Origin of the sequence: Varibaculum cambriense (assembly GCF_022133705.1) — a bacterium.
Lineage (GTDB): Bacteria > Actinomycetota > Actinomycetes > Actinomycetales > Actinomycetaceae > Varibaculum > Varibaculum cambriense_A.
In genome coordinates, this window is sequence record NZ_JAKNHJ010000004.1 from 1 (window position 1) to 57,335 (window position 57,335).

A 57,335-nucleotide genomic window follows, 5' to 3' on the forward strand; every position below is an offset into this window, starting at 1 on the left:
ATACCTCTTAGACATATCCCTAATCCTCTCAAAAACGAGTAGGAACAAAACCCAGGACAGTTCAGTGGTGGGGTTTTCTTGATTTGGGTTCTAGGCCTTTTAGTCCGTGTTGTCGGTATTGGGTTAAAAGGCGGCGGATGTGGCGTGGTGAGGTGTTGAAGTGTGTGGCGGCTTGGCTGGTGGTCATTGCTCCTTCCGTCACTGCAAGGACAATGGCACGATTCTTTGAATATGACATGCTTGAGATTACAGGTTTTCGGACAAATGACCTGGGACATCAAAAGAGTTTTTCCCTATTACAAGCGGACACAAGTCCTGAAAGATCTTAAAACCCCAACCCCAAGAAAAAACGGACACATCTCCTGAAACCACACACTGTCGCCCCGACCATGTGATGTCCCGTGACATGTGTCCGCATAGGTCGCGGGATTTCCTCTATCCACACCCCGTTCACCTCCCCCCCTCCAAAACAATAATCTGTATTAACCGTTTGACACAGCACCCCAACAGAGTTACTGTATTACTACATTGATACAGTAACAGAAAGGAGGGGACATGGAACTGAACTCAGCAATTCCTATTTGGAGTCAACTGCGCGACGAGTTTTCTCGTCGCATAACTTCTGGAAGCTGGCCGCCGGGGAGCAAGATTCCCAGCGTGCGCGACCTCGCCCAAACGGTAGGAGCCAACCCTAATACGGTGCAACGCGCCCTATCGGAACTAGAACGCGAAGGACTGGCGGTATCAGAGCGCACCGCCGGACGGTTCGTAACCCAAGACCAGGACAAGATCTGGCTGACTCGCCAAAAAGTATTCCTGGAGCACACCGACCAGTACGCCGCCACCATGAAAAAAGCTGGCGCTACCCTACCCCAAACACTCGACTTAGTAGAAAAACAATGGAAGAAGGGAAAATCTCATGACTGAAAATCAGTTAAACCAGTTCCCAACCCCTCCGGCTTCAACGCCAGGCACCAACCCCGAACATTTTATGGCGCCCCGCCCAGCAAACGAACACCCCGGGGCACAGACAACTGCTCCCGCCATTGAAATCAAAGGAGTTTCAAAGTTCTACGGCTCTCAGATCGGACTAGCCAACGCCAACCTAACTTTGCCCAGTGGCGGCATAGTCGGCCTCATGGGGCCGAACGGGTGTGGAAAAACTACCTTAATGAAAATCTTGGCCGGGGTAATGCAGGATTACGAGGGCGAGGTTCGGCTTTTCGGGAAAACTCCCGGAGCAGAAACCAAAGCTTTTACCTCCTATCTACCCGACAGCTCATTGTTGGCAGATAACCTCACCCCACGCTCCGCAATCCGCCAATACCAGGACTTCTTTACTGACTTCGATTCCGCGAAAGCCTACGAAATGGTAGATTTTTTCCGCCTCCCAGCAGATCGAAAACTGTCCGCCATGTCCAAGGGGATGCGCGAAAAACTCCAAGTAGCGCTGATCATGTCGCGAAATGCGCGCGTCTATCTGCTTGATGAGCCCATTAGCGGGGTGGATCCGGCAGCGCGGGACGTAATCTTGCGAGCCGTTATTTCCCGTTTCAATCCCCAGGCAGTAATGCTGCTATCGACCCACTTGATTAACGATGTGGAACCCGTGGTTTCTACCGCCGTATTCATGTCGGCGGGACAAGTATTTTTAACCGGAGATGCTGACCAGCTCCGCAGCACCTATCAAACCAGTCTGGACGGACTCTTTAGGGGGATGTACCGATGATTACTAAAATAATGAAACACGATTTCCTGGCGCTACGTAAACCACTAGGAATCACCATTGGTTTGACCTTGCTGACCGCAATCTTGAGCGCGATAGCCGTCTCAATTTTACGTAACTCCGTAGCCGTAGGGTCTACCATATTCTTATTGGCATTCTTAGGAATGCTAGCCGCTTACCTGGTTTATTCGATAATCCTTTTAGTTCACTATTACCGTTCCATGTACGGAAAAACTGGGTATTTCACCATGTCGATCCCGGCAAGACCTACCGAGCTATTTTGGGCAAAAAGCCTTTTTAACCTCTTAGCTCTCGGTCTTTTCACGCTAGTGGTTTTTTGCGGAGGGTTTTTATTGGTCACAGCCTTGTTTTTTGAAGATGCCTCTGGCAATGCTCTGACATACTTCTTTACAACCCTTCAGACCTGGCAAGTAGCTTTTCTGATTATTATGGCCATGCTACTATCCTCTATTTCCAGTGTTTTCTTCTGCCAGTTCATAGTTACCGCCGGCAACCGGCGACCTTTCCTGGATCGTTTCGGAAAAATTGGCGGCCCGATATTAGTAGCAGTGCTGGTGTATGTAGGAATGCAAATTATTGGTTTCCTGCTGATGCTTCTCCCTGGGCAGCTGGTATTTTTCGCCCCCGATGCCCCCTTTATTTCTCTGGATTGGGATGGAATTCTCTTCACTATATTTGGACCGATTGACCCCAGTGAGTCTAATCCTGTGAAACCCCCGTCGATTTCAATCTGGTGGCTGCTCGGCACCGGCGTGCTCACAGTGGTCGCAGGTTATCTCACCGCACTATTTTTAAAGAAAGGTACTTCCCTGCGCTAAGGAAAGTGAATGACAGAAGATCTCTCGGCCACCTCCAGGGATCCTTCATTCGGGAAGCAAAAAAAGAAAAACCATAAACAAAAGCCCCTAGCAGGAAACTGCTAGGGGCTTTTTCTTAACTTCGAGTTTTACTCGAAATCGTCTGCCGGGCTGTACAGCCCCAGCTTTACGGCTTTGGTCAGGTGACGAGGTGCCACATAGGAACGTCCATCATTGCCCTTGACCGAAGTAAGCTGGGGTGCCTTGGCTTTCCAAGCAGACCGCCGAGTGCGGGTATTCGCACGAGACATTTTGCGCTTTGGTACTGCCATCACGGACTCCTCTAACTAATACAAATAGAAAAATAACCTCTATAACTGTGCCATTTATAGCGCTAAGTTTCCAGTTTCAACCATGTGATTTGCACCGCGAGCACGCTTTATCTCGCGCGGAAAGAACAGAAACCCACCCTTTCATATTGCCGAGGACGCCCTCGTCCTAAACCTAAATACTCCCCCTCCCCCAGCCAACTAATAGATAGGATCAAGCTATGCGCACTATCTATGCCCCTGCCCGCAGCGAAATCGAGATTAAACGCTCCCGCTTTATCGCCTCCCTAGAGCGCACCGATTCTGAGGAGGCCGCCCGCGAGTTTATCGCCCAGATTCGCCGCGAGTTTCCCGACGCCCGCCACCACTGCACCGCTTTTATCATTCACCAAGATACTGGGCCTGATACTGCCCGCAGTAGCGACGATGGAGAACCGGCGGGAACTGCCGGAGGCCCGATGCTCAAAGTCTTGACCGAATCCGGGTTAACCAATGTTACCTGCGTAGTTACCCGGTATTTCGGGGGAACTAAACTGGGTACCGGAGGGTTGGTACGCGCCTATTCCGAGGCGGTGCAACAAGTACTGAAAAACGCCCAGACCGTGCGCTTGATTACCCAGCCTTCCTACCAGCTGCATTTACCGATCGGGGAAGCCGGAAAGATCGAAGCAAAACTTACTCAAAGCGGTTACCAGATCCTCGATCGGGACTTTAGCCAAGAAGCTAGCTTGCAATTCGCTGCCCCGCTAGAAAGTAGCCAATCGCAGATCGAAAGCTACTTATCGAGCATCAGCGGGAGGGAAATCAACATAGAGACCTCGCCCGATATTACTCGCGAAGTGCGAGAATAATCCTCGCCCTGCCGAGCGGGTTTATTAGATCTTGACGCCACCTCGGTTAGACCGGATAGTAACGCCAGTAGCGGGCAGATGCCTGCCACTGTTTGTGCCCTGGATAGGAGCGCCCTGAAGGACCGCCCGGACATCCAGCAGTTATTCCCAAATTTTACTGAGCGCATAAAAGTTGCGACTGTAAAACCGAAGATGTTACAACTTGAAGCAACCAAGTTTTCACGACAGATCGGAGAGGCAAATGCGTTTTCCCGCCACCTCTCGCTGTCGTCTATGTATCTAGGGGCATCTCGCCGACCGCTAAGGCGCGGGCTGTCCCTCGGGGCAACAAAGTTTTATTCTGCCCCGATTTCCAACTTTTATAACTGGATACCTCCAGTTTGTCACCGCGAATAATTTAAGGAAAAGCATGAATATCGCAAAAGACGTAACTGAACTTATTGGCCACACTCCCCTACTAAAAATCAATCATCTAGTGCCAGCCAATATTGACGGCGAAGTGGTAGCCAAAGTTGAATCCTTCAACCCTGCATCTTCGGTTAAAGACCGGGTAGCTCTGGCGATGATAAACGCCGCGGAAGCCTCCGGAAAACTAAAGCCTGGCGGCACTATTGTGGAATCTACCTCTGGAAATACCGGGGTGGCGCTAGCAATGGTAGGAGCTGCCCGCGGCTACAAAGTGGTAATCACTATGCCCGAATCAATGTCCAAAGAACGCCGCGCCCTCATGCGTGCTTTTGGAGCCGAGTTAGTACTAACCCCGGCGGCGAAGGGAATGCAAGGCACCGTAGATGCCGCACAAAAAGTGGTAGCTGAACGCGAAGGCGCCATTTTGGCTTCCCAATTCACTAACCCTGCAAACCCCCAGACTCACTATGAAAACACCGCCGAAGAAATCTGGGCAGATACCGACGGTCAGGTTGACGTTTTCGTTGCCGGGATCGGAACTGGCGGCACCGTCACCGGAGTAGGCAGGCGCCTGAAGGAGCTAAATCCTGATATCAAAGTCTTCGGGATTGAACCGGAAGAGTCCGCCCTGCTAACTACCGGTAAGGCTGGGGCACACGGGATTCAAGGTATCGGGGCAAACTTTGTACCTGAGATTCTAGATTCTGCGGTGATAACCAAGGTGCTCACGGTTAAGACTGAGGACGCTATCGCCATGGCGCGCGCCGCCGCCACTAAAGAAGGGCTGCTGGTAGGAATTTCTGCTGGTTCCGCTTTGGCAGGAGCATTGCGTTTAGCGCAAAGCCCTGATATGAAAGGTAAACGTATCGTAGCTTTGCTGCCCGATACTGGCGAGCGTTACCTAACTACCCCGCTGTTTAAAGATTTCATGGACTAGGAGCGAAAATGGCGAAGCCGGAACCGACTTTAATACAACTGTGCAAAGAAGACTTAGCAGCAGCTATTAATTCGGATCCGGCTGCTCGCAACGCCCTGGAAGTCGCCCTAACCTATCCCGGAGTACATGCGGTTTGGGCGTACCGCCTGGCGCATATGTTGTTCAAGAAAAAATTTAAACTTCTTGCCAGAATAGTTTCGTCAATTTCCCGCAGCTATACCGGGGTGGATATTCACCCGGGCGCCCGCCTAGGTAGGCGTCTTTTTATCGACCATGCCAACGGAGTAGTAATCGGGGAAACCACCAAGATCGGTACCGATTGCGTACTGTTCCACCAGGTAACCTTGGGTGGGGTATCAATGTCGAAAGGCAAACGGCACCCCACCCTCGGGGATCGGGTGATGGTGGGTGCCGGCGCCAAAGTGCTCGGCCCCATCCACGTGGGCTCGGATGCGCGTATCGCTGCCAATGCGGTAGTGGTACGCGATGTGCCTGCCGGATGCTCCGCTATTGGGGTTCCCGCGCGGGTATCTCCCGGCTGCAGCCAGCAGAAGACCTCTGAACTGATTATTGACCCTACCTTGTTTATCTAAGGGCTAGCGGCGGCTCAAACCGCCGAAGCTGACCGCCGCTAGCAGCAGCGTCCTCGAAAAGTACTCTTGCGAAGACACCGCAGCTAAGTGACTAACTAGCACGCGCTCAGATTTCCCCCAGAGCGTAAGGACAGACAAACCGGGCGGAACCAGTTTAACAGTGGATTAGAAAGTTCTTCTTGGTGAACGTATTGCCCCGCCTCCCTAAGTCTTCGACTACAATTTAGGAAACAAGCTACTTGCGGAGGGAACATGATTAACAAGGTTCCGGAAATAGTCGCCGGAATAACTCGTGGAGACGCCGATACCTGGGAGCGGGCACGCGTTTTACTGACTGACTACTACTGTCAAAGAGATAATCCCCGGATTACTTTGTTTTCCTTAACCTCAAAGTTTCCTCCCAGTTTTCCCTTGCAACCACAATTGGAGTCCAACTCTTGGGAGGGAGCCTGCAACCTGCGAGATTGCGATCTGCTAGCGCTTGCAAATCTAGATCTTCAGGTGGACAGTAAGGGCTTAGACCAACTTTTTGCTTCCGAGCCTTTGCCGGAACTAATGTCTCAGATCCCGGCCGACACCGAATTAGTAGATATTGCCGATCAAGTTTTAGAAACTGAGACCGGACCGTTAGCGCAGATTTGGACGGCACTAACTAAAGATCCGCTGGTGTTAAAACCCAAGGCGGCAGCGGCGCTACTTGCGCGGCTACGTCCGGTGGCGCTCCCGCTTTTCACTAAGGATGACCGCCGTCCCTGGGGAGAGATTTCGGATTATGTGCAGTTTTGCCAAGATCTTCATGGTTTGTTGCTAGCTGAACGCGGGCGGTTGGCTCACCAGCTCTACTATCTGCGAGAATCTTTGGAACTGCCCGAATGGGTTTCCCAAATACAGCTGTTACAGGCGTTAGTATTCGCGGAATATCAAGAACAGCGGGCAGCCGAAAAAGAGCGGCTCCGCCAAGAAAAAGCAGCTCGCCGCCAAGAGAAAGCGGAAGAAAAACTGCGTAAAAAACTGGCTAAGCGCACCAAGAAGCAGCGCAAGAAAATCGCGAAGCAACAGGATGCCCGCAGTAAAGCCCAAAAGCTGGCCGAGGAAAAAGCCGAGCAAGCTCAACGCGAAGAAGATGAATCCAGCGGCCAGGAACGCCAGGGAGTAAAAGCGGGCTCAGATCCCCGGCACTTGGGTTCCGAAGAACCTGCAGATCTGGGGAACTCGCGCGCGGCTCGCAATCGACGCGGACGCCACGTGCGGGGCGAGGACGACGATGACGGTTTCATTTCCACTGACCCGGTCTCCTTACCGCGTTAAGCAATCCAGTTCATTTTCCTGCCCCTTAGCTAGCAGCTGCATCTAAGGGGCAGGAACTTTTTAACCCTCCCCCTTAAAATGAAACTATGACGAGTTTTAATCTGGAAACCTACTCCCAAAGTTTAATTGACTTTATTACTGCTTCTCCTTGCGCCAGTTTCGCTGCCCGCACCTTAGCCGATATCTACCGCTCCCAGGGCTTTAAACCAGTAGATGCCACTAAACCTTGGCCGCGCGGTGCCGGACGTTACTTTCTATGCCGCAAAGGCGCCCTCATCGCCTGGATCGTACCTACTGGATCCCCCAAGGGATTCCGCATCATCGGCAGCCATACTGATTCTCCGGCCTTCAAACTAAAACCTACCCCTGATAGTTTTAGTCCCGATGGTTGGGGGCAGCTCAACGTAGAGATCTATGGGGGAATGCTCCCTAACTCTTGGTTAAACCGGGAACTGGGCATCGCCGGGATCGTCTATGACCGAACTGGAAAATCCCACCTGGTGCGTACCGGTCCGATCGCTACTATTCCCCAGCTTGCTCCCCACCTGGATCGGGAATCCGCCAACCACCTGAAATTAGACCTCCAGCAACATTTGCGTCCCCTCTGGCAGGTAGGGGGATCCTCTCGCAAAATTTTGGAGGTAATCGCTGGGCAAGCTGGCCTTGCCGGAGCCGATGAGATCTCTAGTCACGAGCTCTACACTTTCGATACTCATGCCCCGCAGCGGCTGGGAACTACCGGAGAATTCTTGGCATCGGCTCGTCAAGATAATCTGCTCTCGGTCTATAGCGCCACGAGGGCACTACTAAGCCTGGTTGACCTGGATTTTCAAGGAGACAATATTCTAATTAGCGCCGCCTTTGACCATGAGGAAGTAGGTTCTCACACCGAAACTGGGGCTGCCGGACCTTTACTGGAACAGGTGCTGCGTCGCTGCGCCCGCACCACCGGTCAAGAGGAAGCATTTGAACGGATGCTGGCCGCGTCCTCGTGCCTATCCGCCGATGTTGCGCACTCGGTAAACCCCAACTATCCCGAAAAACACGACCCTGATACCCGTCCGGTGATGGGATCTGGCCCGGTACTAAAGCTCAATGCCTCCCAGCGTTATGCCACCGACGCTGCCGGCTGGCACATTTGGGAGGACGCAGCGCAGCGCAGCGGGGTTAAGACTCAACGCTTTGTGTCAAACAATACAGTCACCTGTGGGTCAACTATCGCGCCGATGACCGCTACTCGATTAGGAATCACCACTATTGATGTGGGAGTTCCGATTTTATCGATGCATGCCGCCCGGGAAATGTGCGCGCTAAGCGATCAGGTGGAAATGACGAAAATAATGCGGGCTTATCTGCAGAAATAACTGCTAATGGTGGGCCATACTGGTTTCGAACCAGTGACCTCTTCCGTGTGAAGGAAGCGCGCTACCCCTGCGCCAATGGCCCTTGAACTCAAACCACGTTACCGGATTTTGAGGGCGCAATCCAAATTCGCCGCCCTTCTGGTACCCTACTTGTAGCACGGGAGCTTTCGAGCTGAGAGGAAGCAAAAACGCTTCGACCGTTACACCTGATCCAGATAATGCTGGCGCAGGAAGCTGGTTCACCTGTGCACGAATCTAGGAGGCACAGATGGATCGAGAACAGCAGCTGGAAGTGGTCAATAATTCCTGGCCACCTTTTTCCACCAGTCAAGCTGCCAAAGCCTTAAGAGAAATCCCGGATTTTCGTGAGCAGCAAATCGCAAGCCTCTCCCCTTCTTCCCGTCCTATGGCAGCGGCTTGCCTAGTGACTACCGCTAGCGGCAAGCAAGTATTTTTAAAACGCTACCACCAGAACTTGGTGAGCGCGTCCGAGCTGGAAGCTAAGCACTCCTTTGTCAATCAACTGGCAGATGGGGGCTTTTCCACCCCGCGTTTTTTCTGTTTCAATCAGGGAGGCAGCACCCTCACTACCGGAGAGTGGATTATCGAGGCCTCCGCAGGCGCGGCTGGGCAAGACCGCTATCGCGATCTGCGCTCCTGGTTACCTCCAAAAACCAGGGAAGAAGCTGTGGAACTGGGTAGAGTTGCCGCCCGACTCCGTATCGCTAGCCAAAAAATTCAGCCGCAGTCCCTGGATCCTGGCCCCTATCAAAACCGAATAGAGCTCCTGTTGGGAGATCCGCTACCAAAGCTAGGAAGTTATTTAAATGAGCATCCGGTGCTTGCTAACTATCTGCAAGACAATGGCAACGATCTAGCGGCCGCACTAGAGCCTTTGCGTCCTTTTGCGCGCGCTCTTATCCCCTTAGCGCAGGTTCCTCGCTACTTTACCCACGGTGACCTGCATGTTTCTAATACTTTTTGGGAAGGAAACAGCATTTCGTCTCTGATTGATTTCGGGCTCGCTTGTCCCAATCCCCCACTTTTTGACCTGGCAGTACTACTGGAACGCCACAGTATCGACTGGATCAGTATTACCGAGGGGAAAACCGATAGTTACTGGCCACAGGTCGCTGGCGACTTGCTAACCGGATACGGGCAGGTGTTCTCCCTCTCCCCGGAGGAAATCGAGATGCTCGGCGCTATGATCGCCCTTTGTAACGTGGAGTTTTCCCTTTCTGCCATCGAATACGATCTGCTGGCACCGATTGATCCACAGATCAAAGACTGGGCCTGGAATATCGGATTCCAAGGTCATAGCCAATGGTTCCTGACCGGGCCTGGCCAAAAGTATTTGTCCCTTATCAACCAACTAGCGAAAGAAAAAGCATGCGAAAAATAGCTACCGCTTTAGCCTGTGCCCTGGCTCTAACTCTGGCAGGGTGCGCCACGGGATCTAGTTCCGCAACTAGAGATCCCGAACTAAAGAACACTTCGGTTATTTTGGACTGGACTCCCAACACTAACCACACCGGGATCTATGTTGCCCAAGAAAAAGGATTTTACCGCGAAGCCGGACTAAACGTAAAAGTAATGGGCTTTTCTAAGAGCGGCGTGGAATCAGTCATGGCCGCCAAAGGCGCCGATTTTGGCTTCTCCGGCACCGACTCGATTGCCTCCGCGAAAGCCTCCAACTTGGGGATCAAGATGGTGTTCAACCTGCAACCAAAGTCTTCCTATATGGTGGGATTCTTAGATAAGGCGGATATTCAGCGTCCCCGAGATTTAGATGGCAAGACCCTCGCTGACTTCGGCGGCGGATTCCAACATATTGCCACCAAAATGCTGATCCAAAAGGACGGTGGCAAAGGTGATTTCAAAAAAGTGGTCGCCGGTGCTGGGACGCTGCAGGCAGTGGAACAAGAACGCGCTGACTTTGCGGAACTTCTGTCTACTTGGGAAGGCATTGAGGCCGAGCAGAGCGGGTATAAGTTACGCTATTTTGATTACGACAAGTACGGAGTGCCCACTACCCCGGCGTTGCTGGGAATTTCTACCCGTGCAGATCTAATAAAAGAAGATCCGCAGCTGGTGCGCTCCTTCGTGCAAGCCACCCAGAAAGGCTACCAGTGGGCAATAGACCATTCCCAGGAGGCTGCGAAAATTCTGATGGATGCTAATCCCCAGGCAAAGCTAGATGCAAAACTAGTTAACGCCTCCCAGGAGAAGCTTTCCAAAGAGTATTGGCCAGATGCGGCCGGCACTGTGGGGCATGCCGATATGGATAAGTGGCAAAGCTACTTAGACTTCATTATTGAGCAGAAGCTAGTTACTGACGGTGATGGAAAACCCTACACCCAAAAAATTTCCGCGCCCGAAGTAGTCACCAACGAGTTCCTAGCCAAAGCCGCCAGTAAATGAAAGCAAGCTCGCGACTAGTCGCCGCCGGTCTCGTCCTTTTATCCCTGCTTTTGTGGGAGGGAGTTTGCCGCCTGGGGACAGTTAACCCCAAGCTGCTACCTGCCCCCACTGTGATCATCAAAGCCGGGGTCGCGGACTGGCCGGCGGCCTGGCTAGCCACGCAAGTAACCCTCATAGAGGTAGCGGCAGGCACCTTGCTGGCAATTGTTTGCGGGGTAGCGATTTCTTTTGCGCTATGGAGAGCCAAAACTTTCGGCAAAGCCGTGATGCCCCTCATAGTGATTTCCCAGACCATTCCGGTAGTAGCTATCGCTCCCCTGCTGATAATTTGGTTCGGATTTGGCATGACCTCAAAAATCCTCCTAGTGGCGTTATTTGGAGTTTTCCCAATCATCGTCGCTTTTACTAAAGGCTTGGCGACTCCCTCACGGGACCAGATTGATGTAGCGCGCTCTTTAGGAGCCTCCCCTGCCTGGATTTTCTCCCACTTGCGAATGCCGGCAGCCCTGGGGGATTTTATTACTGGACTGCGCATCGCGGTCACCTACGGGCCGGCCACTGCCGCTACCGCCGAGTTCGTGGGGGCGGAGAATGGTTTAGGAATTTACTTGCTTACTGCCCAAGGATCTTTTCGGACGGAACTAGTGTTTTTCGGTGCCGGGATCCTAACGCTAATGACTTTGGCAGCTTACTTACTAGTGGGACTAGCAGAACGCATCTTGATTCCCTGGAAGAAGGCAAAATGAGCCTATTGGAACTATCAGCGGTAACGAAGAGTTTTACTAATCCACCTCTGACCGCTTTAGACAACGTGGAGATGGCTATAGCTAAGGGGAAGATAACCGCCCTGGTGGGACCTTCAGGTTGCGGAAAATCTACCCTGCTACGAATAATTGCGGGTCTTAGTTCTCCCTCTCAAGGCAGCCTGGCTTGGTCAGTGGATAGTCCCCTAGTCGCCCTGATGCCCCAGCGCGATGGACTGTTCTCCTGGAACACTATCGAAGACAATGTGGCACTGCCCTTACGGATCCGGGGAGTCCCCCGCAAAAAAGCCCGCGAGCGCGCCCGCGCCCTCCTCGCCCAGTTCGATCTGCAACAGTTTTCTGGAGCCTATCCGGCGCAGCTTTCAGGAGGAATGCGTTCGCGAGTAGCCTTTTTGCGCACCATGCTAGCCAAACCCACTTTAATCGCCCTAGATGAACCTTTTGGAGCGCTTGACCAAATAACTCGGAGCCACATGCAACGTTGGCTCTGGCAAGCCGCGCGCAGCCGTGATTTAACCCTTTTGCTGGTCACCCACGATATTGCGGAGGCAGTCACCCTAGCTGACCGGGTGCTGATGATGTCGGGCCGGCCTGGCCGTATTATCAGTGAAATTCCGATTACGATTCCGGAACGGGAGGAATATTTATCAGCAAATTCGCCGGCGACTGCCGGTAGTTTTAGTCACGGAACCGGACTGCGCACTACCCCAAATTTTGTGAAAGCCTATCAAAAAATCGAAAACGCCCTCTGGGGCATTGAGAATAGGGAGGAAAAATGGATTTAACCCGAATCCGCTTGGAATATGTCGTTACTTGGCCTAATCACGCAGGCTTATTCGTGGCTCGCAAGAAAGGCTGGTATCAACAGGCAGACCTAGATGTTGATATTTCTTGGGATGGTTTCGACCGCGGCACCCCCGCACAACTTGCAGCCAAGGGAGAGTTTCAATTTGCCTCCATTAGGCTGGGAGAGCTGCTGGAAACCCGCCATAGCGACCACCCCTTCGTAGCCGTCGCTACCTTTAATCAAAACCAGCTAGGTGGGGTCATTACCCTCAAAGAGAAAGGGATCAGCCGTTTTCGAGATTTAGAAGGAAAAACCGTATCGATTCCGCCGGTTAAACGGCTCATCCAGATGGTAATTGAAGCCGTCGAGAAAGATGGCGGTGATTTCTCTAAGGTCAAGGTTATGGATCCGGGAGTATTCGAACCCGATATCCGCGCAGTTGAAAAAGGCAAATATGACGCGATTTTCAATGTCTTAGGCTGGGAAGCCTACCAGGGCAGTAAACCGTTCTCCGAGGTAGTGCAACTATCCTTCGACGAAGTGGAGGTCACTCCCCACCATGCCTATTTCCTGTGCGTGGAGGAAAGCTATCTGCGCAGCCACGAGGATCAAGTGCGAGCATTCCTGGCGGCTACCAGCCGCGGCTATGATTTTGCCCGGGATAACCAGGCAGAAACCGTAGATATTTTAGCTTCCACTATGTGCGCCAGCGAGGAGGACGTATTAGAGGCCTCCCTTAAGTTCATGGCGCCCTCTTGGCATGCTCCCTCCCGGCGCTGGGGTGAGATGGATGCCGAAATAGTGCGTTCCTACACCACCTGGATGAGCGAACACGGCTTTACCACCGCGAGCCTAGCGGACGTGGAGGGTGCCTACACTAACGATTACCTACCCGAAAAATAGCATCCGCACCTATAGATTTCGGCTCGGATACCTAAGGTTTTTGGAACACTAGCAGGTATCCGAGCCGATTTCTTTGGTATTAATCCTTTTGCGGGTTAGCTTTCTGGTGCCGCTTAGAGTACCAGATCGATAGCAACGCGGTTCCTACTAGGACAACTAAGATATATCCCATTGAAAAACCGATAGAGGGCTCCGGAATACCCGCTGCCCATTTGTCTATCCCCCAGAAAGGCGCCTCGTGGGCGGCGTGGATAATCAGTTTTACCCCGATGAATCCCAAGATCAAAGCCAGCCCGTAATGCAGGAACGCCAGGCGCTCTAAAAGCCCATCTATTAGGAAGAACAACTGGCGCAATCCCATCAATGAGAACGCGGTAGCGGCAAACACAATAAAGGGGTGTTTTGTCAGACCGAAGATCGCGGGAATGGAATCAAAAGCGAACATTAGATCCGCCGATCCAATAGCTACGATAACTAAGAACATGGGGGTTACGTAGGTTTTCCCGCGGTGACGGTACAGCAGTTTCGCTTCCCGGAACCCTTCAGAGACGGGGAGCACCCGGCGCACCAGGGTGGTGAACTTGTTCTCCTGGTAACCTTCGCCAGAATCCCCCTCGTCCTCTTTGGTTATCCCTTCCCGCGCCTGACTGATCGCGGTGTAGATCAAGAACAGTCCGAATAGGTAAAAGATCCAGGCGAATTGATTAATTAGTGCTGCGCCGATCAGGATAAACGCCAGACGCAACACCATTGAGATTATGATTCCCAGCATGATCACTTTTTGCTGGTAGACCCGCGGAACCTTAAATCCATTCAAGATGATGATGAAAACAAAGAGGTTATCCAAGGACAGCGACCATTCGGTGATCCAACCAGCCCAGTATTCTACTGCCAGATTCAGATCCCATTGCAGCCACACCACCAACCCAAAGGCGGCCGCAATCGCCATATAGATACCTGACCAGATGGCGGCCTCTTTAATTGAGGGTTCGTGGGCTTTACGGACATGTCCGCGAAAATCAAGCACCAGTAGAGCAAGAATAATGATAGCTAGCAGTAGCCAGTTCCACCAGTGAATTACTTCATGGCCGGGGACGGCATTAAGCGTAGGCATCAGACCCATGCAGCGTTCTCCATTTCGTTGGCGTTGTCTATGCTCAGGTCTTCTTCCGCCTTTTCAGGCCGAACCAGCCGGGCATAATTGCCGTGATGACGACTGGCCTGTTAATGGAAGTACTCCCCTTCCGGATTTACTTTCTTAGTCTAACGTGTTTTAGCCGCAACCCCGAACCGTGATCCGGCCAGTGACGTCGTTCCCAAAAGGTGCCGATAAGCGCCAACCCCGCGAGGGAGATGATGCTACAAAACCCTACTACCAGCCATTGCGTAAAGCTTAAGACCTGCAGAGCAAAGAAGTCGCGAACCACGGGCACGGTGATTGCCGCCAGCACCAAAGCAATCATGGCTGTGAGCAATCCCCCACGCCAGCTAGACAGTGGCTGTGACAGGATCGCCAGCAGTCCCAGCGCCCCAATCGCCAGGACAATAGTCGCCGCCGAAGTGGCCACCTCCGTCCTATCTAACCAAAGGTAGGCTCCAATCGAGGTGGATCCGCACAATAATCCCGCCGGCAAGGCTAGCTGACCTACCCGACGCAAAAAACCGGGGCGATAACGCCGGTTCGAGGGTGCCAGTGCCAAGAAAAACGCGGGGATTCCGATCGTGCTGGAAGAGATAAGAGTTAGATGGCGAGGTAGATAGGGATAACGTATCCCTAATGCCCCCACTATCAGCGCCAAAAGGGCAGCATAGGTAGTTTTAGACAGGAACAAGGTAGATACCCGCTCCATATTTCCCAGCACGCGTCGCCCTTCTCCCAGCACCTGTGGCAGAGCCGAAAATTTAGAATCTAGTAATACTGCTTTCGCCGCGGACTTGGTGGCTTGCGCGGCATTACCCATCGCAATCCCCAAATCTGCATCTTTCAACGCCAGGGCATCATTTACCCCATCCCCGGTCATCGCCACGCATTTCCCGCTAGCTTGTAAGACGTGTACCAGCGCCCGTTTCTGTTCCGGAGTTACCCGGCCGAACACCTGGTGTTTTTTAAGGATCCGAGCGATTCCCTCCTCGTCCTCGGGAAGCTTCCGCGCATCAAAACCGGTGGTTTCTATCCCGACTCTGCCAGCTAAAGCCGCTACTGTCTGCGGGTTATCTCCGGAAATAATCAGGACTTTCACCCCTTCTTGACGGAAAAAGTCCAGGGTTTGCGCCGCGTCTGCGCGTAAACGTTCAGTGAGCACGATTAGGGCACTCAGTTGTAGGTTTGCCGGGAGAGCCGGATTCTGCGGGGAAATCTGCTCATTTTCGCTGCGTGCCAGAGCCAGCACCCGCGCCCCTTGCTGCGCCCAAGTTGCGGTTTGTTCTTGGGTGGGAAGGTCTGCACCCAACACGATTTCGGGAGCGCCCAGCACCCAGGTATCACCCGCGCTCACCACCGCTGACCATTTACGAGCCGAATCAAACGGCACTAGCTGCGGATTGTCAATATTTGGTGTCAGCTGTTCTAGGTCGCTATCGAGGCGGTCATAGATGGCAGCGGAGGTGTCGTTTTCCCGATCTTTAGTCAAAACTGCCAAGGCAGCCTGCGCGGTTAAATCCAGCTTACCAGCAGGAACTAGTTCATCCTGCCCGGGTAGGACAAAACCACGCGCCGCAATCTCTCCGGTAGTGAGAGTACCGGTTTTATCTAAGCAAAGAGTGTCTACCCTGGCCAAAACTTCTACCGCGGGCAGCTCTTGAATGAGCACTCCTTGCCTAGCCAGTTTTAGGGAAGCTGCCGCAAAGTTAACCGAGGTGAGCAGCACCAGGCCTTGCGGAATCATCCCCACAATGCCGGCAACTACCGCCACCACCACCGGGCCAATATTGTCCCAGGTGACTTCGCTTAGTCCTCCCAGATTACGCAGCTGCGCCACCGCCAGCAGCACAATCACCAGGGGAAGACAATAGGTGATTACCGTCAGAATCTTGTTGATGCCCTCTTCCAGCTCCGAATGCGCCATTTTAAACTTCTTGACCTGGATAGCCATCGCATTAGCCCAAGAGCGGCTGCCCACCGCACTGACCTGTACGTAGCCATCCCCGGCGACTACTGCAGCACCGGAATAGACCTTCTCTCCTACTGCGCGCGGACGGGGAACTGATTCCCCAGTTAAGTTGGATTCATCTAGGTAAAACCCACCAGTACTAACAACTTCTCCATCGGCAGGTACCTGGTCACCGCGCCGCAACAATAAGAGGTCTCCCTGCACAATTTGGCGGGGTGAAATTGCTTGGCGCTTCCCCTCCCTGATCACTTGAATCGGGTTTTCCTGGAGGATACTGATCTTTTCTAGCACTCTCTTGGCGCGAAGTTCTGAAACGATACCGGTGAGCGCATTAACCACCATCACTATCCCAAAAACCGCATCCGCCCAATGCCCAAAAATCAAAGTAACCACAATGCAGACGCCAAGAATGGCATTAAATAAAGTAAACACATTGGCGCGCAGAATCTGGCGGACGGTGCGGGTGGCGCGAGGAGTGAACTGGTTAGAAAGCCCCTGTTTGGTTAGAGTCGCAACTTCTTTCTGGCTAAGCCCACGCAGCCCCTGAACATCATTTAAGTCCTGGCTCCCGGCTCTCGAGCGATCCGAGGCGTTGAGGGGGTCAGTATCGGCAGATTCAGGTATGGTCTGGCTGCTGCTTGCCCGGGGATCACCTTTCGTAACAGCGTTTTTCGCAGCGGTTATTTTCGAGGAGGCGGTTACCCCGTCCTCGTCTGCCGGTACTGCTGGCTTGTCCGGTACGCTCAATTCGCCTCCCTCATTTGTCGTAGTTCTTTCTTTAAATCTTGCACTTCGTCGCGCAGTCGCGCTGCCACCTCGAACTGTAACTGCCGGGCTGCCTCTTGCATTTGCGCGGTGAGCTCCGCGATTAACTCCGCTAGGCTGGATTCATTTTGATTCGCCAGCCGCTCGCGCACGTCCTGTCCGGTCTGCCTACGGGTCTGCGCATCTGGCCCACTACCCGCGCCCCGATATCCAGTGCCTAGTAAGGATTCGGTATCGATTTCTTCGCGCGCCAGCATATCGGTAACATCCGCGATCTTCTTGCGTAGCGGTTGGGGGTCAATCCCGTGCTCCCGGTTATAGGCCAGCTGTTTTTCTCGCCGCCGCTCGGTTTCCTCAATCGCCGCCCGCATAGAATCAGTCACCTGATCGGCATACATATGGACTTCCCCGGATACGTTACGGGCAGCGCGCCCTACGGTTTGAATCAGGGAAGTAGTCGAACGCAAAAACCCTTCCTTATCGGCATCCAGGATCGAAACTAGTGACACTTCCGGCAGGTCCAGGCCTTCTCGCAGCAGATTAATCCCGACTAGCACGTTAAATTTGCCCATCCGCAGTTCTCGCAATAGTTCCACCCGTCGCAGCGTATCCACGTCGGAATGTAGATATTCGACTAGCACTCCCCGCTCGGCGAGGTATTCGGTGAGGTCTTCGGCCATTTTCTTAGTCAAGGTAGTGACCAGCACCCGCTCGTTCTTTTCGCTGCGAACCAGGATTTCTTCCATCAAGTCATCGATTTGCCCATCGGTAGGTTTAACCACAATCTTGGGGTCAACGAGACCGGTGGGGCGAATGATTTGTTCGACCACTCCATCGGAGCGCTCCAATTCATAGGTTCCGGGGGTGGCAGAAAGATAAACTGTTTGCCCAATGCGTTCTTGGAATTCTTCCCATTTCAAAGGACGGTTATCCATAGCCGAGGGCAGGCGGAAACCGTAATCCACCAGGGTGCGTTTGCGGGACATATCCCCATGGAACATGGCTCCAATCTGGGGAACCGTCACATGCGATTCATCGATTACCAGTAGAAAGTCTTCGGGGAAATAGTCGAGGAGGGTGTTGGGAGGGCTACCGGGCCCGCGCCCATCAATATGGCGGGAATAGTTTTCAATACCGGCGCAGGTACCGATCTCCCTCATCATTTCCAGATCGTAGGTGGTGCGCATCTGCAAGCGCTGTTCTTCTAAGAGCTTGCCTTGCTCACGGAAGTATTTCAGCCGCTCGCCTAGTTCGTCCTCGATTCCCTCCAAAGCGCGCTGCATCCGTTCTGGCCCGGCCACATAGTGGGAGGCGGGGAAAATAAACACTGAGTCTTCTTCTTCGATTACTTCCCCGGTGATGGGATGCAAGGTTGCCAAGGAATCAATCTCGTCACCGAACATTTCGATACGGATTGCCATTTCCTCGTACATGGGAATGATGTCGACAGTGTCTCCGCGCACCCGGAAAGTTCCCCGCGTAAACGCCATATCGTTGCGGGTGTATTGCATGGTGATAAAGCGTTTAAGCAGTTCGTTACGCTCTATTTGCATCCCCACCTCTAAGGGCACCATCCGCGCCACATATTCTTGGGGAGTACCCAGGCCGTAGATGCAGGACACAGAAGACACCACGATTACGTCCCGGCGGGTAAGCAAAGAGTTAGTGGCAGAGTGCCGCAGCCGCTCGACCTCGTCATTTATAGAAGAATCTTTTTCAATATAGGTATCCGACTGGGGCACATAGGCTTCTGGCTGATAGTAGTCATAGTAGGAAACGAAGTATTCCACCGCGTTATCGGGGAAAAGTTCACGCAGTTCTGCCGCCATTTGGGCAGCCAGAGTCTTATTGGGCTCCATTATTAAGGTGGGACGCTGCACCTGTTCTACCAGCCAGGCAGAGGTTGCGGATTTGCCAGTCCCGGTAGCCCCCAGGAGAACAATATCCTTTTCACCGTCATTAATCCGCTGGGTGAGCTGCGCGATTGCCTGGGGTTGATCCCCGGAAGGCTCATAGGGCGCTTTCACTTTGAAAGGTTTTTTAGCGCGGCGCAGGTCTAGTTGCTCACTCACCTTTACAGTCTACTAGGGACGGAATCCGAGGGCGTTTTTCGGCTAGTTTTTAACAGCTTGGTATTTTAAGCGTTAAGAATCACGTCTGGGTGATTTGCTGGGATAGCGGCGGGAAAGATAAGATTTTGGAGGTAACGGGCTGTGGCGCAGTTTGGTAGCGCACTTGACTGGGGGTCAAGGGGTCGCAGGTTCAAATCCTGTCAGCCCGACCATTTATTTTTACTGCTAGTACCGTTTTCAGGGTGGCTGGCTATGATAGAAACATGACTGAAATATCTAAAATCATTAGCGGACGTTGGAGTCCGCGCGAATATGACCCTGACTTTTCGATCAGCAGCGAGGAAATGAACCAGCTTTTAGAGGCGGCGCGTTGGGCTCCTAGCGCTATGAATACTCAGGAATGGTGGTTTGTGCCCGGGATCCGCGGCGATAAAAACTATGAAGTGTTGCGCCGGGCAGTAGCCGGTTTTTCCGATTGGGCGCTTGATGCGTCCGGGCTGATTCTTAACATTCATCAGGAATACCCGTCCCGCCACGGCCTAGATTTTGGCCCCTACGATTTGGGCAGCGCAGTACAAAATATGTTGCTCCAAGCTGAGGTCATGGGGCTACATATGCGCCCCTTTGCCACTTTTGATCGGGAGCTAGTTAGCCGGGAGTTCCAGATCGCCGCCCCCTATGTGCCCTTCACTATGTGTACCGTAGGTAAAGCTCCCGCCGGCCTCACTAAAGACCGGGAACGCAAACCGCTGCAGCAGCTATTGTGGGAAAACCACCAGGCTTAATCCGGGAATGCCGTATCGTTGTTACCCGGTTTCATCTACCTTTCTTAAGGCCGCTAGCTGGTCACGTTTACCGTAAATAACATTGAGAACGTAAACGCAGTTCGAATCGGTATCTATGCGGTAGTAAATCAAGAAATTCTTAGCCGCAATGCAACGGATTCCTCTACTGCGCCAAGGCTCATCCGGGATAGGCGCGAAAACTGTTGCCAGGTATGAGAGTTTTCCGATTTCGGCGCGCAACAACCTCAGATAATCCCGCGCTACATGTGGAGATAGCAGTTCCTGGGCAATATATTTACTTAGTTCTATCAGATCATTCTCAGCATCGGGAGTAATGAGAACCTGGAAGGAATTCAACTAAAGTTCCTTTTCCAACTCATCAAATACAGAGTTGTAGTCCCGCCCTTGACCAGATAAAGACTGCGAATAGCTGCGTGCAAGTTTTGCGTTCAAGTCATCCGTGGTCATTTCATCAGCAGTTATAAAATTTTCGGGAAGAGCCAGACTAAAAGGAACTGCGCGCTGCAATATAATCTGGCGATACAGCGAATTAATTACCGCTGAGGTGGAAATTCCCAGCTGATCAAGGATATTTTCAGCAGCAGTTTTAACATCTTGCTCAACACGCGCACTCACAGTCGCATTTTTCATACCTATCACCCTCCAGAATTATTGTAATACATAGTTCTGCAGTCTGCGATACATCGGCAGAAAATCCACGAAAGGACGACCAGGAAAGCAGCTACATTGAGCAGGATAAAAGCGGACTGTGCCGCAAAGACAGACTCAATCTCTAACCCGATTTCCTTCTGCCTCAACCGCTAGAACAGTTGCTGTAGGAAAACCACCAGGCTTAGGGCGTAGAACAATACCCGCTTTAACCGGCGAAACTGGGGTCGGCGTAGCCGAAACCAGGGGCTAGTAGCTCACCAGCAAGATCTTAAAAGAAAATCAGATTCCCCCGCGATAGTCTCGCGGGGGAATCTGATTGCTTAGGGCGATACCTTAGAAACTCGGTTTCTAAGATCGCTTCCGGCACCCTCTTAAGCTGCCGGAAGCAGCTGCAGACCTAGATACTGGGCGGCACGAGCCCGCAGAGTCTCATCTGCCAGAGCCGCGATTGCTTCCCGTACCCGGCGGTCTTGGCTAACGTCCGCAAACCAAGGGCTGATCGCATCCGAAATCGTGTTAATCAGCAGATTGTTTGCTTGACGGCCAGTGCCTGCTTCAACAATATTGAATTTTTCCATTTTGATACTCCATTCACTTCTTCATCTCACGGGGTTGGCACATGGTTCGTACCGGTAACCCCGGGGTTCCAAAAGAACCCTGCCTGTTGTGGCCAACTTCAGCACACCATAAAGGTGGCAGGCAGTCAACCAAATTTCCGAGAAAACTCGAAAACTTCAACAAGCGTTCGACTTTAGTTCACCATCCAGATATTGTCAATCTTGGATCGTCAACTCCCTGCGCGCCCCGAGGCCGAATACCTGGAGGCAGCGCAAAAACACTTTTCCCGCCCTCGAGAATGAGCAGTAAAGCACTAGCGATAGTCGGTTTCTAACCCTACCGTATGAATCCGCATCGAGTTAGTAGAACCCGTCACCCCCGGAGGCATACCGGCGAGGATAATTACTTGATCCCCTCGCTTAGCTAATCCCTGCGCTTGCAGAACCTGATCAACTTGCCAAATCATATCGTCAGTGTGAGTTACATAGGGAACCCGGTAAGTGCGAATTCCCCACGAAACTGCCAGCTGATTCCGGGTGGATTCCAGCGGCGTAAACGCCACCATTGGGATTGGGGAACGCAGTCGGGACATGGTGCGCGCGGTCGCACCTCCCTGCGTGAACGCGATCATAAATTTCAGATCCAGCATTTCCGCTGCTCTGGCAGCCGCGATTGAAAGCACCCCAGCTCGATCATGATCATAGGTGGTAAGAGGAGCGATCCGGTCTCCCCCGTTTTCCTCCACATTAGTAATAACCGAAGCCATCAGACGCACCGCATCAATCGGGTATGCCCCCACCGAGGTTTCCCCAGACAGCATTACCGCATCGGCTCCATCCAAAATCGCGTTAGCACAGTCAGATGCTTCAGCGCGGGTAGGACGCGGGTTATGAATCATAGAGTCAAAGACCTGAGTAGCCACGATGACCGGCTTCGCGTACCTTCTGGCCAGCTCGATCGCTCGCTTTTGCACCAAGGGCACCGCTTCTAGCGGCATCTCTACCCCCAGGTCACCGCGCGCCACCATGATGCCGTCAAAAGCCTGCACAATCTCCACTATGCGTTCGACTGCTTGCGGTTTTTCAATCTTGGCGATAACAGGGACATGGACTTCCTCTTCATCCATAATCCGCTTCACATCAGCAAAATCATCGGCGCTGCGCACAAACGAAAGCGCAATAATATCGGCACCTTGCTGCAGTGCCCAACGCAGATCGTCTTCATCCTTTTCTGAAAGTGCCGGCACAGAAACTGCTACCCCCGGCAAGTTAAGTCCCTTATGGTCGGAAACCACCCCGGGTACTTCTACCTCGGTAACTACATCCGTAGCCGTAACTTCTTTTACCCGCACCTGCACGTTTCCGTCATCAATCAAGAGGGCATCTCCGGGAGTACAATCCCCCGGTAAACCTTTGAAGGTAGTCCCCACGATTTCTTTATCCCCGGGAACATCGCGAGTGGTAATCGTGAAAATATCACCCTTTTCTAGGGTCTGCGGGCCAGCAGCAAAAGTCTCTAAACGAATCTTGGGGCCTTGCAAATCTACTAACACCGCAATTGCTTTACCGGTTTTCAGTGCCACCCGCCGAATATTACCAATCGTAACCTCAGCTTCTTCTTGGCTGCCGTGTGAGCGGTTAATCCGCGCCACGTTCATCCCAGCTTCGGCAAGTTTTTCAATTTGGGACGGGGAATTTGTTACCGGTCCTAACGTACATACAATTTTCGCTCTGCGCATACCTCTATCCTAACGAGTTCCTCAGTTCTTTCCACTTAGTCGGAAGCTAGTTGGGTCACGCTTGATCCAACATACCTAGACAGAGGTTGATTTATCGCCGCCCGCAGGAGATATTTTCCTATCCTTTTGCGGATTAGCTTCCTGCTGTCGGGGGAAGTTCTGGCGATAACACCAAATTGCCAAGGCTACCCCCAAGATGAACATCAGCACCGAAGTCCAAGCATTTATTCGCAAACCGAGGAACTGATTTGCCTGATCCATCCGCAGGTTCTCTACCCAGAAACGCCCCAGACTATAGGCGCACAGATAGAATCCCATCATCATGCCGCCACGCAACCGAAAACGTCGTTCTATCCACAGCAGCGCCCCGATCGCTGCTAGATTCCACAACATTTCATAGAGAAAAGTCGGGTGGAAAGTAGCATACTGCTCAAAGCCTAGCGGACGATGTTGCAGATCAATTTGCAGCCCCCAAGGCAAAGTAGTCGGCCTACCAAAAAGCTCCTGGTTAAAGTAGTTTCCTAAACGACCAAAAATTTGCCCTACCAAGATAGTAGGCGCAATAGCATCGGCTACCGGAGCAATTTTTAACTGCCGATGCCGCAATACCAGACAGGCAGTGATGGTGCCGGCAATTACCCCTCCCCAGATGGCCAATCCCCCATGCCAAATCAACGGGATTTCTTTAGGATCCCCCGTGGGCCCGAAATAGTCTTGCCACTTACTCAACACATGGTAGATCCGGGCTCCAATAATGCCAATGGGAACTACCCAGATCGCCAAATCCACGATTAACTCTGGGTCACCTCCCCGGGCTTTATAACGCCGCGAAGCCCATAGGCAGGCCAAAAAAATACCGGTAAGAATCGCTAAAGCATAGGCACGCAGGGGAATCGGCCCTAAATACCAGACACCTTGCGCGGGAGAAGGAATAAAAAACGGGTTCATCCCTAAACTTTCTAGTCGTGGTGCTTCTCGTGGCTGATCCGAGACTTGCGGGAAGTTGCCAAAGCTGGATGTGCTCCCGCCGCCACCATTTCAGCCACTAAAGATTGCGGATTATTTGACTGTACCAAAGCCGAACCGATCAATACCGCATCAGCGCCTTGTTGGGCATAGTTGAATACATCATGCGGACCGGCCACCCCGGATTCCGCCACCGCCACCACTTGCTCGGGAATAACGTCAACGATTTGGGCAAACGTATCCATATTAAAATCGAGGGTGCGCAAATCCTGAGCATTTACCCCGATTACCCGGGCTCCTGCTTCCAGTGCTCGAAAGGCTTCTAGCCGCGAATGCACTTCCACAATCGCAGTCAAACCAAGCGAGTGAGCCCGCTCTACCAAAGCGGTGACTACCATTGGTTCTGCCGAGGTTTGCAGAATCAAAATTAGGTCAGCCCCTAGCGCTCGGGCTTCATGAACCTGATAAGGGGTGATCACGAAATCTTTATAGAGTACCGGCACCTCTACTGCTGCCCGCACCTGTCGCAGATCCTCGATGGAGCCACAAAAAAAGTTTTTTTCGGTAGAAACCGAAATTACGGAAGCTCCCCCCGCCTCATACGATTTAGCCAGTGCCGCCACATCGGATACTTCTCGCAAAAAACCTTTGCCGGGAGTGGCGCGTTTTATCTCCGCGATTACCGAAACCGCGCCCTCGCTACGTAAGGCACGGACTCCATCTTGAGGACGAGGACGCTGGGCAGCGATCCGTTTGATTTCTTCCAGGCTTACCTCAGACTCCCGCCGCGCCACTTCTTGCCGCACGCCCGCCAGTAACCGTTCTAGAGCATTCATCTGAGTATCACCTCCAAGGCTATGTTATGTTTTTGTCACCTTCAGTGATAATTCTAGTTGCTGGCCGGGCGCTGCCCGACGCGGGCTGGCAGTTCACCGCCGCTTTCAAAACAGCTGCGCTCGCCGGTGTGACAGGCAGCCCCTACCTGATCTACCTGAACCAACAGGGCATCCCCGTCACAATCAATCTGAACTTGCTTCACATATTGTGCGTGCCCAGAGGTATCACCTTTGCGCCAATATTCGCGGCGCGAACGCGACCAGAAAGTGACCCTCCCCGTAGTTAGCGTGCGTCGCAACGCCTCGTCATCCATATATCCGACCATTAAAACTTGTCCGTTTTGCCAGTCCTGGATAACCGCACATACCAGTCCCGCCGCATCAAATTTCAAACGAGAGGCTATATGCGGATCTAAAGGTTGTACACTCACCGAACCTCAAACCCCGCTTCCTTGAGTCCTGTTTTCACCGCCGAGATCGCGACCTCGCCAAAATGGAAAACGCTGGCCGCTAGCACTGCATCTGCCCCGGTGCGGACCGCCTGCACGAAATGCTCAACCTTGCCCGCACCCCCAGAAGCAATTAAAGGAACGGTTACCTGCGAGCGTACCTGCGCTAACATTTCCAGGTCAAAGCCAGTTTTCACCCCATCAGCATCCATCGAATTGAGCAAAATCTCTCCGGCACCGCGGGCGGTGACTTCGCGACACCACTCTAAGGCATCAATACCGGTAGAACGGGTTCCCCCATGGGTAGTAAGTTCAAATCCGCTGGGAGTTTCCACTCCGTCAGGGCAACGCCGGGCATCAACCGAGATCACCAATACTTGATTACCGAACCGCTGAGCAATCTGGTCTATCAGCTCTGGGTTAGCGATAGCCGCAGTATTTACTCCCACTTTATCTGCGCCTGCCCCCAGCAGTTGTTCTACGTCCCCTACCGAACGCACTCCCCCACCTACGGTGAGTGGTACAAATACTTGCTCGGCGCAGCGCTGCACGGTTTGCACCATGGTGGCGCGTCCTTCTTTAGAGGCTGACACATCCAGGAAAGTTATTTCATCTGCACCTTCATCGCTGTAGCGTTCCGCCAGTTCCACGGGATCTCCTGCATCTCGCAGATTCTGGAAGTTAACCCCTTTAACCACGCGCCCTTGGTCAACATCTAGGCAAGGAATCACCCTAATCGCTACTGCCATTTTGCCCTCCTCAATAGATTCGCTACCCTCACTCAATAGGTTCTCTACCCTCAGTGTAAAAAACTAGGGTGATTGGTGATCCCTGGTGCCGTTAGGTGGACTGGATTCGGCAGAGCTACCGCTAGCTTCGAAAAAACTGCTACCTTATTTTGCGCAGGCCAAAACATCCATAACTACCACCAACGCACTATCACCGGTAGCTTGATCAGCCGGAATAATCGCCAAGATACGCGAGTTGGCACGTAGGGCAGTCAGTTGTTGGGATAAGGATTGGAAAGTACTTTCACCCACAATGTTTTGCGGGCCAAGATTCCCCCAGGTGTAAACGCGTTTCTTACCCGAGTCCAGTTCCCAGACTCCATATTGCGCCAGGATCTTCTTACGGGGGTCTAGTTGTTCGCCTTTGCCAGGCACCAAGACGAAAGTTGCGGCCTCTTGCGGTTTGGTTTCCGTTGCCGACTCGAATTGCGGCAATCCCTGCGGGAAAGTGAAACTTACTCCTGCCGCTTCCGGAATCTGCAACTGCGACTGATAAACCGCAGTAGGTAGCACATCGATAACGTCTACTTCCATAGCGGTTTTCCCGTCACTGGCAGTAGCTGGGCGGTGCACGATCAGGCGCGACCCCTCGTTCCTGCCAACAATTTCGGTAAGCAACCCCCTGGGCAAATTAGAGGCGTTAGCTTTGCCCACAAATAGCTGTGGCTTTCCTCCCTTGGAAACCAGTTTCCCGGTATCGCCCTCGTAAACACTTACCATCACCCGTACGTCTTGATTTTCCCGTATCTGCGGCCCGAAGCCACGAATAGCTACCCGCGAGTTAGGCAAAGTAATAGGCATTCGCCCTTGAAATTCGACCACTGGCTGTTCTCCCAGTTGACCACTGACTTTCACCTGGGTAGAAACCCCGCTGATTTCTTGGCCGCTACCAGCCTGCCAGAGATAAAACCCTAAAACTACCGTAGCGGCCACCGCGAGTACAGCAGCTAAAGCCAGCCACCACCGCAAAATACGCCAGAGGTAAGGCTTTTTCTTCGCCGGAACTGCTGCCTTTCGCGGAGGAAAGCGTGGCTTCATATCGCTAGTTGTGCCTTCCTGGTTTTCTCCGGAAGCGGTTTGCGGCTCCGGAGACGAAACGGGGACAGCATTCTTCGTATCATCGCCGTGACTGCGGGCGTTAGTATCCATTAAGCTCACGCCCTCTCCTGCAATTCGGCCAGTAGTTTATCTAGGATTTCACCTTCAGAGGCAAAAGGATCCCCTAGCATTACCGTCGGCATTTTCGATTCATCAATGCGCACGTGTATCCAATCAACAGAGACGTCTCGCCGCAGCTGCTCGGCTTCTCGCAAAATCCTGCCCCGCATATTTGCCCGGGTAGTGCGGGGCGGATAGGTTTTAGCGGCCTCTATTTGTTTTGAGGTTAACAGCTGACGCATCAGCCCTGCCTGACACAGTGCCGGAGCTAAACCAGCGGAAGTAATGTCGTGATAAGCCAAATCTAGGCGCGCTATTAGCGGAGAATTCATTGGAACTTGATGCCGCCGCGCGCTTTGTTCGAGAAGTTTCTGCTTAATCACCCAATCGATCTCGGTTTGCACCGCCTGGAAGTTTTCGTCCTCGAAACACTTAAGCGCCCTCCCCCAAAGCTCTAGGGGATCAAAATCACCGACGCTTACCCGCTCCCGAGTAGCCTCCAGCTCTCCCGCATCGTTTAAAGTATTCATCACCCGTTGGTAGATGCGTTTTTGGATTTCTACCGCATCTAGGTAACCACCCGTTTTTAGTTTTAGTGGCGCCCTGCCGGTTAGAGCGGCGTTGATTTCGCGAATGGCGCTCATGGGGTCAGCTATCGCCAAGTCGCTCACGCTTAGAGAGCAGTCAATCGCATCTAGCAAAGCGATGGTCATCCCCACTTTTAAGGCGGTGGTGGCTTCGCAAATATTGGAATCCCCTACGATCACGTGCATCCGGCGATACTGGCTAGAGTCTGCCAGCGGCTCATCCCGAGTATTAATAATGGGACGCGCCCGGGTAGTAGCCGCCGAAATCGGGTCATACATTTTGTCGGCACGTTGGGAAAAATGGTAGCCGCCCTCTTCATCTACCATCCCCGCTCCCACCAGGATTTGCCGGGTAATAAAGAAGGTAATCAGGGCGTCAGCCATTCCCATAAAATCCGCGGAGCGATGCAAAAGATAGTTTTCGTGGCACCCGCAAGAGTTCCCCTGAAAGTCCCGGTTGTTCTTAAAAAGATGAATCTGCCCGTTGATACCGTCAGCAGCTAGTTGCTGATTAGTGACGGTTACCAGATCTGAAAAGATCTCTTGCCCAGCAACGTCTTGAGCCAATAGATCCGTCAAATAGTCGCATTCGGCAGTCGCATATTCGGGATGTGAGCCTACATCCAGGTATAGCCGTCCCCCATTGGCGAGGAACACATTAGAAGAGCGATGTCGGTTAACTACCGGCATAAACAGCCGGCGGGCAGCCTGTTCCGCATCTAGAGGCGGCCGGCCTGCGGGCGCGGCGCAGGTGATCCCGTACTCGGTTTCGATCCCGAAAATCCTACGCAAGGACTATTCCCCACCTTTTTGCACAAAACCTTCGACAAAAGCTTGCGCATCAGTCTCCATTACCGTATCTATCTGCTCTAAGAGGGCATCAATTGCAGGCGCATTGATCTGTGCCTGCGCGGCTTCTATCCCTTCGTCAATGCTGTTATTTTTCCCGCCGGGCGCGTTTATTTGTTCTTGTACCACTTTTGTTTCCTCCTAATAAAGCTAAGCCTAAAATTTTTCTATCGGTTTTTCCTTTTTAGCGCTAAGAGCGCGGGCAAACGCGGCCGCATCACCATTTTCGAGGGCGCGCATTTCAGCTGGCGAGGCAGCGCAATCTGGATCCCCCAAACTGAAGCGTAATAGCTGTTCCCCGCCTAAATCTAAGAGCAGTGACTGCCAGGATCCTTTCTTCACTTGTGGCAGTTTCGCTACTGCCGTGCCCCGCACCCAGGATCTGCCCCCACAAGGAGGCTGCTGCACCGCTCGCAATACTTCCTCCGGGGAAAACAGTTGCTCTACCATTCCGGCGTCACAAATATTTTCGAATATTCCCGGCCGCAGCGCCGCCCATTGTAAATCTAACGCCTGAATTTTGGGGTGGTTCCAATCGCAGCCTAAACGCTGACGCATTCGTTCTAAAAGCCGATACTTCCCCACCCATTCGACCCGGCGGGCAGCGAGCTCGCGGTCAGTGGCTAAAGAATCTAAAACTTGCTGCCAGTCACCCAGCAACGCCGCACTAGCCTCATCTGCCCCACCTCGCTCTTCCAACGCCTCGACAATAGCAGCTCGAATAGCGTTTTGAATCTGAAGGGCGCTGAGCGGGCCTGACACCGTTTCTACGCGGTGGGTCAGCGAAATATCATGCGATACCGCCCAGGTTTCCTCTACCGGATCAGAAGTAATCCGCAGCTCTTTCAGCTGTTTTACCTGGGGACAATCCGGGTTTTCCAATAGCCACAGTAAAGCGGCAGTAGCGCCTAAACGTAGATAGGTTGAGTATTGAAAACGGTTCGCGTCCCCGCCAATAACATGGAGACGCCGCCATCTACTGGGGTTGGCATGGGGCTCGTCACGAGTATTAATTATCGGCCGGTTAAAGGTAGTTTCTAGCCCAATATCGTTTTCTACATAGTCGGCGCGTTGCGAAATCTGGAAACCAGGTTTTTCAGATCGCTGCCCGATACCTACCCGTCCGGCTCCGCAAATCAATGGGCGGGTAACCAGAAAGGGAATCAGGTTTTGGGCAAGACCATAAAAATCTAGGTCGCGCCGCAGTAAATAGTTCTCATGGCTGCCGTAGGCCGCGCCTTTACCGTCGACATTGTTCTTGTAAAGCTCAATCTGGTTGCCATTTTCTGCTGCCAGCTCCATGGCGCGGCGGGCAATCAGATCTCCCGCCGCATCATAGAGTGACCCTTGCATGGGACCGAGAGTTTCCGGAGAGGAATACTCCGGGTGGGCATGATCAACGTACAGGCGGGCGCCATTAGTCAGTACACAGGCACTTGGCTTCGGCATTGCGGCTTCTTGGGCGCTGGGGCGGGCAACTGCCTGTACTCCCGGGCCGGAAGGCGCCAGCTGCTCGGGATTATTGGTTAGCTGCGAGGGATCCGCCTGGCGGGGATTATGCGAAAACCCTCGCATATCTTGCAGGGGATTTTCCCCCTCATAATCCCAGGTAACAGCTTCTGCCTCGCGGGAGCGATCCCGATAGGCCGTCACTACTTGGGTAGAAAGTGCAACCGGGTTTGCGTAGACGTTTCCTACCTGGATAATCCCGAACTCGGTTTCGGTTCCCAGCGGTCGGTTAATAGCGCTTTGGGTCACGGTTCCTCCTATTGCAGGCTACGCACATCGACAATTCGCGCGCCCCTAACTCCCAGGGTACGCGCCCACTCTCCCGGATCGGTAGAAGCCCCCAGAGCTGCAGTTTCGCGAATTTCTTCTACCGCGGCTACTTCTACGTGCCTCCAATTAAGTCCCGTTATATTCGCCGGATCCTGCAGCGAGTCTTTAATCGCCGCTTTTTTCGCCCGCTCGACAATCGAGGCAATCATTGCTCCTGAAAGCAACGAATGTGCATAGATGATTTCTTTTTCCCCGCTCTCATAGGCGACTTCATAAATCTGAGTGCGATCGGATTCTTCCGCCAGTAGCGACACCAGTTTTTCGCGCAGCCTCGCCTTCCTATCTGCCGGGGAAGTTCCCCCCTCTGATTCTACCGGCACATTTTGTCCCAGGTGGATATCAAAGATTTGTCCGGCCTGTTCTAAGTTAGGCCGCTCAATACGTACCCGTACATCCAGGCGTCCTGGCCGCAGCACCGCGGGATCTATCATGTCCTCGCGGTTAGAAGCCCCAATCACAATCACATTTGAAAGCGCCTCTACCCCATCGATCTCAGCCAGCAACTGGGGGACGATCATGGTTTCCACATCGGAAGAAATCCCTGATCCTCGGGTACGGAAAAGTGCTTCCATTTCGTCAAAGAAAATCACTACCGGGTGCTCATTACTGGCTAGTTGTCGCGCCCTAGAAAAAATAGCCCGAATTTGCCGCTCGGTTTCGCCTACGAATTTCGAAAGCAATTCCGGGCCTTTGATCGACAAGAAATAGGAGGATTTCCCGTGGGCGTTAGCCCCTAAAGAAGTAGCAACTGCCTTGGCTATCAGGGTTTTCCCACATCCAGGCGGGCCGTATAGCAGTATTCCTTTCGGTGCCGAAAGACCGTAGCGCCGATAAAGATCGGGATGAATAAACGGTAGTTCTACCGCGTCCCGGATAGTTTCAATCTGTTTTTTGAGTCCCCCGATCTGTTTATAGGAAACATTGGGAACTTGGGGAGCCAGTAGTTGCTCTACCTCTCCTCTTTGCACCTTTCGTACCGCAATCCCGCTGCGTCCTTCCAGTAGCAGCGAGTCCCCCACCTCGATTTTTCCAATTAGGGGGGCAGCTAGAGAAACGATTTCACTGTCGGTATTCGATAGCCGCACCAGGGCGCGCCCCCGAGGCATAACTTCCCCTACCTGCACTAAAGTTCCGGTGCGCGGATAGGAAAGGATTTTGGAGACCACCATTTCTGCGTTTACTAAAACTTCGATCCCGACCTGTAAATGTTCAGGTTTGATATCCGGATGTACCCGAAGCACCATAGGTTTTCCATTTAAGAACAGCCGTACTTTACCGGGGCTTTGGGGGGTTTCCGCAATCACAGCCACGGTTGCCGGTGGTTTAGCTAGATCCGTTAATTGCTGATGAATCGCTACCACTTGTTCGCGAGCTGCTCCCAAAGCTGCAGAAAGACGCTGGTTCTTCCCTTTCAAGGAGGTCACTTCCCTCTGGAGGGCTTGCAACTGCTCTTCGTTAGGATCTGGCATCAGTTTCCTTTCCGTACACCTCTTTCAGCCTATTAGTTTTGCCCGCCACCTGCTCTAAATGTTCATGATTATTAACATTTACGAGGGCGTACCCGGGCTAGTTTCTGGCTCTGGTGGCGGCGTGCTTTCTGCAGCAGCGTTTCCTCGCGCCCAATATTCGGCGCGCCTAACTACGTCTCGGCGTACCCGGCGCGTCTTTCTCTGCGCGGGATTGCGCTGCCCTAGGCGTACTTGCTCCCAATCATCTTCCGGACTCCACTGCCCGCCGTTTATCTTGGCGGCCTTAGGGGCATTCCCCAATTTTTGCGGTCGCCTCGCCCCCCTTGCCAGCACTCGGCAGGTAACCAAAAACCCGGTATGTCCCACCATCTGATGTTCGGGACGCAGCGCTAACCCCTCGGTATGCCACTGTCTTTGAATAGTTTCTTCGCTGCAGGTAAACCCGAAACGCCCATCACTCCTTAAAGCTTCTACCAGCGTAGACATTTGCGTTACGGTCGTTACGTAACAGCACAATACTCCGCCGGGAACCAACAACTGGTGCAGGATATCCAGGTAGCTCCAGGGATCGAGCAGGTCAATAACCGCGCGATCGAAATAGTGGGAACCGTATATGCTTTCCAAGTCTATTTCCCCCAGGCATGCGCGTTTCAGCTGCCAGGCCGGATGAGGGCGGCCAAACCATAAATCTACATTCGCCTGGGCGATATCGGCGAAGTCTTCACGTTCTTCCACCGAAACCAAGTGTCCGGCTTCTCCCATCATCTCCAGGAGTGAAACCGTCAGTGCCCCAGAACCTGCCCCACATTCAAAAACCCGGGCACCGGTAAAAATGTCGGCAGATTGCAGGATTTGCGCCGCGTCCTTGGGATAGATAATCGCCGCTCCCCGCGGCATAGACAGGGTGTAGTCCAGGCGGCGAGGACGAAAAGCTAAGAATTCTCTCCCCTCGCGAGAACGAACCAGGCTACCCTCTTGCCTGCCCAATAACTCAGCGAGGGGGAAAGCAGCTTTCGCAGTATTGAACCAGCCGTTTTCGGTGATAGTTACAGTATGTAGATCCCCGGAAGCCCCCTGGAGCTGCACCCGGTCGCCGAGTCTAAACGCCCCGCGTGCCCGCGTCGGCAATCGCGGGACATCAGGGGGGATACATCCGCTTCTGTTTTCTGGTTCTATCTGATTCATCTCCCTAATCCTAGCTTTTCTTGCTGACTTCCCGGTATCAGGCAGCGCCTTACAATACTCTTATGAGTATTTCTAAGCGCGCCTCTGCCCTCTCCCCTTCCCGGATAGGCACTTTCCGGAATTGCCCCTTGCAGTTCCGTTTCCAAGTGATAGATAAGATCCCCACCAAAGAATCTCAGGCACGCCAGCGGGGAACTTTGGTACACGCAGCGCTAGAAAACTTATTTGACCTTCCAGCTCAGCAGCGAACTTTTGCCGCCGCCAGTCGGACAATGGAGGAAGCCTGGGACAAGACGCTTAGCGAAAAATCGGATTTGCTCGCCGAGCTTTTCGGGGAAGATAAAAGCGGTGAAAACCAGTTCTTAGAAACCGCCCGCCAGTTGCTCGCTAACTATTTCCAAATGGAGAACCCCGATCGCCTCGCCCCCGCTCATCGGGAAAAATATCTGCGAGTAACCGATAAAAATCACCTGCACCTGCATGGCTATATTGATCGGGTAGATATTTCTCCCACCGGATTAGTACGGATTGTGGATTACAAGACCGGCAAAGCGCCCGCCGAACGCTATATCGGCCCCTACCAGTTCCAAATTCGCTTTTATGCGCTGCTGTGGTACTTGACTCAAGGCCAGTTGCCCGCCCGCTTGCAGCTGCTGTTCCTAAAAGACCGGCAGGTTTACACCTATACCCCCACCGCTGCCGATATTGACGCCACCACCGAAGAAATATTCGCGGTTTGGGAACAAATCTTAACCCAAGCCCGTTCGGGTTATTTTCCCCCGCGTCGCTCGCCCCTGTGCAACTGGTGCGACTATCGCGCCTATTGCCCCTTGATGGAGGGAATCGCCCCCGAAATTTCTGACGAGGGCGTGCAGCGGTTACTTTCCACCCAAGAAGACGGCGCGCAAGAAGCTGCGGATTTAAGCTAAAAGTTCCTGGATATCGCGCAGTCGCAGGTGCCCCACCGAATCAAAACGGGCTGCCGGGATATCGGTTACCTCGCGCGGCCCCACTAGCGCCAGTCGTGCCCCCGCGTCTTGTCCAGCCGCTAGCCCGGGAGCAGAATCCTCCACTACCAGGCAATTTTCGATCGGTACGTGGAGGCGCTGCGCCGCCAGACGATAGGGATCCCCCGAGGGTTTTTGCCGCATATTCGGTTCCGAACCGGTCACCATCACCTCTAAGGATCCCTGTGGAGCGCTAGCACAAACATCGCGCACCAAGATGTCATAGGAGGCGGAGACCAAAGCAGTGGGGATCCCGGCGCTGGCCAATTCGCTGAGCAGTTCGCGCGCTCCCGGTATCCAGGGAACTCCTTCCAGGGTGTAAAGCTCATGCATATTCGAGACCATCATCTCCACTGCTGTCCCTGGCTCCAGCGGCAAATTCTTGAGCTGGATCATCAGGGAGGCACTATCAAAAAGCGAGTTTCCAGTTAGAGTCTCCCCGTCCTCCTCAGTCCATACTTTTCCGAAGCTGGCAACTATTTTTGCTTCTGTGCGTTGCCAGAGCGGTTCGGAATCAATTAAGGTGCCGTCCATATCGAAAAGAACCGCTCCCATATTTGTCTCCTTTTTAAGCGAAGGCCGATAGGGCCCCTGCGGCTAGCGCGATTCCTACCGCTGAGCCCAAGAGCAGTCGGTAGATCACGAATGGCGTGAAAGTCTTGGTTTCTAGCAGGCGCATAAACCACACGATTACCGCATAGCCTACGGCGAAAGCCACAAGGGTTGCCAGGATTGTCGGCCCCCAGCCGGCAGGATTATTACCTACCGATTTAGCGGCTTCGTAAAACCCGGAAGCAAAAACTGCCGGCATTGCCAACAGGAAGGAGTAGCGAGCGGCAGCTACCCGGGTGAACCCCATAAGCCGACCGGCGGTAATGGTTCCTCCCGAACGAGAAACCCCGGGAACCAGCGCTAGAGCCTGCGCGAATCCAAAGATGATTGCTTGCACCCAAGAAAGGTGATCAAGGGTTTTGTCTTTCTTGCCGAAGCGGTCTGCCGCCCCTAAGAACAGGGCAAAGACGATTAGCATCACCACGGTGATCCACATATTACGGAATTCTTTTTCAATCCAATCCTGGCCGAGCAGCCCCAAGATTCCGATCGGCAAAGAACCTACAATAATCATCCAGCCCATCCGCACATCCGGGTCGCTTTGGGAAACGCCACTGCGAGCGGGAGCAAAGGCTTGGAACCATTTGCACACAATCCGCGAGATATCTTTCCAAAAGTAGATGAGGACGGCGCTTTCGGTTCCTATCTGGGTGATCGCAGTAAAGGCGGCACCGGGGTCATCTCCAAAGATTGCTCCTAAAATTCGTAGATGGGCAGAGGAGGAAATCGGTAAAAACTCGGTCAATCCTTGCACAAGACCCATAATGATGGCTTCAATGGTGTTCACGACCTCCAAGCCTATCGTTTTAACGCTCCCTACTCGCCTTTCGGCTAGGTGTTTTCTCTCACCTCACGCAGCAAATCCGTCCAGCCCTTGGTAGCTAAGTAGCACCGGCAACGCATTTCCGCCGCTTATAGAAGTCAGATTCTTTTTAAAGTATTCCATTTTAGATTTAGTTTTCGGCTCTCTATTTGCTGTTGCTGCGCCGTGCCTGAAAAGTTCTCGCTCCCCTCCCCCTTAACCTGGGAGTATGGAGAAAAGAAGATTAGGCCGCACCGGGCTTATGGTTTCCAGCTTGGGGCTAGGAACCCTCACCTGGGGGCGAGATACCGACCTGGAACAAGCGAGCCAGCAACTGCGAATGTTCCTAGATGCCGGCGGAAATCTACTTGACACTGCCGCTACCTATGGCGAGGGCGAGTCTGAAAAACTTATCGGCACCCTGTTGGACGAGGAGTTTTCTCGCGAGGACCTAGTGATTTGTTCAAAAGCCGGGGTAAGAGCAGGCGATCCCCCCTCGGTTGATGCTTCCCGGGCAAATCTATTACGCGGTCTGGATCAAACTTTACAGCGGCTGGGAACCGCCTATATTGATGTGTGGTTTGTTCACCACTACGATCCCTTTGTGCGGGTGGAAGAGACTTTAACGGCCTTAGAAATGGCGCTGCGTTCCGGTCGCGCCCGCTATGTGGGGGTATCGAACTATCCAGCTTGGGCTATGGCAGAACTAGCGGTATTGCTGGGACAGGATCGCTACGAAGTTGCCGCCGTACAAGGGGAATATTCTTTAGTAAACCGCCAGGTTGAAGACGAAGTGTTAGCAGCTGCTGAGCATTTTGACTCTAGCTTTATCGCTTGGTCTCCGTTGGGGCGCGGGGTTTTAACCGGAAAATATCAAACGAGCATTCCGCCAGATTCACGGGCTGCTTCCCAACATTTACAGGGATTTGTTTCCCCCTATCTTTCTGCCGAGTATCAGCCGATTATCGAGGCAGTATTGGCAGGAGCCGAAGGCTTAGAGTGGGAGCCGCTGAAACTGGCTTTAGCGTGGGTTAAAGATGCCCCCGGAGTAACCAGTGCATTAACGGGGGCGCGCAGCGCTGGGCAGTTTGCGGCGGTATTAAAAGCAGCAGATGCTCATGTGCCCCACCAAATTCGGGTAGCTTTAAATGAGGCTAGCGAGTAAGAAAACCGGGAAAGACCTATTCGTCTTCGTCTTCTTCGTCCTCGTCGAAGTCGTACTCTTCGTCCAGAATTTCTTCCGGTTCGTCTAGGAGATCGTCGCCGTCTTCGTCTGCTTCGTCCTCATCGAAATCGTATTCTTCGTCCTCGTCCTGGTAGGCAGATTCATCTGCTTCGAGTACTTGATCCACATGGTCGAAAAGACTTTCCGAATCGATATCTTCATCCTCAAAAATATCTAGAGGCAGGTCGCACCCTAATTCAGAGTAAAGAGCCTCATCATAGGCCGAAAAAGCGGCTTCTAGTTTTTCTCCTGCCCGCGCTACCTGCGGATCACAGTCCGGATCTTCAGCACCCCGCGCAGCCTCTAAATGTGCTTGCAGCGCACCTACAAAGTTATCGAAAGTTATTTGCAAACGGTCAGCCACGATACACCACCCCCTGGGCTCCGAATCAACCAGGATGCTTAGGGTAGGTGAAGCTGTCCGCGAATCATAGTCACCATCAAGTCGGTTCCTTTGATTTCTGCGGTTTCTTCCGATCCGACGATCCGCGTCGTACCGTCAGGGTCAACCAGCTGCGAGGCACCACCATCAGGGCCTAACGGCAAAATGACCCACTCCTTACCCGGAGCATAGGTTGTCGAAGGAGGACGACCGGAAAGCTGATCACGAATATTCGCGATCACTACCCGGGCGTGAGCGCGAGCAGCATCTGCCCGTTTTGATTCCGGCACGTCGGTAATGTCGCCCACTGCGTAAACATTTTCCATGTCCTTTACACGCAAGTGTTCGTCAACCATAACTGTGCCATTAGCATGCATAACCTGGGAATATGACCCGTGGAGGTAGCCGGAAGAGGTTTGAGCCCCGTAACACAGGAACCACATATCGGCTTCGACCGGTACCCCGGCTAGAGTTTCAACCTGGAAAGTGGAGAGCATTCCCACGTCGGTAGGTGGCATATAGGCTAGAGGTGCTCCCAATACCAACTCGATACCGCGTTCTTCCATCTGGGTGGTAATGGTTTCACGCAAAGAATCCAGGTAACCCGGAGTGCCCAGGATATAGGGTTCCTTGTCAACCATGATGATCTTCATATCCGGGTAAGTGGAGGTGAGCTCGCCCGCAAATTCCACGCCGACAGTGCCAGCACCAACCAGCATTACCCGCTTAGCACGAGCCAAGTTTTCGCGAGTTTGATCCAAACGCGCCTTCGCGACCGAGGCTTGAGAAACCATGTGTTTTGCTGGGAATGGGTAGGTAGTTCCCGTTGCTAACACTAGAAAATCTGCTTCAATGGGGTCATGTCCGGCAACATAAACTGTGCGACCGTCAACCCGCATACAAGTCCCATGGACGACCTTGCCGCGGTCAAGCAGCCGACTGTAAGGCATAAATACGGTATGTCCCCACACGGAATCCACCGCTGCCCTCAGCGCTGCCGCGTGATGCACGAACTGGTCTTTTTGTTCGACCAGCGTGACATCAGCCACGTCATCTAGGCCACCCGCCACGGTTATGCCACCGTAACCGCCGCCAATGACAACTACTTTAGCCACGCTACCTCCCCTTTTATCTATCCTGGGTTATACCAAAACAGATGCGAGCTAAATCAGACCGGCAGCTGCCATCGGTCACCCCTTTGGGCGACGAGATGAAGACTTACCAACCCAACGATCATTTTTCAGTTCTACTGTATCTTACGCTATCAAAAAGAATACGTCTTTAGTAACTATCCTACTCAGGAATGCGGATTTTTAACGCGGATTTGACATTGGGAGGGAAAAAATTATCTCCTTTGAGAACTTTTCCGTCTTCGCGATAAATTGGTTTGCCTTCACCATCCAGTTTAGAAAGGTTTGAGGCCTGCACTTCCCGCAGGACTGCCGGCAACGAAATCCCGCATTCCAGCGCCATTCCGTAAATGACGTAAATCAAATCTGCGAGGGCATCAGCGGTTTCTATGGTGTCCCGAGTGCCATCATCGGGCAGGGAGGAAATGGTCTCTTCTAGCAGCCGGCGCGCCTTAGCTCCATATACTGCGCCGGTAAGCTCACTAACTTCCTCATATATTAGGCGCATGCGCATATGTACCCGTTCGCGATCTACATTTGGCTCATCGTGTTGAATTGGTAGTCCGTAGACCTCATGAAATTGGCGAACTAAATCTTCGGGGCGATGCGGATCCGGCATCTGCTGTTCGGATTGTTCCCCGGCAACTTGCTGGGCTGGTGCGGCCTGGTTCATTATAATTTTCCCTTTCCTACTTCGAAGTTGAAAGCAGCATGTTTTGCAGTTCTGATACTGATGTTACCCAGGGGGCTCCGGGAAATTCCTCCCGGCTACCCGCTCCCCAAGAAACCCCGATGACGTCGATACCGATATTGCGAGCCGCCCGGTAATCGTCCGCGCGATCCCCCACCATTACTACTCGCCCGGGCGGAGCGAGGGCAGCTAACTGGTCTAGAGCGTAGCGAATAACCCCTTCTTTGCCGCGCCTTATTTGAGGATTAGCCACATCAGAAGGATTCTCAGCGCTGGTTCCCGCTTTTTCTTGAGTTCCTGCCACCCAATCCAGATAGGGACTCATCCCGGTGGCCTCCGCGATATCGCGTACCAGTTCTTCCAGTTTGGAAGAGGCAACGGCAGTTTTCACACCGTCACGGTGCAAGTGGCAAAGCAGGTTTTCTATTCCTGAAAATAGCGGTACTTCAGTCATGCGGGGGCGATAATAGCGCCGGTAGACTTCCACTGCCTCATCTAGTCGCTCTTCAGGTAGATCTAGATACTGCTTAAAACCTATGCGTAGCGGTGGCCCTACAAACCGTTTGAGCTGCCGGGGAGATTGTGCAGGCAGGCGGTAGTGAGAGATCACTTCCGCAACCGCTTCAGTGATCAAGGGAACCGAATCGGTCAAGGTACCATCCATATCGAAAATCACGGTGTCAAAACAACGCTGCCCCACAACCCCTCGTTTCTGCTCAGTAGCTTCCGTTTCTTTTGGGCGCTAGATCCCGCCCTCATTGTAGGCAACTTTCTTCCCCGGTAAATCAACGCGCTTTATCCGCCCATTTTCCCTTCGCTTTTCCGCCAGCACCAAGATGTGCTAATCTCTCTGTTGTCCTCGAGCGCGGGTGGCGGAATTGGTAGACGCGCTAGCTTGAGGTGCTAGTGGCCAACTTAACGGCCGTGAGGGTTCAAGTCCCTTCCCGCGCACCAGCGATTTTTCTACTATTTCTTATAGCTGGCACCAGTCAAGAAATTTTACTTTTATCACGGATGTACCTACGCGGTTTAGCGGACGGATTACTAGCTATTCTAAGATTTGAGGGTTTTTTAGGTATCAGCCCGGGTTTTTTCTAGGCGAATTGCACAGTCGCTAAGCTAGGATTATCTAAACCGAAAGAGCTAGGAGAATACCTTGAGCAAGGATTTAGCAATGCGCGCTATGAATGGCATCCTTGAGCGTATTTCCAGCGGAGAGTTCACTACTTCTACCCCACTTCCCCCCGAGTCACAGCTTGCCGAAATGCTGGGAGTGTCGCGCTTAACCCTGCGCGAAGCGGTACGCGTCCTCAAAGATCGCAACGTACTACAAGTAGTGCATGGTAACGGAACTTTCGTGTTGCCTCTGGCGCAGTGGACGGACTTGGGAACCATCGCTACCTTTCTTTCCCGTACCGAAGACCCCTTAGATTTAGGGGTTAGCCTACTGGAGATTCGCCGCATGATTGAGGTGGGTACCAGTGGCCTAGCTGCCGCCCGGCGCTCAACTGCAGATTTGGAAAACATGGCACGAGAGCTAGAAAAATATGATCAGGCATTGGAACGGGGGGATGTTCCCGGTGCTGCTGCCGCAGACCTTAACTTCCACCAACAGATTCAAAACGCCAGTGGGAATCCCTTTATCAGCGCATTGATGCAGCCTCTAGAGGTAGCGCTGGAACGTTCGCGTCAGGCAACCGCAGCGGATCGGAGGGTTGCGATGCGAGCCCAATCGCACCATCGCCGGATTTACCAGGCAATTAAGCATGCGGATGCTACTGGAGCTAAAGAAGCTATGCGGGCACATATGACGCAAACTGCTGAGGATTTACGTACCCTAAAAGCTAAGTAGTGAACTAAATCACTCTTATTTCTCTGCCCCAGGACTTTCGTCTTTGCTAGCCTTTAAAAGACATCAGACCTCAGATGACTGTTTAAAATGCTACGAAGGAGTAGGCAGATGGCTCTATCGCTTTCCGAATTATTAAAAGAAATGCCCGACACCCCGCAGATCGGCGCTCATCAGGTGCGTGCTGCCCGCGAAGAGGCCGGAGATCACCGGATTTACGTGGTTTTAGATGACGACCCTACCGGCACTCAATCAGTCAGTGACTTACCTATTCTCACCCGTTGGGAAGTAGAGGATTTCATTTGGGCGTTTGAAAGTGGCAAGCCCGCGGTTTATGTGATGACTAATTCCCGATCCCTCTCCCCCGCTGACGCGGAAAAGGTCAACCGGGAAGTAGTTTTTTCTGCACTTGCCGCTGCTAAAGAATGCCAAGCGGAACTCGCTTTTGTTTCCCGTTCAGACTCAACTTTGCGAGGACATTTTCCCTTAGAGCCGCAAACCATAATGGACGAAATGGAAAAAGCGGGAGGCGCCCCGGCAGATGCAATCATCCTGGTTCCCGCATTCGGTGATGCTGGGCGAATCACCGTTGACGGAATTCACTACGCCGGTTCCGAACAAGAAGGTTTCATTCCCGTGGGGGAAACTGAATTCGCCAAAGATGCCACCTTCGGATATCACGAATCTTCCCTGCCCCGCTGGGTAGCAGAAAAGACCGCCGGCAAAGTTAAAGCGGAAGAAGTTGAGATACTAAAACTTCAGGATCTGCGAGGCAACCTCGCTAATGTCAGCCAGCAGCTTGAACAGGCACAAAACGGGCAAGTCTTGGTGGCAGATACTGTAACCGAAGAAGATTTACGCCAACTCGCCCTCGCCCTGATTAAGGCAGAGGCAAAAGGGAAGAACTTTGTTTATCGGGTAGGTCCGCCTTTCGTACGTGCACGCATCGGTCAAGAAGTACATCCTCCGCTTACCCGCGAAGAAATTGCTACAGCCCGGGGAGAACGTGAGTTAGCTGCCGGGGGGCTTATCGTGGTGGGATCTCATGTTGAATTAACCACCCGCCAGCTCAATCGGCTACGGGAGGAGGAAAAACCCACTGAGCTGGAAATTGAGGTGCAGCAGATTATCGATCCTGAACGCCGCGATAAGCACCTGAAGGACGTAACAGATCAGGCCATCTCGGCAATCAAAAATGGAAACGTGATTGTAAGAACCTCCCGCAAACTGGTTACCGGTGTTGATGGAGACGCCTCTCTAGAGATTTCCCGACAAGTATCAGCGGCAGTAGTCAAAGTCACTAAGGAGATCCTAAAGGCTGCTCCCCCACGTTTCGTAGTCGCTAAAGGCGGCATTACCTCTTCAGACACGGCTTCAAAAGGGCTAGAAATCCGCCGCGCGATGGTGATTGGCCCCATGCTGGAGGGCATAGTTTCCCTCTGGACAGCATCGTCTGGTCCTGCAACCGGAATCCCCTATGTCGTTTTTGCCGGGAACGTGGGCAACGAGGAATCTCTCACACAAGTAGTACGCAAACTCTCGCGTTCATAGCAAGGAATCAAAAAGTCTAAAAAATCTTTAAAAGGAGAAAACAATGAAACTTGCGGTAATCGGTCTCGGAGCTATGGGATATCAAATGTGCTCCTGGCTCAACAATGACTTCACCGTCACCGGCTATGATATTGCCACGGAAAAAATGGAAATGGCTGCTAAAGACGGAATTACCACCGCCTCTTCAGCCCAGGAAGCCGTAAAAGATACTGACATTGTGCTGGTAGCAGTACGTAACAGCGCGCAGTTGAACGATTTGCTATATGGGGAGGGCGGAATCGCCAGTGCGATGCGCGCCGGCTCTTGTCTACTCCTCACCTCCACTATCGGGATTGAAGCTGTAGAAAATGTGGCAGCTCAGCTCAAGACAGATGGAATTGGTCTGATAGATGCCCCAGTATCCGGCGGTCCGGCACGCGCCGGCAAGGGTGACCTGCTAGTAGTGGTAGGCGCAGTTGAGAAAGATTATAACTTCGCGAAACCGGTACTGGATACCATGGCCTCCACCCTAGTTTGGGTTGGGAAAACCCCCGGCAAAGGGCAGGCAATGAAAACTGTAAATCAGCTGCTGTGCGGAGTTCATATCGCGGCTGCCGGCGAAGCTCTAGCGCTGGCGGGACAATTAGAACTAGATCAAGAAGTTGTTCTGAAAGCCCTCATGGCGGGAGCCGCCGAGTCCTTCATGCTAGGTGACCGCGGCCCGCGAGCAATCTTAGCTTCGCGCGGCGAAGAACCCGAAGTAAAGTCACGTCTAGATATTTTCGTAAAAGACATGGGAATCGTGACTGCAGCAGCAAAGGCCGCGGGGATGGCAGTTCCGGTGGCCGCCGCGGCAGAACAAGAATATTTATTAGGGTACGCCAACGGGCAAGGAGCTATGGATGACTCTTCGGTAATTAACGTAGTAAAGCCGGAGGTGAAATAACAGTGAGTACTGGAGCTTTGCTAGGAATAGCACTGGGCGCGATTATCGTCCTGCTGCTACTAGTTATTAAAATACAGCTTTCTGCTTTTGTTTCTTTGCTCTTAGTAGCAGCCGGCACTGCCCTGGCAACTGGAATATCAGTGGGCGAGATTGTTCCGGTACTGCAAAAGGGGATGGGCAATACCTTGTCCTCGGTGATGATTATCGTTGGCCTAGGTGCTATGTTGGGACGCACCATTGAAGTTGGAGGCGGAGCCGATGCTTTAGCCCGTAGATTTACCAAGGTTCTGGGGCAAAAACGAGTAATCGCTGCGGTAACTGCCGCCGCTTTCGTATTAGGGATCCCGGTATTTTTCGATGTGGGTTTTATTATTCTCGCTCCCATAGTCTTCGGATTTGCCCGGGTAGCTAAGATCAATCCCTTAAAAATTGCGCTGCCAGTAGCTGGAGCCCTGCTTACGGTACACGTAACGCTACCTCCTCATCCCGGACCGGTAGCAGCAGCCGGGATTACCAACGCTGATGTCGGAACCATGCTGATGGTGGGACTGCCCCTCACCGCCATCACCGTGGTGATAGGGTTCTTCGCCGCGAAGATGGTGAAAGTCGAGGGAATCGAATTACTGGAATCTCCCGCTGACCAGCCGATTGAAGTCGAAGTTACCGAGGGAGCTGGCTCTACCAGCGGCAAAGTTGTTAAAGAAAGCGTGGAGGCAGTAAAAGAACGCCTCGAAAATATCGGCGCCGGCACCGTGGTATTGCTGATTTTGCTGCCGATTTTACAAATCATGCTGGGAACGGTGGGAAATACCGTACTTAAGGAGGGCTCTACCGCCCAACAGTGGCTAGGTTTCTTAGGTTCTTCCTCCATTGCGCTCCTAACTGGAGTAATCGTGGCTTATCTAGTGGTGGGGCACAAACTTGGTTGGAGCCTGCAAAAACGCGGCTCGGTATTGGATTCCGCCTTGCCCGATGTAGCGGTCATTGTGTTCGTAACCGGAGCGGGAGGAGTCTTCGCAAATGTGCTCGTGGAATCCGGAATCGGAAAGGCGCTATCGGATGCCTTGATCAGCCTAAATATGCCGATTATTCTTGCTGGATTCCTAATCTCAGCGGCACTGCGAGCCTCGCAAGGCTCAGCTACGGTGGCGATTCTAACCAGCGCTGGATTACTAGCAGAGCCCATTGCAGCAGCGGGATACACCGATCTGCAGACTGTTTTGGTAACTATTGCCATAGGTTTTGGAGGTCTGGGACTATCCCATATCAACGATTCCGGCTTCTGGATTGTTACCAAATACTTAGGGCTGACCGTTAAAGACGGTCTGAAAACTTGGACCGTATTGTCCACGGTGTTTGGAATAACCGGCTTCTTGCTAACCAGCGGAGTTTTCCTTCTGGTTTCTTAAAGCTAGTTTTCAGCTCGATAGTTTTACTGAATAGCTAACTTGAGGCCGCAGGTATTACCCTGCGGCCTCAAGTTTTGCTTGTATAAACAGCTCTTCCTCGAAGAACGTCTAAAAACACTACTCCGGCTTTCCAGCTGCCTGCTTTCTTGCGCACTGTCACCAATAACAAAAGTCAACCCTTGTTTAAATTGCAACAATTCCCACCTAGGACTTACGTCCATAGGAAACTTTTCATCTATTTTGTACGGACAATTTACTGATTAATCCGCGATTTTTCGGAGAAATAATTCAAAAAGTAATACTCCTAATTTTTTCAGATTTACAGGCTTAGAATGAGTGCAAGTTCACCAGAGTGGGTGGAATGGTTATGCGGTAAGGAGAAAATTATGCCATCGAAGCAACCGGCGAATATCCGTCCTTCTCGACGTACCTTCTTAAAATGGTCGGCGATAGCTGGCAGCACCACCGGGCTGGTGGCATGTGCTACCCCCTCCTCCTACTCCCCCGACAAGAACGGGAAGCTCGTACCCAACGGCACCGGTCGCACCGATGTAGATAAAACAGTCTGGTCGGCTTGTACTGTGAACTGCGGTTCGCGTTGTCCGGTACGTCTACAGGTTAAAGATGGCCGCGTAGTACGGGTATTGCCCGACAACACCGGCAACGATGAGCTCGGCAGTCAGCAGGTACGCGCCTGTCCACGCGGACGCGCTATCAGGCAACGGATTTACAATCCCGATCGACTCAAGAAACCCATGAAGCGCAAGCCAGGCACCAAACGTGGCGAAGGACAATGGGTGGAAATCTCCTGGGAACAAGCCTTGGACGAGATTGCTGAAAAGATGAAGGCGCTGAAATCCAAATATGGCAATGAGTGCTTCTACATTCAATACGGAACCGGGGTTTTGGGTTCCACCATGGCTTGCTCCTGGCCGCCAGAAACCACTCCCATGGCGCGGATGCTCTCCCTATACGGGGGCTACCTAGATCACTACTCTGACTATTCCACGACGAACATCACCCAGGCTTATCCCTACTTCTACGGTGAATGGGTAGCCGGCAACAGCTTTGATGATGCCGCAAACTCTAAGCTGCAGGTAATGTTTGGCAACAATCCTCTAGAGACTCGAATGTCAGGAGGGGGACAAACTTTCGTAACTCAGGCTACTAAACGTAAATCTGGGGTTAAAACTATCGTCATCGATCCGCGCTATTCGGAAACCTCGGTAGCTTTGGGAGACGAGTGGGTGGCGCTGCGTCCCGGCACTGATGCCGCCCTCATCGCGGGCATGATTTACGTGATGGTAGAAGAAAACCTCCACGATCAAGCCTTCTTAGATAAATACTGTGTAGGTTTCGATGAGGCGCATATGCCCGAGGGCGCTCCTAAGAATGCCTCCTATCTTTCGTACCTGCAGGGCAAAGGTAAAGATAAGACGGTTAAAACTCCCGAGTGGGCGGCCAGAATCACCGGCGTCCCGGCCTCGGATATTCGCCGGCTGGCCCGTGAAATCGCTACCGCCAAACCCTGCACCATTAACCAAGGCTGGGGGCCGCAGCGTCACGCCAATGGCGAAGGTATCGCCCGGGCAGTTTTCCTACTGGCCTGCGTAACCGGGAATATCGGCATTAAAGGTGGCGGCACTGGCGGACGCGAAGGCGGACAATCCCTCCCTATTACCCAGACTTTCAATACCGAAGTCGCCAATCCTTCAGAGAAAATTATCTCCGTTTTCAGCTGGTTAGATGCTATTGATCACGGCCCGAAGATGGACACTTTCAATGCCGGGGTAGGCGTCAAACCAGAACCGGGAGTTCGCGCCCTGAAAGTACCGGTAGATGAGGCCGGAAACCCGACCAATACCAAACTAGAGGTTCCCATCAAGGCAGTATTTGCCTATGGCTCAAACTCAACCGTGAACCAAACCGGGGACAACAATAAGTCGGTAGAGATCCTGCAGGATGATAAGAAGTGTGAACTGATCGTCACCTGCGACATTATGCATACCGTGAGCGCGCGTTACTCAGATTATCTACTTCCCGGTACTTCCACCTCGGAAGAATCTGACTACCATCACGGCGAGAATGCTACCCCGATGGCATACGGAATTGTTTCCCAGCAAGCCATCAAACCGCTTTACGAATGCAAATCTATTTTCGATATTTGCACCGAGCTAGCTGATCGTCTGGGAATTAAGGACAAGTTCACCGGAGGCAAGACCCGTGAACAATGGCTTAAAGAAATTGTCGAGACCGGTCGTGCTGAAGATCCTTCCCTACCCACTTACGAAGAGTGGAAGAAAGTTGGGATTGTTCGCCGTAACGCAGGCTCTAGTATCCCCTTGGAAGACTTCCGTAAAGACCCGGCAGCGAATCCACTCAGTACCCCCAGTGGCAAGATTGAGATTTATTCCCAGCGCCTAGAGAATATGGCGAAAAAGTGGACCTTCGGAGATTTCCGTCCTCGTCTAGACGGAGACGAACTCTGCCCGATTCCTGCGCACCTATCAACTTGGGAAGGAGCTGAGGATGCCGCCACGAATAAGAAGTATCCGCTGCAGGTTATCGGACACCACTTCAAGGCTCGTACTCACTCTAGCTATGGGAACGTGGAGTGGCTGAAGGAAGCCCATATCCAAACCGTGTGGATGAATCCGAAAGACGCCACAGAGCGGGGAATCAAGAATGATGATCTGGTGTTCATCTATAACGAACGCGGAACCTTGCGGCTGCCCGCCAAAGTCACTACCCGGATTGTGCCGGGGACTATTTCGGTTCCCCAAGGCGCCTGGTATGACCCCAAGCCAGCATCGGAGGTTACTCCCCCGGCGGGAGCAAACCCGAAGAAACCGGTCGATGTAGCTGGTTCAGTTAACACCTTAACTTCCCTGCACCCGACGCCAATTGCGAAAGGCATGGGGGTTCACACCATTTTGGCGCAGGTAGTAAAGGCATAACTACTGGGAACAGCTATAGGTAAGAGGTCAGAGATAATGTTCGGAATCAGCGGCAGCGAATTCTTGGTGCTGGCGGTGATCGCTGCCCTGGTTTTAGGACCGAAGAACGTGGCGCAGGGGCTAACGGCACTACGTAGAGTCCTAACTAGTTTCCGGGATTGGTCAGCGAAGTTGCGGCAAGAAACCTCTGGGGATTTTGCGGGGCTTACCCCCGAAGATCTAGAAAACTTAAAAGTTTTGCGTAATCTCAACCTTTCTAGCTATAGCCCTAAACAGATGATTCGCGAGACCATTCAAGAAGAAATTGAGGCGTGGGCACAGTCAGCTACCCAATCTGGGGAGGTGCTAAAAAATGCCGGCTCCCTAAACGCAGAATACCCAAAATAAATATCTGAACATTAACTAGGAAAATAGTTTTGTATTAACAGAAAAATAGCAATAGGTGTTTCCTAGAGATTATTAAACCTGTTTATATAGCCCACAAAAAAGTCACAACCACATAGCAATATATGGCAGCAAACCGGGCTGCCTGACGTATTTACCACAGTCTTTGCAAGGAGGACGCGATGGCCGACGATGCGATTCCTACTCCCAGCAGGAACAACACTTTAACTGAGCCTTTAACCAAAAAAGGCGCCAAGTATGGGTTTGTTTTTAATCAGAACCTTTGTAACGGTTGTAAGGCCTGCCAAATCGCTTGTAAAGATAAGCATGATTTGCCAGTAGGTATGACCTGGAGACGGGTAATTGAATATACCGGCGGTACTTGGAAAGTAAATGAAACTGACGGTACTTTCCGGCACAATGTTTTTAGTTACTACACTTCCGTAGCGTGCAACCACTGCGAGAACCCGGTTTGCGTGCAGGTATGCCCGACTACCGCTATGACCCAGCGCGAAGATGGCACCGTCTATGTAGACCAATCTAAATGCGTAGGTTGCCGCTACTGCCAATGGGCTTGCCCCTACGGAGCTCCCCAATTGGATGCCCGCAGCGGACATATGTCTAAATGCGATTTGTGCTATGACTATCGCAGCCAGGGACAGAATCCTGCCTGTGTGGATGCTTGTCCTACCCGCGCTCTTGGTTGGGGCCCCATTGAGGAACTGCGTAAGGAATTCGGAGATGAGGCAGGAATCGCCCCGTTGCCGGATCCATCCATCACCGAACCGCACCTGGTAATCAAACCGCACCGTGATGCCCAAGACTGGGATAAAGGCAGCGGCATCATCCAAAGTCCTAAAGAGATTTAGAATCTGAACATCTTATTCACCCGCTAGGTTAAGGAGCATCATGCATATCGGCGAACTGCCCATGATTATCTTTACTACTGTCGCTCAAATGTCAGTAGGGGCATTTTGGATCCTGGGAATCATCCAGCTGATTGGTCGGCGGGCAGGCGTTAAACAGTCTGCAATCGACAGCCTGACCAACGCGGGGTTGTACGCAGCCGGACCGCTGCTAATTCTGGGATTCTTTGCCGCGTTTTTCCATCTGAACGATCCCTTCCATGCACCCTATACCCTGTTGCACCTGGGATCATCTTGGCTCTCACGCGAACTGATCTCCGGAGTGCTCTATGCGCTGTTCGGACTGATCTTTGCGCTCACTCAATGGTTTAACCGTTTTAGTCGTACCGTTAGAGATATATTCGCTGCTTTAACCGCTATATCTGGTCTTTGCCTAATAATTTCCATGTGCGGGGTTTACTACTTTACCGGTACCGTTCCCGCCTGGAATACCTGGTTTGTTTGGGTCAGTTTCTTCTGTTCCGCTTTATTTACTGGCTCCTTAGCAGTAGCGATTGCCCTGCTAACCACTTGGCGAATGAAACAGCGCGGAGCCAGTGAGAAAAAATCGGATGCCGCCAGCAAAGGCTTTAAAGCTGCTTTGCGACGCGGCCTGTTTCCTCCCGGAAAGCTTCCAGAGGGCTTAATCGAATTAACCAAACGTTCGATGCGGCTTACTACTGGGATCGCCGCTTCTGCCGGCCTAATTATCTTGATGTCCTACGCGTTCTTTATGACGCAATTGGGACTAGGCAGCCCGCTAGAACGGCAAGTAGCCCATAATATGACCGCACATGGCTATCTACTGATCCGGTTATTGTTACTGGTAGTTACGATTTTGCTGATAGCTCTGGTACTGCGCAGCTATATCTCGGATGCCGCTTACCCCAAGCGTTCCCTGGTGATCACACTTTGGGTAACCTTCCTCCTTGCCTTCGCGACTGAGTTGATCGGGCGAGGGCTACACTACGAAGGTTTGGTTCGCGCAGGCATCAATACCTTATTGGGATAGCATTAAATCTATGGACCCAAAGGTACTAGATTCTTACGCTGCTGCTTTTTGTATCCTGGGTGCCCTGCATCTGAACCCTCCCGATGAGGGCGTGGTCAAAGATTTTCTATCAATGACCGATCAGTGGCCACTCCCCCTGACCTCAAAGGGCACTCAGGCTCTAGCAGACCTGCGTAGCGAGCTAGCTGCTAACCCCAGTGAAGAGGATATCTATACGCTCTGGTCAGATCAGAACACTCTGTATGGAATCACCGGTAGCGCCCAGCTACCTCCGTTTGAATCGGTACATCGCTGTGATGATGGTTTAGTATTTGACGACGAAACCGTGCAGGTTCGCCGTTATTATGGCGCCATGGGTTTTCAGGCTCCCCACCTAGGCCAAGAACCTGATGACCATATCGGACTGGAGATGGACTTTGTAAGCAAATGTCTGTTAAAAGCCGCGGATTGTTTCGCAGGCAGAGATCAAGAACAAGGAGAGCAGACAATGGGGGTACTCTGTGGCTTTAGCGGCGAGCATCTGCTAACTTGGGCACCCGATTTTTGTCTCGAGGGCGAAAAACTTGCAAAAACCCAATGGCTCCGCACGGTCTTAATCTTGTCCGGACAGACGCTTTCACAATGGCAGCAAGAGCTAGTTACTGCCGGTTATGAGCTAAAAATTGCCCCCAAGGTGCGTCCTCCCCAAGAAGTCTCCTCTGGCCCGGTCCCAGTTCCGTTAACTCGTCGCCTACCCGTAGAGGATAGTTAGTTTTGCTTCCTGGTGGTTTTTCGTCCTTGCTCCGTTGGATTAGCGCGCAAGACCCTATAAACACCCTAGTTATTAGGTGCGAGTCTCTCCCGGGCGTCAAAGTGGGAAAGAAAGATGCCCTTCTGACCTGGCAGGGATGCTTAGGGGAAAGCTTCCACGCTGATTTAGGGGCGCAACTGCTAGCTAGCGAGGTTCAAAGTCTGCAGATTTTAGGATGCGCGCAGTGCGCTAGCAGCCTAGATGATAAGTTAGCAGCGGCCAGGACGCGACTCGGGTCATTAATAGCTACTTATTACCCCCCTAAAAAAGCTACCCGCCGTCCCCGAGAAGTCAGTTTAGATTCGGTGCCGCTGCCCCGCCGCCTCTTACTACCGGTGTCAAATGGTTCTCCGTTAGCTCTGGGAGCCTCCCACGCGGTTCGTACTTTCCAGGCTTACCATTTGCTCACTCAGGGGCAACGAATCGAAAACCGAGTAGTCAGCGCGATCCACTCCCCAGATGTTCCTGCCCGCTGCCTGTCACCGGAATCCCCGGCGAAAAATGACGCCTCCGAAAACTTTTTACCTTTACTGGAACGGGTAGATGCTATCCATGTACTGCGTTGCAATGCCTGTCGCTCGCAGATCCGTTTGTGCCCCGAAAATAAAGATTTTGACTTATCGGCAGCCGGCAGTAATTGGCATCGGCTCTGCCCCGCTTGCCGTTTGGCAGTCCGCTATTGCCCACAGCATTCTCAATCCGAGATTGCCAGCCAGCGTTCGCTAGAGATTTTCACCGCTTTAAAAACCCGGGAAGAGACGCAGGAACTAAGTGAATGTAAACGCTGCCGTAACCCGCATCTGTCTAGCGAGGGCGAGCTGTGCAAGCTTTGCAGCTATGAGGAGAAAAATCCGTTTTCGGCGGCGATGCCAAAAGAGGTCTTAAAGACCCTGCCCCCACAACTCCAAGAAAAGTTGCGTGGGGTCTAGCGCCTGGCTGCCGGGCAAATAATTAACGGGCTAATGCCCATTTTCTAGCCTGAGTAAGCTGCCCTAACTTCATCGGGACCCCGCCGACAAATAACAGATTTAACAACGAAATCGGGTGCCTGACATTTATCAGGCACCCGATTTACATTGCGTGGTTAGTCAGGCCGCAGCCTTACCGTTACTGCAGGTTCTTCTTCCGAGCTACGGTGAGGACTGCTCCTGCGACGAGCAAAATCACTGTCGCTGTCCACAAAACCGCGGCACCGGTCTTTGGAAGCGGCGGCGTAGGTGGAGTAGGTGGAGTAGACGGCGTAGGTGGAGTAGTTGAAGTAGGCGGAGTAGACGACGGTGTAGGTGGCTCCGTGGTTGGAGGAGGCGGAGTCTTGTAGTTCTTGACGTTAATATTTGCCGGGACTTGGGCAGACACCAACTTGCCTTCCGCATCCTTCTTTGCCTGAATTGGAACCTCGAACGGGATGTATTCGTTCAAGATCTTATAATCCTGAGGGGCGCTAACTTCGCGAAGAAGGTAATCGCCTGGCTCCAGGGCAGGCTTACCCGCTGGGGTGAAGGTGCCGTCCTCACCCGTAGTGAACGAACCATCTGCGTTGAATCCTTCCAGCACAACCTTACGAACCCGTTTGGTCTCGCAATTCGTTGGCGCGGCGTTAAGCATGTCCCCTAGCTCACCCGGTGAGGATGGGGTGCGCACTGGGCAAACGGTAACCTCTTCCGTATTGGTCAAATCTGGTTCCACGCCACACAGGGATGGCTTCTCATTCACCAGCTGATACAGTTCGAACTTTGCTCCTGCCAGCGCGGTGCCGTCCTCAGCTTGCTTAGAGAGATTGAACGTGCCCGGATTCTTCTTGTAAGTGAAATACATGTGCTGCGTATCTACGCCCGGTGTCTTGTGATAAGACAGTTCTAAGTTTGGCGCCTCGGACCTAACATAACCAGGCATATCCATGCGCCCGTCCTTAAGGATAGGCAGGTCGTTGTCAACGTATGTGTAGCCGGGGATATCCTTCCTCACCGAATCAAATGTCGGTTTGTAAGGAATGTTCTTATCCCCGTAGGGCTTGAACGTTTGCGACTCGCTATCCCAATTCATCATTCTCAAACCGGAAACCGACGTCCAGTTTCCTGGTTGTCCTACGTAAAACTCGTACGGGTAGCTGGCCAGTGCATAACTCCCGGAACCATCTTGGAACTTAACCTCTCCCGGATTCTCCACGACCCCAGCGAGCTCGGGGTAGATGTCGGTGATGCTCTGTTTCGCCATGACAGGCGCCAGTTGTTGCTTTTCCAGACAGGGAATGGTGGTGTAGGTCGATCCCTCTAGCGGGCCGGACCAAGAGGCCAGGAGCCGATTCGGAATCTTTGCGTTGTCCTCTACCTTCTGTGCTGCCCGGTATTCAGAATCGAGAACGTAACGATAGTCGGCGGAGGCGGGAATGCTCACGTACAGGCCGTTTGCCTTCGCGCCAATCGATCCACCTTGCGTATCACCGGTTGAACCGGTACCAATTGACATCCCCGCGTGATCTCCATCGGCGGGCAGGTAAGCGTCCCACTGGAACGTGTGGACTTCATCATTATGGAACTCGTCGTCGAACACGATATGCGCCGGTTCGAAGAAATCGCGCGGGTTATTGTTACCCAGGTGTCTCCAGGACCCGTCCTTGTTCTTCACCACCACGCTATCTTGACTGGACGGGTCATACTTTTCGGCGGGTACCGGTTCGCCATCCATCGTAAAATTCTCAACCGGCTTCCAAGTGTAAGGATCGTTGTCACTTCTTCTGGTGTACTGCCACGTCACTCCAAGACGGAAATCCCGCGTCGGAGCCATCTGAGGATCCACGTTGTTGTACTTGAATTTCATGGTGGTTCGCACGCCATCACAAGGATTAAGCTTCGCTCTGAAACCGAAGTGCGAAAGCGGCGTGACTTCCTTCGCAGCAGACCTTACGCAGCCATCTCCGGGGTCACCCGGCTTCCAGTCTTTGTCAACTTGCCCGTGGATCCACTCAAAACTCAGATCGTAATCGGGAAACGGCCTTGCGGCTGCCTGCGCTGGAGAGGAAGGAATGGCATTAATAACCAACAGGCTAATAACCACCAATGCGCTCAAGGCGAACGCGAGCCCTTGTTTCAGACTTATAGATCTCGAAGTAGTCACGAATCCCACCTTCAAACTGTTTAGAGCTTTGCCCTTCGGACGCCGACCAATCGGATAAGGAACATAGAGACATCCTAATTCGGACGGATACACTAACATTATATTTCTATAATAGAAAAAGTACAACAAACAGAATCAGCGACTCTTACTGAATAAGTCTAATGGTGGGCGATACTGGACTCGAACCAGCGACCTCTTCCGTGTCAAGGAAACGCGCTAACCAGCTGCGCCAATCGCCCGAGGTGGGTACGGGATTCGAACCCGTGTACACGGCTTTGCAGGCCGCTGCCTAACCACTCGACCAACCCACCATAATCAAAGAGCGCCGCGCTTGGCGACGCCCTCTAAATCGAGCGGATGACGAGACTCGAACTCGCGACCCTCACCTTGGCAAGGTGATGCTCTACCAACTGAGCTACATCCGCGTTGCGTATGAAAGTATATCTATAAAGACCTAGGGATTACCAAACTGACTTTGCGTGGGTCTGCTCACAGCTACTTTAAGCTGGGATTTTAGGCTTTGGAAACTTTTCTGGCAGTAAAAACCGTAGCTGGATAGCTTTTATATTTTTCAAAGCGCGAACCCAAGCGGGGTTGATATTCTATAACTGTCCACCAAGCCGGGGCTATTTGTAGGAGGATTCACCAATGACCGGGATTGTAGGTAGCGGCACGCTGATCTCAATACTGCTATTAGTACTGATCGGGTACCTGTTGTACTCCGCGATTTTCATCGTTAAACAGCAGACCGAAGCGATTATCGAACGCTTCGGAAAGTATAGGCGTGTTTGTACCCCCGGCCTAAACATTAAGATTCCAATTATCGACCGGATCGCCAAAATTGTAGAACGCAGGATCCAGCAACTAGATCTGGTAGTAGAAACCAAAACCAAAGATAACGTGTTTGTAGCGATCCCGGTTTCGGTACAGTTTCAGGTACAAGATTCGGCCGCATCATTCTATTCCCTGTCTAACCCTGCCCAACAGATCACTTCCTATGTATTCGACCGGGTACGTTCTTCCCTATCCCAGTTGAACCTGGATGAAGCTTTTTCTTCAAAAGACACGATTGCTCAAGAGATTGAGATTTCTTTGGGAGAACAAATGGCACGCTACGGTTTCCGGATCGTGAACTCACTAGTTACCGATATAAACCCCGATAAGCGAGTCCGCGATTCTATGAATTCCATTAACGCTGCTCAGCGTGAGCGAGAAGCTGCTATCCAACTAGCAGAAGCCGATAAAATCAAGCTGGTTAAACAAGCTGAAGCCGATGCCGAGTCTAAACGCCTCCAGGGTGAAGGCATCGCTCTCCAAAGGCGCGCCATAGTGCAAGGATTGGTAGAACAATACGAATCCTTACGGGACGCTGGTATTGGTGACCAGGCACAACAGATTCTCTTGATGACCCAATACTTTGATACCCTGGCCGAGGTGGCAAAGTATTCAAACACCCAGACCCTGATGTTGCCGTCTAATCCCAGCGGGGTCACTAATACGATGGAGGAAATCCGCACATCTTTAGTGGCGGGCTTAAAAGCAGCTGGCCAACAAGTTAAATAAGGCAACTAGCCGCGCAATGCGGTGGCAATAGTGGCAGTTTAAGAAGAGATAACGAATAAAACCAAGTATGACTGAGAATAATAAAGACAATCGCAAACAGCCCATAGAAAACCGACCGCACGGATCTAGACATCCAAATGGAAAGCACCCCGGACGAGGGGAAGAGCTGCGTCAGCTTCTGGAGAAATATGATCGCCGAATTTCCCAGTTAGAACGATCCGATCGCGACCGTGTTCACCGGTTCGCGTCGCACAGTGAACACCCGCGCAATACGCTTTCCCATCATCCGGTCTCCAAGAGAACAGCTACTACTTCCCCTGCGAAGCCCGCAAGCAAAACTAATCCCGAGCCCCCCAGGCAGTCGCACCCCAGTGCCTGGAAGCGTGGAACCCGGATCGCCAAAGAGCAAACCCAAAATCTGTTACATAAAGTTCCCTATCCTCATGGAATGCATCCGGCATTGGTTCGCGGTATTGCCATTGATGAGCAAATCATCAAGTACCGAACTGACAAGGTGGTGTTCTTATGCACCGGCACCTTAGTTCTCGGGTTTATTCTGTGGGGACTTATCTCTACCGATTCTCTGCGCAGCGTATCCGAAGTGGTCTTGCAATGGGTGGTAGACAATACCGGATGGTTATTCTCTATTCTGGCAGCCATTATTTTGCTGTTTATGATTTTCATAGGGCTTTCGCGCTATGGAAATATTCCTTTGGGCAGAGATAACGAAGAACCCGAGTATTCCTATGGTTCTTGGATTGCCATGATGTTCAGCGCCGGCATGGGGATCGGGCTGCTATTCTTCGGCCCCTATGAGCCGATGATCTATTTCACCAATCCTGCCCCCCATTCCAACGCTAAACCGGGAAGCTATCAGGCACTCAATGATGCCATGTCACAAACGATGCTGCATTGGGGGCTCAATGCCTGGGCGATTTACGCCCTGGTGGGTTGCGCTATCGCTTACGGCACCTACCGACGCGGACGGGTACCTTTGATTTCTTCCATTTTCGAGCCCCTGCTCGGACACAAATTTGCTCAAGGTGGGATTGGAAAAATAATCGACATGTTGGCGATTACCACCACCCTCTTTGGTACCTGTGCCTCCTTGGGTATGGGAGCCTTACAGATTGCCCGCGGCGCCGAGCTAGTTACCGGCATCGGGAAAATCGGTAATGCCGGTCTGTTCCTGATTATTTCGGTGCTAACAGCAGCCTTCATCGCTTCAGCGGTCTCGGGAATCTCGCGCGGAATCCGCTTGCTCTCCAATATCAACATGGGGCTAGCCTTGTGCCTCATGGCGTTCATCTTCTTTGCCGGCCCAACCGTGTTCATCTTGAACCTGATGCCTTCCACTTTGATGAACTACTTATCCGATTTATTTGGTTTGCTTTCTACCTCTCCTTCCTTTGGGCCGGAGGCAGGACAGTTCGTTTCGGCCTGGACTGTCTTCTACTGGGCATGGTGGATTTCTTGGTCTCCTTTCGTAGGACTATTCATTGCCCGCATCTCGCGTGGCAGGACTTTACGTCAGTTTGTAACCGGAGTATTACTTGCCCCCACCCTGGTATGTTTGATTTCCTTCTGCATCTACGGCGGAACCACCATGTATATGCAGATTCAAGGTACAGACATGCCGGTAGAAGAAGGGGCAGAAGTGATGTTATTTGCCCTACTCGGAAATTTGCCGCTCAGTAAAATAACTTCAGTAATCGCCATGATCTGCTTGGCTATTTTCTTTATTACCTCTGCCGATTCTGCTTCAGTGGTAATGGGTTCACTTTCTCAGCAGGGTAAACCGGTTCCGGATCGTAAAATCACGGTTTTCTGGGGGCTCTGCCTGGCCGGTATCGCGGTAGTAGGCATGCTCGTTGGCGGTCAAGACGCCCTCCAAGGAATGCAAAATTTGATTATCGTAACCTCCTTGCCGTTTGCGATTATTGTGGCCGCCATGATCATCGCCCTCTTACGAGATCTATCGCGGGATCCTTT

General features: G+C 52.4%; 54 protein-coding genes, 6 tRNA genes and 1 riboswitch (1 of these 61 running past the window's edge). Of the genes, 30 read left to right on the plus strand and 30 right to left on the minus strand.

The genetic code is table 11. The features are described 5' to 3' along the window. Positions 1-61: 61 nt before the first annotated feature. Positions 62-238 carry a helix-turn-helix domain-containing protein gene (locus L0M99_RS09970; RefSeq protein WP_425304298.1) on the minus strand — a complete coding sequence of 59 codons (177 nt, stop codon included), beginning with the start codon at positions 236-238 and terminating at the stop codon, positions 62-64. Between the two features lie 317 nt (positions 239-555). On the opposite strand from L0M99_RS09970, the gene L0M99_RS02440 reads away from it, so the two are divergent. From L0M99_RS02440 to L0M99_RS02450, 3 genes are all read left to right on the plus strand, one after another. Next, complete coding sequence (locus L0M99_RS02440) at positions 556-927, plus strand: GntR family transcriptional regulator (RefSeq protein WP_238127611.1); 372 nt, start codon at positions 556-558, stop codon at positions 925-927. A gap of 64 nt (positions 928-991) precedes the next feature. Further along, positions 992-1,729 carry an ABC transporter ATP-binding protein gene (locus L0M99_RS02445; RefSeq protein ID WP_425304299.1) on the plus strand — a complete coding sequence of 246 codons (738 nt, stop codon included), beginning with the start codon at positions 992-994 and terminating at the stop codon, positions 1,727-1,729. Next, positions 1,726-2,565, plus strand: coding sequence for a hypothetical protein (locus L0M99_RS02450; RefSeq protein ID WP_238127613.1), 840 nt, complete (start codon positions 1,726-1,728; stop codon positions 2,563-2,565). The genes L0M99_RS02445 and L0M99_RS02450 overlap by 4 nt, the downstream gene beginning before the upstream one ends. Positions 2,566-2,693: 128 nt before the next feature. Here the strand turns inward: L0M99_RS02450 and rpmF are convergent, their stop codons facing one another. Continuing rightward, the gene (gene rpmF / locus L0M99_RS02455; protein ID WP_024059019.1) at positions 2,694-2,876 is read right to left on the minus strand and encodes a 50S ribosomal protein L32; all 183 of its coding nucleotides are present in this window, start codon (positions 2,874-2,876) and stop codon (positions 2,694-2,696) included. A gap of 218 nt (positions 2,877-3,094) precedes the next feature. On the opposite strand from rpmF, the gene L0M99_RS02460 reads away from it, so the two are divergent. The 5 genes from L0M99_RS02460 to L0M99_RS02480 all read left to right on the plus strand — a co-directional run bounded on the left by L0M99_RS02460 (position 3,095) and on the right by L0M99_RS02480 (position 8,334). Further along, a complete protein-coding gene (locus L0M99_RS02460) occupies positions 3,095-3,724 on the plus strand; it encodes a YigZ family protein (protein WP_238127614.1) in 630 nt (209 codons plus the stop codon). A gap of 409 nt (positions 3,725-4,133) precedes the next feature. Continuing rightward, positions 4,134-5,069, plus strand: coding sequence for a cysteine synthase A (cysK, locus tag L0M99_RS02465; protein WP_238127615.1), 936 nt, complete (start codon positions 4,134-4,136; stop codon positions 5,067-5,069). An 8-nt stretch (positions 5,070-5,077) separates the two neighbouring features. Continuing rightward, positions 5,078-5,662 carry a serine O-acetyltransferase gene (gene cysE, locus L0M99_RS02470; RefSeq protein WP_238127616.1) on the plus strand — a complete coding sequence of 195 codons (585 nt, stop codon included), beginning with the start codon at positions 5,078-5,080 and terminating at the stop codon, positions 5,660-5,662. Between the two features lie 252 nt (positions 5,663-5,914). Beyond that, positions 5,915-6,970: a DUF6308 family protein gene (locus L0M99_RS02475; RefSeq protein ID WP_238127617.1), complete on the plus strand. Its 1,056-nt coding sequence runs from the start codon at positions 5,915-5,917 to the stop codon at positions 6,968-6,970. Positions 6,971-7,056: 86 nt separating this feature from the next. Further along, positions 7,057-8,334 (plus strand): M18 family aminopeptidase, encoded by a 1,278-nt coding sequence (locus L0M99_RS02480; protein WP_238127618.1) that lies wholly within the window; start codon positions 7,057-7,059, stop codon positions 8,332-8,334. Between the two features lie 7 nt (positions 8,335-8,341). Here L0M99_RS02480 and L0M99_RS02485 read toward each other — a convergent pair. Next, positions 8,342-8,416, minus strand: a tRNA-Val gene (locus tag L0M99_RS02485). A 65-nt stretch (positions 8,417-8,481) separates the two neighbouring features. Continuing rightward, positions 8,482-8,584, plus strand: a riboswitch (TPP riboswitch). 18 nt (positions 8,585-8,602) lie between these two features. Here L0M99_RS02485 and L0M99_RS02490 point away from each other — a divergent pair. From L0M99_RS02490 to L0M99_RS02510, 5 genes are read left to right on the plus strand one after another with little or no spacing between them, the layout of a single operon-like run. Further along, positions 8,603-9,736 (plus strand): phosphotransferase enzyme family protein, encoded by a 1,134-nt coding sequence (locus L0M99_RS02490; RefSeq protein WP_238127619.1) that lies wholly within the window; start codon positions 8,603-8,605, stop codon positions 9,734-9,736. Continuing rightward, on the plus strand, positions 9,724-10,755 hold the full coding sequence (locus L0M99_RS02495) for an ABC transporter substrate-binding protein (protein WP_238127620.1): 1,032 nt from the start codon (positions 9,724-9,726) through the stop codon (positions 10,753-10,755). The genes L0M99_RS02490 and L0M99_RS02495 overlap by 13 nt, the downstream gene beginning before the upstream one ends. After that, positions 10,752-11,501 (plus strand): ABC transporter permease, encoded by a 750-nt coding sequence (locus L0M99_RS02500; protein WP_238127621.1) that lies wholly within the window; start codon positions 10,752-10,754, stop codon positions 11,499-11,501. The genes L0M99_RS02495 and L0M99_RS02500 overlap by 4 nt, the downstream gene beginning before the upstream one ends. Beyond that, positions 11,498-12,304 carry an ABC transporter ATP-binding protein gene (locus L0M99_RS02505; protein ID WP_238127622.1) on the plus strand — a complete coding sequence of 269 codons (807 nt, stop codon included), beginning with the start codon at positions 11,498-11,500 and terminating at the stop codon, positions 12,302-12,304. The genes L0M99_RS02500 and L0M99_RS02505 overlap by 4 nt, the downstream gene beginning before the upstream one ends. Continuing rightward, on the plus strand, positions 12,295-13,209 hold the full coding sequence (locus L0M99_RS02510; protein WP_238127623.1) for an ABC transporter substrate-binding protein: 915 nt from the start codon (positions 12,295-12,297) through the stop codon (positions 13,207-13,209). The genes L0M99_RS02505 and L0M99_RS02510 overlap by 10 nt, the downstream gene beginning before the upstream one ends. 79 nt (positions 13,210-13,288) lie before the next feature. Here L0M99_RS02510 and L0M99_RS02515 read toward each other — a convergent pair whose 3' ends face one another. The 3 genes from L0M99_RS02515 to uvrB all read right to left on the minus strand — a co-directional run bounded on the left by L0M99_RS02515 (position 13,289) and on the right by uvrB (position 19,156). Continuing rightward, positions 13,289-14,332 (minus strand): TerC/Alx family metal homeostasis membrane protein, encoded by a 1,044-nt coding sequence (locus L0M99_RS02515; RefSeq protein ID WP_024059030.1) that lies wholly within the window; start codon positions 14,330-14,332, stop codon positions 13,289-13,291. 127 nt (positions 14,333-14,459) lie between these two features. Next, on the minus strand, positions 14,460-17,066 hold the full coding sequence (locus L0M99_RS02520) for an HAD-IC family P-type ATPase (RefSeq protein ID WP_238127624.1): 2,607 nt from the start codon (positions 17,064-17,066) through the stop codon (positions 14,460-14,462). Further along, positions 17,063-19,156 carry an excinuclease ABC subunit UvrB gene (gene uvrB / locus L0M99_RS02525; protein ID WP_238127625.1) on the minus strand — a complete coding sequence of 698 codons (2,094 nt, stop codon included), beginning with the start codon at positions 19,154-19,156 and terminating at the stop codon, positions 17,063-17,065. The genes L0M99_RS02520 and uvrB overlap by 4 nt, the downstream gene beginning before the upstream one ends. A gap of 135 nt (positions 19,157-19,291) precedes the next feature. Here uvrB and L0M99_RS02530 point away from each other — a divergent pair. Both L0M99_RS02530 and L0M99_RS02535 read left to right on the plus strand, forming a co-directional pair. Continuing rightward, positions 19,292-19,368 (plus strand) — tRNA-Pro (locus L0M99_RS02530). Between the two features lie 51 nt (positions 19,369-19,419). Continuing rightward, on the plus strand, positions 19,420-19,941 hold the full coding sequence (locus tag L0M99_RS02535; RefSeq protein WP_238127626.1) for a nitroreductase family protein: 522 nt from the start codon (positions 19,420-19,422) through the stop codon (positions 19,939-19,941). A 21-nt stretch (positions 19,942-19,962) separates the two neighbouring features. Here L0M99_RS02535 and L0M99_RS02540 read toward each other — a convergent pair whose 3' ends face one another. The 14 genes from L0M99_RS02540 to L0M99_RS02605 all read right to left on the minus strand — a co-directional run bounded on the left by L0M99_RS02540 (position 19,963) and on the right by L0M99_RS02605 (position 33,035). After that, the gene (locus tag L0M99_RS02540) at positions 19,963-20,298 is read right to left on the minus strand and encodes a type II toxin-antitoxin system RelE/ParE family toxin (RefSeq protein ID WP_238127627.1); all 336 of its coding nucleotides are present in this window, start codon (positions 20,296-20,298) and stop codon (positions 19,963-19,965) included. After that, entirely contained in the window at positions 20,299-20,592 is a 294-nt protein-coding gene (locus L0M99_RS02545; protein ID WP_024059035.1) for a type II toxin-antitoxin system RelB/DinJ family antitoxin, read from the minus strand. It abuts the gene before it with no gap. 392 nt (positions 20,593-20,984) lie between these two features. Continuing rightward, a complete protein-coding gene (locus L0M99_RS02550) occupies positions 20,985-21,191 on the minus strand; it encodes a hypothetical protein (protein WP_238127628.1) in 207 nt (68 codons plus the stop codon). 293 nt (positions 21,192-21,484) lie between these two features. Then, positions 21,485-22,909 carry a pyruvate kinase gene (gene pyk / locus L0M99_RS02555; RefSeq protein WP_024059037.1) on the minus strand — a complete coding sequence of 475 codons (1,425 nt, stop codon included), beginning with the start codon at positions 22,907-22,909 and terminating at the stop codon, positions 21,485-21,487. Between the two features lie 75 nt (positions 22,910-22,984). Further along, a complete protein-coding gene (gene lgt / locus L0M99_RS02560; protein ID WP_238127629.1) occupies positions 22,985-23,857 on the minus strand; it encodes a prolipoprotein diacylglyceryl transferase in 873 nt (290 codons plus the stop codon). Between the two features lie 11 nt (positions 23,858-23,868). Continuing rightward, entirely contained in the window at positions 23,869-24,711 is an 843-nt protein-coding gene (gene trpC / locus L0M99_RS02565) for an indole-3-glycerol phosphate synthase TrpC (protein ID WP_238127630.1), read from the minus strand. A 53-nt stretch (positions 24,712-24,764) separates the two neighbouring features. Then, positions 24,765-25,142 carry a phosphoribosyl-AMP cyclohydrolase gene (hisI, locus tag L0M99_RS02570; RefSeq protein WP_238127631.1) on the minus strand — a complete coding sequence of 126 codons (378 nt, stop codon included), beginning with the start codon at positions 25,140-25,142 and terminating at the stop codon, positions 24,765-24,767. Continuing rightward, positions 25,139-25,909 carry an imidazole glycerol phosphate synthase subunit HisF gene (hisF, locus tag L0M99_RS02575; protein ID WP_024059041.1) on the minus strand — a complete coding sequence of 257 codons (771 nt, stop codon included), beginning with the start codon at positions 25,907-25,909 and terminating at the stop codon, positions 25,139-25,141. The genes hisI and hisF overlap by 4 nt, the downstream gene beginning before the upstream one ends. 144 nt (positions 25,910-26,053) lie before the next feature. Further along, positions 26,054-27,106 (minus strand): hypothetical protein, encoded by a 1,053-nt coding sequence (locus L0M99_RS02580; protein ID WP_238127632.1) that lies wholly within the window; start codon positions 27,104-27,106, stop codon positions 26,054-26,056. Further along, positions 27,103-28,485, minus strand: a complete 1,383-nt coding sequence (gene pafA / locus L0M99_RS02585; protein ID WP_238127633.1) for a Pup--protein ligase — start codon at positions 28,483-28,485, stop codon at positions 27,103-27,105. Before pafA ends, L0M99_RS02580 begins: the two co-directional genes overlap by 4 nt. A 3-nt stretch (positions 28,486-28,488) precedes the next feature. Next, positions 28,489-28,671 (minus strand): ubiquitin-like protein Pup, encoded by a 183-nt coding sequence (locus tag L0M99_RS02590; protein ID WP_024059044.1) that lies wholly within the window; start codon positions 28,669-28,671, stop codon positions 28,489-28,491. A gap of 27 nt (positions 28,672-28,698) precedes the next feature. Then, positions 28,699-30,300 (minus strand): depupylase/deamidase Dop, encoded by a 1,602-nt coding sequence (dop, locus tag L0M99_RS02595; RefSeq protein WP_238127634.1) that lies wholly within the window; start codon positions 30,298-30,300, stop codon positions 28,699-28,701. Positions 30,301-30,308: 8 nt separating this feature from the next. After that, the gene (gene arc, locus L0M99_RS02600; RefSeq protein ID WP_238127635.1) at positions 30,309-31,850 is read right to left on the minus strand and encodes a proteasome ATPase; all 1,542 of its coding nucleotides are present in this window, start codon (positions 31,848-31,850) and stop codon (positions 30,309-30,311) included. A gap of 78 nt (positions 31,851-31,928) precedes the next feature. Continuing rightward, the gene (locus tag L0M99_RS02605) at positions 31,929-33,035 is read right to left on the minus strand and encodes a tRNA (adenine-N1)-methyltransferase (RefSeq protein ID WP_238127636.1); all 1,107 of its coding nucleotides are present in this window, start codon (positions 33,033-33,035) and stop codon (positions 31,929-31,931) included. A gap of 62 nt (positions 33,036-33,097) precedes the next feature. On the opposite strand from L0M99_RS02605, the gene L0M99_RS02610 reads away from it, so the two are divergent. Then, entirely contained in the window at positions 33,098-33,964 is an 867-nt protein-coding gene (locus L0M99_RS02610; RefSeq protein WP_238127637.1) for a RecB family exonuclease, read from the plus strand. Here the strand turns inward: L0M99_RS02610 and L0M99_RS02615 are convergent. Both L0M99_RS02615 and L0M99_RS02620 read right to left on the minus strand, forming a co-directional pair. Continuing rightward, positions 33,956-34,597 carry an HAD family hydrolase gene (locus tag L0M99_RS02615; protein WP_238127638.1) on the minus strand — a complete coding sequence of 214 codons (642 nt, stop codon included), beginning with the start codon at positions 34,595-34,597 and terminating at the stop codon, positions 33,956-33,958. The two genes, L0M99_RS02610 and L0M99_RS02615, sit on opposite strands and share 9 nt — an antisense overlap. Positions 34,598-34,610: 13 nt before the next feature. Then, positions 34,611-35,441 (minus strand): undecaprenyl-diphosphate phosphatase, encoded by an 831-nt coding sequence (locus L0M99_RS02620; RefSeq protein ID WP_024059050.1) that lies wholly within the window; start codon positions 35,439-35,441, stop codon positions 34,611-34,613. A gap of 244 nt (positions 35,442-35,685) precedes the next feature. Between L0M99_RS02620 and L0M99_RS02625 the strand changes: the two genes are divergently transcribed. Then, the gene (locus L0M99_RS02625; RefSeq protein ID WP_238127639.1) at positions 35,686-36,621 is read left to right on the plus strand and encodes an aldo/keto reductase; all 936 of its coding nucleotides are present in this window, start codon (positions 35,686-35,688) and stop codon (positions 36,619-36,621) included. Between the two features lie 16 nt (positions 36,622-36,637). On the opposite strand, the gene L0M99_RS02630 is transcribed toward L0M99_RS02625, so the two are convergent. The 4 genes from L0M99_RS02630 to L0M99_RS02645 form a co-directional block, all read right to left on the minus strand. Next, on the minus strand, positions 36,638-37,045 hold the full coding sequence (locus L0M99_RS02630) for a hypothetical protein (protein WP_238127640.1): 408 nt from the start codon (positions 37,043-37,045) through the stop codon (positions 36,638-36,640). Between the two features lie 38 nt (positions 37,046-37,083). Beyond that, positions 37,084-38,178, minus strand: a complete 1,095-nt coding sequence (locus tag L0M99_RS02635) for an FAD-dependent oxidoreductase (protein WP_024059052.1) — start codon at positions 38,176-38,178, stop codon at positions 37,084-37,086. A gap of 178 nt (positions 38,179-38,356) precedes the next feature. Continuing rightward, the gene (locus L0M99_RS02640; RefSeq protein ID WP_238127641.1) at positions 38,357-38,866 is read right to left on the minus strand and encodes a nucleoside triphosphate pyrophosphohydrolase family protein; all 510 of its coding nucleotides are present in this window, start codon (positions 38,864-38,866) and stop codon (positions 38,357-38,359) included. A 16-nt stretch (positions 38,867-38,882) separates the two neighbouring features. Continuing rightward, entirely contained in the window at positions 38,883-39,584 is a 702-nt protein-coding gene (locus L0M99_RS02645; RefSeq protein WP_238127642.1) for an HAD family hydrolase, read from the minus strand. Positions 39,585-39,747: 163 nt separating this feature from the next. On the opposite strand from L0M99_RS02645, the gene L0M99_RS02650 reads away from it, so the two are divergent. From L0M99_RS02650 to L0M99_RS02700, 11 genes are all read left to right on the plus strand, one after another. Next, positions 39,748-39,838, plus strand: a tRNA-Leu gene (locus L0M99_RS02650). 202 nt (positions 39,839-40,040) lie between these two features. Further along, positions 40,041-40,736, plus strand: a complete 696-nt coding sequence (locus L0M99_RS02655; RefSeq protein ID WP_238127643.1) for a FadR/GntR family transcriptional regulator — start codon at positions 40,041-40,043, stop codon at positions 40,734-40,736. 108 nt (positions 40,737-40,844) lie between these two features. Next, the gene (locus tag L0M99_RS02660; protein ID WP_238127644.1) at positions 40,845-42,284 is read left to right on the plus strand and encodes a four-carbon acid sugar kinase family protein; all 1,440 of its coding nucleotides are present in this window, start codon (positions 40,845-40,847) and stop codon (positions 42,282-42,284) included. Positions 42,285-42,327: 43 nt separating this feature from the next. Next, a complete protein-coding gene (locus L0M99_RS02665) occupies positions 42,328-43,209 on the plus strand; it encodes an NAD(P)-dependent oxidoreductase (RefSeq protein ID WP_238127645.1) in 882 nt (293 codons plus the stop codon). Between the two features lie 2 nt (positions 43,210-43,211). Then, positions 43,212-44,618, plus strand: a complete 1,407-nt coding sequence (locus L0M99_RS02670; protein ID WP_024059059.1) for a GntP family transporter — start codon at positions 43,212-43,214, stop codon at positions 44,616-44,618. A 386-nt stretch (positions 44,619-45,004) separates the two neighbouring features. Beyond that, positions 45,005-47,575: a DMSO/selenate family reductase complex A subunit gene (locus L0M99_RS02675; protein WP_238127646.1), complete on the plus strand. Its 2,571-nt coding sequence runs from the start codon at positions 45,005-45,007 to the stop codon at positions 47,573-47,575. A gap of 36 nt (positions 47,576-47,611) precedes the next feature. Further along, complete coding sequence (locus tag L0M99_RS02680; protein WP_024059061.1) at positions 47,612-47,962, plus strand: hypothetical protein; 351 nt, start codon at positions 47,612-47,614, stop codon at positions 47,960-47,962. 179 nt (positions 47,963-48,141) lie between these two features. Then, entirely contained in the window at positions 48,142-48,828 is a 687-nt protein-coding gene (locus tag L0M99_RS02685) for a DMSO/selenate family reductase complex B subunit (protein ID WP_024059062.1), read from the plus strand. A gap of 40 nt (positions 48,829-48,868) precedes the next feature. Next, positions 48,869-49,876, plus strand: coding sequence for a dimethyl sulfoxide reductase anchor subunit family protein (locus tag L0M99_RS02690; protein ID WP_238127647.1), 1,008 nt, complete (start codon positions 48,869-48,871; stop codon positions 49,874-49,876). Positions 49,877-49,886: 10 nt separating this feature from the next. After that, complete coding sequence (locus tag L0M99_RS02695; protein ID WP_238127648.1) at positions 49,887-50,627, plus strand: TorD/DmsD family molecular chaperone; 741 nt, start codon at positions 49,887-49,889, stop codon at positions 50,625-50,627. A 101-nt stretch (positions 50,628-50,728) separates the two neighbouring features. Continuing rightward, entirely contained in the window at positions 50,729-51,595 is an 867-nt protein-coding gene (locus L0M99_RS02700) for a hypothetical protein (RefSeq protein WP_238127649.1), read from the plus strand. 178 nt (positions 51,596-51,773) lie between these two features. On the opposite strand, the gene L0M99_RS09900 is transcribed toward L0M99_RS02700, so the two are convergent. From L0M99_RS09900 to L0M99_RS02720, 4 genes are all read right to left on the minus strand, one after another. Further along, positions 51,774-53,780 (minus strand): SpaA isopeptide-forming pilin-related protein, encoded by a 2,007-nt coding sequence (locus tag L0M99_RS09900; protein ID WP_238127650.1) that lies wholly within the window; start codon positions 53,778-53,780, stop codon positions 51,774-51,776. Positions 53,781-53,942: 162 nt separating this feature from the next. Continuing rightward, positions 53,943-54,019 (minus strand) — tRNA-Val (locus L0M99_RS02710). 1 nt (position 54,020) lies between these two features. Next, positions 54,021-54,091, minus strand: a tRNA-Cys gene (locus L0M99_RS02715). Between the two features lie 41 nt (positions 54,092-54,132). Then, a tRNA-Gly gene (locus L0M99_RS02720) sits at positions 54,133-54,205 on the minus strand. Between the two features lie 223 nt (positions 54,206-54,428). On the opposite strand from L0M99_RS02720, the gene L0M99_RS02725 reads away from it, so the two are divergent. Together L0M99_RS02725 and L0M99_RS02730 are read left to right on the plus strand one after the other, a co-directional pair. Further along, the gene (locus L0M99_RS02725) at positions 54,429-55,343 is read left to right on the plus strand and encodes an SPFH domain-containing protein (RefSeq protein WP_024059067.1); all 915 of its coding nucleotides are present in this window, start codon (positions 54,429-54,431) and stop codon (positions 55,341-55,343) included. Positions 55,344-55,410: 67 nt separating this feature from the next. Continuing rightward, positions 55,411-57,335 carry the 5' portion of a BCCT family transporter gene (locus tag L0M99_RS02730; protein WP_238127651.1) on the plus strand. It continues 406 nt past the right edge of the window, so only the first 1,925 of its 2,331 coding nucleotides appear in the window; the start codon lies at positions 55,411-55,413; the stop codon falls past the right edge of the window.

What these genes read in the sequence shown, in the direction of transcription:
- L0M99_RS09970 (WP_425304298.1), bottom strand. Translation starts at nt 238, where the DNA reads ATGTCATATTCAAAGAATCGTGCCATTGTCCTTGCAGTGACGGAAGGA.
- L0M99_RS02440 (WP_238127611.1), top strand. Translation starts at nt 556, where the DNA reads ATGGAACTGAACTCAGCAATTCCTATTTGGAGTCAACTGCGCGACGAG.
- L0M99_RS02445 (WP_425304299.1), top strand. Translation starts at nt 992, where the DNA reads ATGGCGCCCCGCCCAGCAAACGAACACCCCGGGGCACAGACAACTGCT.
- L0M99_RS02450 (WP_238127613.1), top strand. Translation starts at nt 1,726, where the DNA reads ATGATTACTAAAATAATGAAACACGATTTCCTGGCGCTACGTAAACCA.
- rpmF (WP_024059019.1), bottom strand. Translation starts at nt 2,876, where the DNA reads ATGGCAGTACCAAAGCGCAAAATGTCTCGTGCGAATACCCGCACTCGG.
- L0M99_RS02460 (WP_238127614.1), top strand. Translation starts at nt 3,095, where the DNA reads ATGCGCACTATCTATGCCCCTGCCCGCAGCGAAATCGAGATTAAACGC.
- cysK (WP_238127615.1), top strand. Translation starts at nt 4,134, where the DNA reads ATGAATATCGCAAAAGACGTAACTGAACTTATTGGCCACACTCCCCTA.
- cysE (WP_238127616.1), top strand. Translation starts at nt 5,078, where the DNA reads ATGGCGAAGCCGGAACCGACTTTAATACAACTGTGCAAAGAAGACTTA.
- L0M99_RS02475 (WP_238127617.1), top strand. Translation starts at nt 5,915, where the DNA reads ATGATTAACAAGGTTCCGGAAATAGTCGCCGGAATAACTCGTGGAGAC.
- L0M99_RS02480 (WP_238127618.1), top strand. Translation starts at nt 7,057, where the DNA reads ATGACGAGTTTTAATCTGGAAACCTACTCCCAAAGTTTAATTGACTTT.
- L0M99_RS02490 (WP_238127619.1), top strand. Translation starts at nt 8,603, where the DNA reads ATGGATCGAGAACAGCAGCTGGAAGTGGTCAATAATTCCTGGCCACCT.
- L0M99_RS02495 (WP_238127620.1), top strand. Translation starts at nt 9,724, where the DNA reads ATGCGAAAAATAGCTACCGCTTTAGCCTGTGCCCTGGCTCTAACTCTG.
- L0M99_RS02500 (WP_238127621.1), top strand. Translation starts at nt 10,752, where the DNA reads ATGAAAGCAAGCTCGCGACTAGTCGCCGCCGGTCTCGTCCTTTTATCC.
- L0M99_RS02505 (WP_238127622.1), top strand. Translation starts at nt 11,498, where the DNA reads ATGAGCCTATTGGAACTATCAGCGGTAACGAAGAGTTTTACTAATCCA.
- L0M99_RS02510 (WP_238127623.1), top strand. Translation starts at nt 12,295, where the DNA reads ATGGATTTAACCCGAATCCGCTTGGAATATGTCGTTACTTGGCCTAAT.
- L0M99_RS02515 (WP_024059030.1), bottom strand. Translation starts at nt 14,332, where the DNA reads ATGGGTCTGATGCCTACGCTTAATGCCGTCCCCGGCCATGAAGTAATT.
- L0M99_RS02535 (WP_238127626.1), top strand. Translation starts at nt 19,420, where the DNA reads ATGACTGAAATATCTAAAATCATTAGCGGACGTTGGAGTCCGCGCGAA.
- L0M99_RS02545 (WP_024059035.1), bottom strand. Translation starts at nt 20,592, where the DNA reads ATGAAAAATGCGACTGTGAGTGCGCGTGTTGAGCAAGATGTTAAAACT.
- L0M99_RS02550 (WP_238127628.1), bottom strand. Translation starts at nt 21,191, where the DNA reads ATGGAAAAATTCAATATTGTTGAAGCAGGCACTGGCCGTCAAGCAAAC.
- pyk (WP_024059037.1), bottom strand. Translation starts at nt 22,909, where the DNA reads ATGCGCAGAGCGAAAATTGTATGTACGTTAGGACCGGTAACAAATTCC.
- lgt (WP_238127629.1), bottom strand. Translation starts at nt 23,857, where the DNA reads ATGAACCCGTTTTTTATTCCTTCTCCCGCGCAAGGTGTCTGGTATTTA.
- trpC (WP_238127630.1), bottom strand. Translation starts at nt 24,711, where the DNA reads ATGAATGCTCTAGAACGGTTACTGGCGGGCGTGCGGCAAGAAGTGGCG.
- hisF (WP_024059041.1), bottom strand. Translation starts at nt 25,909, where the DNA reads ATGGCAGTAGCGATTAGGGTGATTCCTTGCCTAGATGTTGACCAAGGG.
- arc (WP_238127635.1), bottom strand. Translation starts at nt 31,850, where the DNA reads ATGCCAGATCCTAACGAAGAGCAGTTGCAAGCCCTCCAGAGGGAAGTG.
- L0M99_RS02605 (WP_238127636.1), bottom strand. Translation starts at nt 33,035, where the DNA reads ATGAATCAGATAGAACCAGAAAACAGAAGCGGATGTATCCCCCCTGAT.
- L0M99_RS02610 (WP_238127637.1), top strand. Translation starts at nt 33,098, where the DNA reads ATGAGTATTTCTAAGCGCGCCTCTGCCCTCTCCCCTTCCCGGATAGGC.
- L0M99_RS02615 (WP_238127638.1), bottom strand. Translation starts at nt 34,597, where the DNA reads ATGGGAGCGGTTCTTTTCGATATGGACGGCACCTTAATTGATTCCGAA.
- L0M99_RS02625 (WP_238127639.1), top strand. Translation starts at nt 35,686, where the DNA reads ATGGAGAAAAGAAGATTAGGCCGCACCGGGCTTATGGTTTCCAGCTTG.
- L0M99_RS02640 (WP_238127641.1), bottom strand. Translation starts at nt 38,866, where the DNA reads ATGAACCAGGCCGCACCAGCCCAGCAAGTTGCCGGGGAACAATCCGAA.
- L0M99_RS02660 (WP_238127644.1), top strand. Translation starts at nt 40,845, where the DNA reads ATGGCTCTATCGCTTTCCGAATTATTAAAAGAAATGCCCGACACCCCG.
- L0M99_RS02665 (WP_238127645.1), top strand. Translation starts at nt 42,328, where the DNA reads ATGAAACTTGCGGTAATCGGTCTCGGAGCTATGGGATATCAAATGTGC.
- L0M99_RS02675 (WP_238127646.1), top strand. Translation starts at nt 45,005, where the DNA reads ATGCCATCGAAGCAACCGGCGAATATCCGTCCTTCTCGACGTACCTTC.
- L0M99_RS02680 (WP_024059061.1), top strand. Translation starts at nt 47,612, where the DNA reads ATGTTCGGAATCAGCGGCAGCGAATTCTTGGTGCTGGCGGTGATCGCT.
- L0M99_RS02685 (WP_024059062.1), top strand. Translation starts at nt 48,142, where the DNA reads ATGGCCGACGATGCGATTCCTACTCCCAGCAGGAACAACACTTTAACT.
- L0M99_RS02690 (WP_238127647.1), top strand. Translation starts at nt 48,869, where the DNA reads ATGCATATCGGCGAACTGCCCATGATTATCTTTACTACTGTCGCTCAA.
- L0M99_RS02695 (WP_238127648.1), top strand. Translation starts at nt 49,887, where the DNA reads ATGGACCCAAAGGTACTAGATTCTTACGCTGCTGCTTTTTGTATCCTG.
- L0M99_RS02725 (WP_024059067.1), top strand. Translation starts at nt 54,429, where the DNA reads ATGACCGGGATTGTAGGTAGCGGCACGCTGATCTCAATACTGCTATTA.